The following is a 47,432-nucleotide window of genomic DNA, read 5'->3' as shown; positions in this document are numbered from 1 at the left end:
TCTTATACTACCACAAACACTTCACGGGCAGAAAAGGCTAAAGCCCTTGAAAACGGACTCTTGAAAGTTGAGTTGGCTGAAAAAACCTTAGAATATGATCTTTTTAAGGAGAATAAAGATATTCTTTTAGAAATATTTAAGGAGATGCATCCAAAAGCAGCAGAAAGAATCAAAGAAGGAACAACAATAAACGAACACGCTAGTAATTTTCTAAAAAGAGTAGAAATAAATAAAGCAAAATCCGAGCTTTCTCATAGGCTTGCCATAAGGTTGGAATCGGATGTTAATGTCCGGAATGATTTTAAGGTACCTGAATATATCCAGAGAGCAATTCGCTGGGTTGTGAAAGGTGAGCAGTAATGTTTAATACCTTATCTGATACGCAACGTAAGATCGTTTATGAAAAAAAGGGCAAATTTGTCGTCCGCGCTTGCCCTGGCAGCGGGAAAACCTATACGGTGGCGGCACGGTTGGCGCATTTGATTTCCGATTGGCAATCACCTCATCAAGGCATTGCCGCCATTTCATTCACTAACACCGCGTGGCAGGAGATTCAAAGACAAATCAACGATCATTATCAAATGAAAGTTTCTTACCCACATTTTCTCGGAACCATCGATAGTTTTATTAATAGATTTATCTTTTTACCGTTTGGACATCTTGCAATGAAATGTAAATCAAGGCCTGTGCTTGTAGGTGAACCACATGGACCATGGTCGGGGAAATATTTTTCAGAAAAAATATTTGATAAAATTAGCTATGATATTAATGGAAAACTTTATGTCATTAATCACGGGACGTTACGTATACGTAAAGGTTGGGAAAGCAATAAAGACATTATTAATACAAAGAAAAGACTGATAAAAGCCGGATATGCAACCCAAGCGGATGCGAATTATTTCAGCATGAAAGTCCTAGAAAAATATCCCCAAATCGCTGAAGCGATTGTTTATCGTTTTCCCGTGCTTATAGTTGATGAGGCTCAAGACACTTCCGAAATACAGATGAGAATAATTGACCTTTTAATAGATAATGGGCTTTCTGAAGTTATGTTAGTGGGCGATCCGGATCAAGCTATTTTTGAATGGCATATGGCAAAACCCCAATTATTAAACAAAAAAAAGGAGGAGTGGAAAGAAAATTCTATAGTTTTAAATGAAAATAGGCGCAGCTCACAAAAAATATGTGATTTTACTTATAAGCTTTCATCATTAAGCGAACCATCAATAGCTGTGAATAACGAGGTAAAGGATTATGAATTTATTCCTGAGATAGTTGTATATGATTTAGAGCATATTCAAGATCTTATCGGATCTTTTAAGCAGCTTTGTCACAACCATAATATTTCGTGTACACCAGAGAATGTTGCAGTTTTGTATAGAAGTAAAGGATTTTTTTGCCATTTGGCAGGGTTCAAAGAGATAAGTAATAATGAATACCCATGGCATGAAGACGATCCATACTGCCAAGAGTTTGCGAAAGGTAAATATCTCTTTGATAACGGTGCATTTAAAGAAGGTTTCAATTTGATACTAAAATCTTTTGTCAAAAAGAATAAGGGGTTACATTACTGTACGGCAAAAGCAATTGAAGAAACGGTCAAAGATTGCGGCCTAATTGAATTTCGAAAAAAGATACTAAACATTATATACCTTCTCCCGCAAACCAATTGCACAATTGGAGATTGGGTTAAAGCTGCAAATGATAAATTTAGAAGTGAAGGTATTGAACTTGAGTTTACGATAAAAAGGAACAAAGGTAATATAAGTTTTGATGATCTTTTTTGTTCCAGCAATAAACGATTGGCAAATGCTGATTTGAGATTGGGGACTATCCATTCGGCAAAAGGGGAGACTTTTGAAGCCGTTATGGTAATATTGAAAAAAGGGGGGATAGGAAGACATTATAAGACTCTTCTAAAAGATAACGTTAGCATTCAGGATTATGAAGAGTTAAGAATTGTTTATGTCGGAATTACGCGCCCTAGAAAATTGTTGGTACTTGCCGTTCCTGATGAAGAAGACAAGTCGGCTTGGGAAAGTAAATTGATAAATAGAGAATAAAAGTTATTGTTGTGGTACAATAGCCGTAAGGGTGACTTCGCCCGGGATGGGCGGAGGTGTTTGGGAAGTACAGTGTTGACGGGGTACAAAAATGCTTGAGGAGAAAGTTTTTGCGAAGATCAAAGAGTATTTTCTCACCAACAAAAATGTGGCGGCCGTGTACCTTTTTGGGTCCACAGTGAAAGGACGGGAACGGAACTACAGCGATATTGACTTGGCGGTCCTGTTTTATCCCCACTTGGACAAGGAAGAAAGATTTTCGGCCACGCTTGAGATTGCTGTTGAATTAACGGAGACGACCGGCACGTTTGGGCACAAAGCCCGCTTTGATGTGGTGGATCGTTGTAAGATGGTCGAACGGGATGTAGTGATCCGGATCTTTACCAACCTTGATGAATACTTACGGGATTTGGAAGAACTTAAAAACAGCAGCACCCTTCAAGATTTTATCACGAACAAGGTTACGAGGAGATATGCGGAGCGAACCCTGCAGTTAGCCGTGGAGGCTTGAGAAGAAAAATATTTTTCTGACTAGGGTTTATCATGCTTTTAGCTCCCAACTGGGTTACGGAGGAGTTGTATGTTTCGATTATTTCGCAACTGGTGGCGTGTGGAAACTCCACAAAATTGCCTTTAGGCAAAGGAGGACATGTTTTGATGGGCAAGGTATTAAAAACGTTGGTGTTAACATTATTGATGTTAATCCTGTTTCCTACCCTTGCTGCGGCCCGGCTCAATAACATTGCAAAAGAAAAATTGGACCTAACGGCAGAGCTTGAGGCCGTCCTTGCTGAGATCGAGGCCATTGAGAGCCTGGTTTATGCGTGGACCCCGGAATGGAACTACGCCACGCCAAAAGAAGATGTAATTGCCCTGATTACTTCCGGTTACAAGTTGTTGGCGGAACACGCGGCCCTTCACCCGGACAACGGGGAGCTTTATTTGTTGATGGGTCTGCTCGCCCATTACGGTTATCAGTTGGACCTTGAAGAATTCTACCAGTTGGCGGAGGATGCTTATACCAAAGCGGCGGCGCTTGACCCCGGCGATTTCCGGCCGCGGTGGTTCATGGCGATGCACCGAATAAAAGCGATTCAGGTGGTCGAAGGGATGGAGGTTCTGCTGGCGATTGCCGCCGCTCACCAACCGGCCGAATTGCCGCCGGAGTTTTGGGAAGATTACGCCTATGCGGCGGTTCTGGCCTCGATGCCTTCCCATGCCGTCATGGCGCTGACGTATGCCCATGAAATTCTGGGTTACGCCGGTTACATGGAAAGACTGCTCGGCCAGATTGTGCAGAACCGGTTTTTGCCGCTCCCGGCGGAAGCCTCCGTGGACAACGAAAAGTTATGGCAGTTCTATGCCGACGAAACGGGTTTTAAATTGGTTAACCGGTTGTTTGGGTTTTCGCTAACCATTCCTGCCGAGTGGGACGTGCGGGTCGGTCCCATGCAGAACCGGAGTGTGGCGGTCCTGGTCAAACCGCCGGGGAAGCGGGGCTTCCAGGGGAGTGTACTGCCGTCAATTTTACTTTTTGCCCGCCGGCCGGAAGTTGGCGAGACCTTGGACGACTTTCTCTCGACGGTGCTCGGGGGACAAGCCGTCCGGGAACTCGGTTCCATGGACGGGCGGAAAACATATGAACTGGAAACGCCGGAACTCTATCCGGCCGAAGGTGGCGGGTACTGTTATGTGACCGGTGACCAGCGGACAGCCCCGCGGTTTCCCGGTATTTTGTTGGAGGAACCCCGGGACGTACCACGCCAGGGGGAAGGTGTCCACTATTATGCCGCGGGGCCGGTGTACAGGCGGTTTGACGGCGAGATCTATTACCTGCTTCTTTTGGATACCGCCCTTTCCGTTAAAGAAGAGGCGCTCCGGGATTATCAACAGGTTTTGGCGGGGCTTGTGATCGAATAAACTCTTTTCAGGCGGTTCCAGGCGCCATTGGAGGAGGCGCAGGAAACGGAAACAACCCCTTAGCCTTGAGGGGTTGTTTTCATTAGCCGGGTATATGATTTTTTAGAAGGAAAATGTTTGCCAATGGCGAAGCAATAAAGAGGTAACCCAAAACCCTGCCATCCTTCCGAGGTCCATTTGTTTCTCGCTTGTTAGTTTTTTTATTATGTATTTTTTTCAAAGGAGGATGTGTAATGGGGATTGATTTTGCCCAAAAAGAGGTTTGGTTTGTTACTGGAAGCCAACATCTTTATGGAGAAGAAACGTTAAATAAAGTTGCGGAACACTCGCAAATTATCGCCAAGAGTCTGTCGGAAAACAGCAAAATCCCGGTCAAAGTGGTTTACAAGCCGGTGCTCACTTCTCCGGAGACCATTTTGAACTTGTGTATTGACGCCAACAGTTCCCCCAACTGTATCGGCCTCATCACCTGGATGCACACCTTCTCCCCGGCCAAAATGTGGATTGCCGGTTTAAAAATGCTCCAAAAACCCTTGGCGCATCTCCACACTCAGTTCAACCGGGAGATCCCCTGGTCGGAGATTGACATGGATTTCATGAATTTGAACCAGTCCGCCCACGGCGACCGGGAATATGGCTTTATCTGCACCCGCCTGGGAAAAGCCCGCAAAGTGATCGTCGGTTACTGGCAGGATGAAGAGGTCATCAAGCAACTGGCGGTTTGGATCCGGGCGGCGCTGGCATGGGATGACCTCCAGGGAGCCAAGTTTGCCCGTTTTGGCGACAACATGAGAGAGGTTGCCGTCACCGAGGGCGATAAAGTGGGGGCCCAGATTAAACTGGGGTTCTCCGTCAACGGTTACGGCCTGGGCGATCTGGTCGGCTACGTGGAAGCGGTCAAAGAGGACGAGATTAAGGCGTTGCTCGCCGAGTACGAAGCCAAGTATAAACTTCAGCCGGAGCTCAGCCCCGGCGGCGCCAAAAGGGACGCCCTGGTCGAAGCGGCCAAGATTGAGCTCGGGATGAAAAAATTCCTGGAAGAAGGCGGCTTCAAGGGCTTTACCACTACTTTTGAGAATTTGACCGGCTTAACACAGTTGCCGGGGTTGGCGGTCCAACGCCTAATGGCCGCCGGTTACGGTTTTGGCGCCGAGGGCGACTGGAAAACCGCGGCGCTGGTCCGGGCCATGAAGGTGATGGGGCATGGTCTGGCCGGCGGTACATCCTTCATGGAAGACTACACTTACCATCTGGTGAAAGACAACATGAAGGTACTGGGCGCTCATATGCTCGAGGTTTGCGAGTCAATCGCCGCCGGGCAGCCCGCCTTGGAGATCCACCCGTTGTCCATTGGCGGGAAAGCCGATCCTCCCCGCCTGGTCTTTAATGTTCCGGCCGGCCGGGGGGTAAACGCTTCCCTTATCGATCTGGGCAGCCGCTACCGCCTGTTGGTGAACGAGATTGAAGTCGTGAACCCCGAGGCGGACCTTCCGAAATTACCGGTGGCCCGGGCCCTGTGGATTCCCTTGCCCAATTTGCGGGTCTCCGCAGAAGCCTGGATTCTGGCCGGCGGGGCCCACCATACCGGCTTCAGTCAGGCGGTCACCAAGGAATATTTGGAGATCTTTGCCGAGATCGCCGGGATTGAGTTCTTGTTAATCGACGAGAAAACCGATCTTCGCCAGTTCAAAAATGAACTCCGGTGGAACGAGCTTTACTACCAGCTGAACAGGTAACCGGGAAACACATATTTCGTCATGGCGAAACAAAGGCGGTGAAGTCGCAGCTTCACCGCCTTTGTTTTTGTCCATGTGGAAATGGCTTTATTCCGGCAGGATATTGACCAACTTTCCAACCACACTAGTCGATGTAGATCTTCACGTCTACATTGAAGTTGGGGAGGAGGAACTCGTCCCGGTCCTCGATGCTGATTTCGACCGGGACTACCGTTTCCCCGCTCTCCTTGATGGCCACTTGGGCGCGGCTGATTACTTTTCCATGGTAGGTCCGGCTATAATCGGCGACCGGTGTAATCACGGCCTTCGCTCCGAGGCGCAGGTCTTTGATGAATTCCTCGGCGATGTTGGCCTTGACGACCAAATTGTCCAGGCCAAGCAGGCTTAAGACCTTGCGTTCGGGGGTGACCGGATCCCCTTCGGCGTAACCGAGCTCGGAAACGACGGCGTTGTCCAGGGGGGCGATCACTTCGTCGTTCCGGATAAAGTCCCGGTCCAATTTTTTGCGGAGAAGGGCCAGTTTTTCTTCGAGCAGGACGGCCTTCTGCCGGAGCATGCCGATCCGGGTCACCGCCGTTCCGGAACCGCCTTTTAAGAGAGACAATTCATTTTTTAGCCGTTTGAGCTCATCTTCTTTTTCGCTCCGGAGTTGTTCGTATACGCGGTGGAGGTCGGCAACAGTCTTTTCGAGTTCGCTCACTTCGCTGGCGGGGATGGCTTTAATCGCCAACAGCTCCCTTTTCTTCTCCAGGTCCTGCCGGGCTTTGGCGAGGTCGGCCCGGATTTGCCGCAGATCGTAGGCGCTTTCCGTGGCCAGTTGCTCCTCTTTTTCCGCAATTTTCGCCGCCAGTTCCGCGGCTTCACTTTCCACTTTCTTCAGTTCATAAAGGGTGGTTTGTAACTCGTATTCCGTATTCCGGATCTCGGTGTGGTACTCTTCCACATCTAAAGCAAGAAGGGTCTGGCCGGACCGGACCTTTTCCCCCTCTTTGACGTAAAGCCGGCGCACCCGGGCGGGAAAATCGATGTTCAGATTGGTCACAGTGGTGGCCTTTACCAGCCCAAAGGCTTCGATGTAGGGTCTTTCTTTGCCGGCGGCCGGCTCTTCCGCCGCGGTTACGTCCGTTACACCTGTCTTGCTTTTCTGGCCGGTATCGGGCTTGGACTTGACCAGGAAGAAGCCGGCAAGCACAACCCCGGCCAGAAGCAAAATAATAAAGAAAACCCCTTTTTTCTTCATTCCTCCCACACCTTTCCGTCCCGTAGATTAATGATCCGTTGTCCATACGTGGCGGCCTCCCGGGAATGGGTGACTTGGACGATGGTTTTACCCTGTTCCCGGTTGATCCTTTGGAGCAGCTCCATGATGCCCATGCCGGTTTTGGTATCCAGGTTACCGATGGGTTCATCGGCCAGAATAATGTCGGGTTCGTTGATCAAAGCCCGCGCAATTGCTACCCGCTGCTGTTCGCCGCCGGACAGTTCCCGCGGGGTATGACGGCGGCGGCCGGCGAGCCCCACCGTCTCCAAGATCGCTTCCAGGCGGTGGCGGTAGGCTTTTGGTTGTTTTCCGTCCAGCAGGACCGGGAGCATAATGTTCTCCTCCACATTGAGGTTGGGGATGAGGTTGTAAAACTGAAAAACGAATCCCAGGGTCCGGCGGCGGAGGATACTGACCTCCCTGTCTTTCATGGCCGACAACTCTTTCCCTTTCACCTTGACCCGGCCGGAGGAAGGTTGATCCAAACCGCCCATGAGGTAAAGGAGGGTACTCTTCCCGGAACCGGAAGGGCCCATGATCGAGACGAACTCGCCTTCCTGAATGGTGAGGTCGATTCCTTTCAAAACTTCGACGCGGACGGCCCCCAGTTGATAAGTTTTGTAAAGCTGGAAAGTTTCAATGATTGGTGGCAAAGCAGCACCCCCCGTCATTCATATTTAATCGTCGAGACAATATCCAGCCTGGAAGCTTTAAAGGCGGGACTGGCGGAAGCGGTCACCATGATCAAAAGTCCGGCCAGGACCGCCGACAGATAAAGGGGGAAGAAGTGAAAGATCGGCAGTCCGCCCAACAAAGCCTTGATCACCAGCGGGGTAATGGTGTTCAACCGGTACCCGCACAAAGCACCCACGACCCCCCCCGATCAGGCCGCCGGTCAGCGCTTCGGCGAAAAACATCTTGATGCTCTGTGCTTTGCTCATCCCGAGGGAGCGTAACATAGCCAGAGCACGTTGGCGTTCCAGAAAACTGATGATCAGGTTGTTGAAGACGCCAAAGATGCCTATGACCAAAGCCAACAGGGAAAAACCTTGCATCACCCGGAGGATGCGGTCGTTGGCTTGTTGGTTATCCTTTGCCATCTGGGCCAGGGTGATGACGAAAGGACTTCTTCTTGCCAGCCGTGTTTTGATGGCTTCTCTGACCAACTCCGGGTCTTTGTTGGTTTTGACGAAAAGATCATCGTAATACTGTTTGCCCATGTCCATCTTGATAAACCGCTCGCCGATCAGAGCGAAATTGCCGTTCCACATCAGGGAATCAAAGAACCCGATGACTTGATAATCCCTTTCTCCGCGGGCCGTTTTCAGGGTCAGGACATCCCCCTTTTTCACCTGCAGTCTTTCGCGCAGGGTGTTGGTGAGCAGAATCTTGCGCCCGGTGTCCAGCTCCGCCAGGAGGGCCGGGTCGAGGTCGAGGGTGTGATAATCCAGATATTTGTGGGGATTAGCCCCGTGCAGCAGGTTAATCCGGTCGTTGCGGTTGGTGATCTCCACTGCATTGGCGGTGTATATCCCGTAAGTGGACGTGACTCCGTCGACGGACCGCAGGATACTTTCAATTCCCCGGTCGGCCTGCCAGGTCCAAAACCAGATCTGAAAATTGAAATCCCGGTAGAAGTTGGTTAGTTCCCGGGCGGTGCTGTAACTAACAGTGTTAATCATCAACAAAGCGGAGATCCCGATGGCGAGGAGCGAGATATTATTGAGGACGCCTTGGTTTTCCCGTAAATTTTTGGCGGCCAGGACTCCTTCGTTTCCGAAGAAATAACGGTTGAGGCGGGCCAAAACCGCTAAAAAGAGTTTGGTCAGGCTGGGGATCATGAGGATGAAGCCGATGATGGTGGCAAAAAGCAACAACATTCCGCCGGGGAGGAGAAGTTGGTACGGCAGGTGAGGCGGCAGAAGAAAGGACAAAGCAATCAGGATCACTCCGCCGGCCGGCCGCCATCTTTCCCGGCGTCCAGGTTTACTGTAAAGGTTGAAGATCAACTCTTTCACCGGGATTTTGGCGGCCTTCCGGATTGGCCGCAGGGCGCTGAGGAAAGCGACCAGCACCGCCAGGAGAAAAGCGGCCCCCAGTTGTCCCGGTGAAAATTGGAGCTTCACGGGCACGGAAGCCATAAAGTCCGGACGGACTTGTAAAGCAATCAAATAAAGAAGGACGAGGCCAAGGCCGCAGCCGAGGAAGCCGCCGATGACGCCGTACATGACACTCTCGGCGCACAGGATCAGGTTGGTCATGCGCCGGGTGGCACCGATGCTCCGGAAAGTGCCGAGCACCGGCAGCCTTTCTCTGGTGATGACCTTGAAGGAGGAATAGATGATGTAGACGGCCATGAAGAGAACGACCGTGCCCATCAGTTGAAAGGACATGGTCAGAGAGCTGGTGTACTCAGCCAGTTCCTGGCCGGTGACGGTCTCCCGGACCTGGTACCGGGGGTAGAGGGCACGCAGTTTCTGCAGCAGTTCGCCTTTCCGGGCCGGATCTTTTACTTTAAGATAGAGGTTGGTTACCCGGCCCCGGGCGTTGACGATGGTGGCCAATGGATCAAGGGGAACAACGGCGTTGATGTTCTGGCCGTCGTGTTGGAAGGGACCGGCCGGTTCCGCCAGGGCGGCCAGGAAGAACTTGCGTTTGGCCCCGAACACTTCAATGTCCAGATAGTCGCCGGGGCGGAGGCCATACTCTTCCGCCGTCTGTTTACTGAGAATAATCTTTTTTCCTTGAAACGGGTACAGTTGCTCTTGGGCGGCCAGGTAGAAAGGGTTCATTTGTGCCAATTCCGGCAGGTTAAACCCTTTGATGGTCATTCTCAAGGTTTCCCGGGGCAGAACCAAAGTGCCGCCGGTTTCGATGGAACCGACGATGTACTCAAAGTCCCCGGCGAACATCTCCGCCCGGTTCGGGCGGAAAAGACTGGAGGGCGAGCCTTCGGTGGGATGGATCATCAGGTCGGCGGTGCCATAATAAACCCGCACCCGTTCGATGAACATGTCGGCCGCTGTCCCGGACAGGGCTTCCGTGGCAAAATACAACGCCGAGGAGAGCATCACCGCCGTAACGATCAAAAGGGTGCGCAGTTTCTTTGCCCAGATGTTTTTTAAAACGAATTTGATGATGATTCCCACAAGGTATCTTCCCATTCTCCCCGGCGACGCGTTGCGACGCCAGGGGTAATATAATCAATATTTACCGTTGGTTTTATTATACAGTAACAATATGTTCCTAAAAAGGTAAAAAGGAGTGGAGGTGGTTAAATAATGGTAAAAGAAGGATTCGGCTGGTGTCTGGATCTTTGACTACCAGAAGATGTTGTTGAATTTATGGTGGGGAAACTAAGGATCTGATCACGCCATTATTCAACATTAATGTTTACGCGGCGCGAAAAACGCCTTGACGAAAAAGCAAAGATGTGTTACTATAATTTTTGCGTATGGTGGGCGTAGCTCAGTTGGTTAGAGCGCCAGGTTGTGGCCCTGGAGGTCGAGGGTTCGAATCCCTCCGTTCACCCCAACATGATGAAAAGGGCAGTTAGCCCTTTTTTGTTTTAGCACCCTTTTGGCGATTGCCATGCAGCTAATTTCCAGTCTACGGTCCACGCTGGTCCATTCCGGTGAAGGCAGATATGCTAAGTATTGCAATTGGCCCGCCGGACAAAAGAAAGCTCACGAAGGGACAAGAGACAAGGTATTTTTTGCTCAACCTTAAAATATGTTGTGGACAGAAATAAATACCATACCTTGACTCTGGAAATGATACCCGAAGAGACCGATAATTTTAGAAGAAGGTGAAAGCGTGGACTGGAAGGTTTTTTTCTTCTCTTTATGTACGATTTTTTTCGCCGAGTTAGGGGATAAAACGCAACTGGCCGTCTTTTCTCTGGTTTCGCAATCCAGGGCACCATGGGCGGTCTTTCTTGGAGCCTCCTTGGGCTTGGCATTGGTGACTTTAATTGGTGTGTTGTTTGGTGGAGTATTGACCAAATACATTCCTCCTCTATATATGCGTTTAGGTGCGGCCTTTCTTTTTATTGGGATCGGAGTTTATACTCTTTGGAAAACCTGGTTGGAGATTGCGTAATAATTGTCGTTGTAAAAGCTACTGCGGATGGAGGGAGGAGCGGAGATGACCAAAGGGGACCGCTGGCTGTTCTGGCTCCTTATCGGGGTTGGCCTTTTCTTATTGGCTTGGCAGGCTTGGCCCGCTCCTTCGTCTGAACGGCAGGTCCAAGTCTTTCGCGACGGCGAGCTCCTCTTCAGTTTTCCCCTGACGGAGACGGAGATCAGAACCGAGCAAGTACAAGTGGCGGGCGGCGTGGCAACGATCGAAGTGAGGGACGGGGCCGTCCGTCTGGCGCCCACGGAGGATTATTTCTGTCCGGAACGGATCTGTATCCGGACCGGGTGGATTAAACAACCGGGGGAAGCGATCATTTGTGTTCCCAACAAACTTGTGATCCGGATTGAAGAGCGGGAGGATGGTGTCGATGCCGTCATTTGAACAAAACGGTGTAAACCAAGCCTACCGGGATTTTGCCTTGGTCTATGATGAGATGATGCGTGAACTTGATTACCCGGCCTGGGTGGAGTATGTTCTTTTTTTATACCAAAACCATACGGCTTTTTCGGGGAAAGCTCCTGGCCGCTCGCTTTTGGATTTGGCCTGCGGTACCGGGAGCTTTATGGCGTTAATGATGGAGAAAGGGTGGAAGGTAACGGGAGTCGACCAGTCTCCTTCGATGCTGGCGATCGCCGGGGATAAACTGGGGCGGATCAAGGGAGACTACCGGCTTTTCCACCAGGATATCCGGGAACTGGATCTTGATGAACAGTTTCCGTTGATTACTTGTCTGTGTGACAGCCTTAATTACCTGTTACTTTATGGTGAGTTGCAACAGGTATTGGTCCATATCTACCACCACCTGTTACCGGGCGGGATCGCCATTGCCGACTTTAACACGGAATATAAATACCGGGAAATCCTGGGTGACAATACTTTTTGTGCCGTCTTTGAAAACTCTGCTTATATTTGGGCCAATTACTTGGAACCGGCCGCCCGCCTTTGCCGGATGGAGATTGATTTCTTTGCCCGGGAAAAGGGCGATCTTTTCCGCCATTTCCGGGAGATCCACTGCCAACGCTGGTATGAACCGGCTGAAATTGAAGAGGCGGCGTTGAAGGCCGGGTTTTCCCGGGTGCGTTGTTTTAGCGCCTTTACGCAGCAGCCCCACCAACCGAAAGACGAGCGGATCTTTTTTGTCTTTACGCGGGAGGCGTAAACCGGCACACCCTTTTGTGCCCCCACATATACTATACCAATGGGGGGAGTCGGGGTGCTGGCGAAAACATCGGAATTAAGAGAACGGGAAGTCATTAATATTTTAGACGGAAAAAAACTGGGATTCACCAGTGATTTAGAGATTGATCCCGTATCAGGCAAGATCCTTGCCCTGGTCTTGCCCGCACCGGGCCGTTTTCGGTGGCTACTTGGCCGCAACGAGGAGATTATCATCCCCTGGCGGCAAATCAAGAAGATTGGTTCCGATGTCATCCTGGTTGAACTGCCCGAAAAGGTAGAAGCCAATACTTACATCGATCTTTCCGGGGGACATTAGTCCGGCCCGTGGTTGCATCTCGCTGCGGTCGGCAAGGAGTTGTTTGATTTTTTTGTTCAAGAAGCGGACAAGCCTTTTGGTCGGTCGACCGGGTGTAACAGGTATCATGATCAGCAAAGAAGGAGGCGGAATATGATCAAGACAATTGCCGATCTACATACGCATACTTTTCTCAGTGACGGCGTCCTCTCGCCCTGCGAACTGATTCACCGGGCGTTTCTCAACGGGTACCAAGTGATTGGCCTCACCGACCATGTCGGCCTTGGCACGATGGAAAGGGTCCTGGCGGAACTGCGGGAAGAACGCCGGCTGGCGGAAAAATACTGGGCAATCAAGATCCTGGTGGGGGTGGAGCTCACTCATGTTCCCGCCGCCGCCATTTCCGAACTGGCGAAGCGGGCAAAGGACTTAGGGGCCGATCTGGTGGTAGTACACGGGGAAACCCTTGTCGAACCGGTGGAACCGGGTACCAACCGGGCGGCCGTGAGTTGCCCGGAGGTGGATGTCCTGGCCCATCCCGGTTTGCTCACCGAAGAGGAAGCGAGGCTGGCCGTCGAAAACGGTGTATTTCTTGAACTTTCGTCCCGCCGGGGTCATTGCCTCGCCAATGGGCATGTGGCGGCGCTAGCCCGGAAAACCGGAGCGCATCTTTTAATTAATTCGGATGGCCATCAACCTTCTGATTTATTGACGTGGGAGTTTGTGTCCCGTGTCGGGCGGGGAGCCGGTCTTGACGCCGCCGAACTTGAACAAGTAATGTGCGAAAACCCGCAGAAATTGCTGCGCAAGATAAAAGGGTGCGCCAAGGATTAAATCTCCTTGGCCGCGCCCTTTTTTTTCTGGTCTTTACGCAGGTCCCACGGGAGCAGGACCTTCCAGCGGGCTTGGGTCAAAAGTTCGTCGAGGGTGGCGCAGACTTCCAAGTACCGGTCCCAACGGGCGTGTTTCAGGCGTTGACTGATGGCGGCCTGGGTTACCCCTAAAAGCTCAGCCATCTCCACTTGCGTCCGGCCGCGGCGGACCAGTTTGATTGCCTCCCGGTGGGCTTCGCTCCAATTGTTACGGAGATCACTTTCGATGGCGAAAAGGGTGTTTACGGTTCTGGTCAAAAAAGACGAGGGAAGACGGACCACGATATCCTGGTTGCCGCGGGCGGCTTCTTTTAGTGCCCGGTTGACGCGGGTCCACGCCGGCCCGCTTTCTTCATAGGCCTCGGGGTCCATTTTGCCGCTGATGCTGCCTACACCTAACGCGTAATTAAAACGGGCCGGATTCATTTCCAAATCAACCAACTGAATTAACTGGATCAGACGGGGCGTTTCCTGGACCATCAGAATACCTTTTACTTCGGTGTCGTCTGCGTTGAAATTACCGGCGAGAAAAGGGCGAAAAGCACTATTCAGTAAAGCGGCGGCCTCCTGTAATATCTTGCTTCCGGTACCTTCCGGGGGCCGCGAACCTTTGTTTTGCAAGGCCAATTTAACCACGGCATAAAGAGTAGGGGGCAAGTTAACCCCTCCTTCTTTTTCGAAACTTCTATATATAATTCGCAATCTTTGGGGAAATTCCTTTCGGTCTGCGGTTGGTATAAGAACCGTTACTAATAAATTACTTATAATTACTAATAAATAAATAGTCAAATAATGAACGAATAATGCGTAAATAATCCGGGAAGCAGACACGAAAAATGTAGGCTATTGCTGGGTATGGGGCGAAAATGTTTAATTCCGGACAAAAAAAGCGCGCGGGCAGGGAAAAACTTCCCCGGCGCGAATAATGATTGTGCGTTACAAATATTGGTCGGGAGGGAAAGCGGAAGTGAAGGTCAGGTACCGCATAAAGCTTATCCTCTTATGCAGTCTCCTTATTTTTTTGGCTTTAACCTTGAGTCTGCCGGGAAACACTGCTTCTTTCTTCGCTGATATGGAGCTCAATCTGGAAAAACAGATTGGCCGGAACAGTTACGAAAGCATCATTGCCCAGATGAAAGTGGTTGAGTTACCGGAGGCGGAGATGGAGCGTTTAAATAACATCTTCAACCGTTTGGTCCAGGTTTGCTCCCGCCGCAAAGAATTGAAGTTTACCTTGACGGTGGTTGAGGAAGCTTCGGTAAACGCCTTTGCGCTGCCGGCCGGTTACATCTTTGTCCATACTGGTTTGCTGTCGTACGTGCAAAGCGATGGGGAACTGGCCGGAGTGCTCGCTCATGAAATAGCCCACGTGGACCGTAAACACGGGATGAGTGCCATCAAACGGCAGGTTGGGATGGCTCTTTTGCTGCAGATCTTTTTAAAGGACGCCGGCGAACAGATTACCAAGATCGGTAATTTGGCCATCAACTTGACACAGTTGGGATACGGCCGGGAAGCCGAATACGAAGCCGACCGTTACGGCGTTTATTTTATGGAGCGGGCCGGTTATTCCCGGACCGAGATTCTTAATTTTTGGTACCGGTTGGTCGAGGAGAGCGGCGGCGGGGGGAACCCGGGCATCCTCCAGCTTTTCTCCACCCATCCGCCGACCTCGGAACGGATTAAAAGGATTAAGGCACTCCCGCCTACTCCCACCCAATAGTGGCGGGGGGTTTGCGGTAATGTCGTAAACCACCCTGTTGAATTGGGGTACTTCACTGACAATCCGGTCGGCGACCCGCGCCAGTATTTCCGGGGGGAAACGATACCAGTCGGCGGTGTTCGTCAACGACAGTCTTGGCCAGCTGTAGTCGACGAATGTTGACATGTCCTTATAATAGTGATACCATTTAAGTGGTGCCCATTGCTAGAAACGATAACACATGGAAGCATACCCATATCCAATCTCCCTTTATCAAGCAGGACAGTTGCTTAACGGTCCTGCTTTTATTGTGAGAAATATGTCGACAGATTTCATATTACAAATATTGACATTATCGGCAGCCTGCTCCGAACTACCATCTTTTTTTAAAAGGCATATTCGTTATTGCATTGACTTATATATGTTGTCGATATTATAATTTGCTTTGGGATAGCAACATGAAACTGCTGCTCTTCACTCTAAAATTATATGAGAGATTGTGAAAGGATGATCAATGTAATGCCAAAAATTGTAATCATTGGCGGTGGTTACGCCGGTGTTCTGACTGCCAAGAAATTGGCCAAAAAATTTAAGAAGGATCCGACAACTTCGATTACAATTATCGACAAAAACCCCTTTCATACAATGCTTACCGAACTACATGAGGTCGCGGCGGGAAGAGTTGAAGAGGACAGCATTAGAATAAGCTTTCGCAAGATCTTTGCCGGTCGTAATATCAATTTTGTTCAAGACTTCATCGAAGAGGTTGACCTCCAGCAGAAAAAGGTTCTTGGTCGTAGCGGAACGTATGACTACGACTATTTAGTGATGGCGGTTGGGTCACGCCCGACTTATTTTGGGATTCCAGGAGCAAAAGAGTATACTTTCCCGCTTTGGTCTTATGAAGATGCAGTCCGGTTGCGGGAACACATTCTTGACCGTTTCCGCCGGGCGGCGGCCGAAACCAACCAGCAGGAAAGAAGCAGACTGCTTACTTTCCATATTGTTGGTGCCGGCTTGACGGGGGTGGAGATGGCCGGGGAACTTGCCGAATACGTGCCGATTTTATGCGAGCGGTTTGAGATTGACCGGAAGGAGGTCTCTTTATTCAACGTCGACCTTGTTCCACGTCCCGTGCCGACCCTTCCGGAAAAGCTTTCGGTTAAAATACAGCGTCGCCTGGAAAAGATGGGCGTCCGGATGCTCCTTAACACCAAGGTTGTGGCGATAGGTCCGGATTACATTGACTTGAGTACCGGGGAGCAGGTTAGCAGGCAGACTGCCGGTACGGTGATTTGGGTGGCGGGGATTGAATCGGCCCATGTCGACTTTAAGCCGGAGGATACCGTGACCACGGCGGCACGGGGGCGGTTGGACACCGATAAATACCTCCGCAGTGTCGATGATGAAAGACTATATGTGGCCGGTGATAATATAAATTACATCCCTGCAGGCGCTTCCGAGCCGGTACCGCAGATGGTGGAAAACTGTGAGCAAAGCTCCGCTATTGTAGCGCATAATATCTATGTTTCGATCACCGGTAAAGGCCAACTGAAGGAGTATAAGCCTTCCTTCCACGGGGTGATGATCTGTATCGGCGGCCGTTACGGGGTCGCCCGGGTTGGTCTGCCGGGGTTCATGGTAAATCTCCCGTCCTTCCCGGCGATGTTCACCAAACACTTCATCAATATCGTCTATTTCGCCCAGGTGCTTGGGTGGAACAAAATATTCAGCTACCTTAAGCATGAATTTTTCACTATCCGTAATAAACGGAGTTTTGTTGGTGGACACTTGAGCAACCGGACCCCCAGTTTTCTTCTGGTTCCCATCCGGCTATGGCTCGGTGGAGTCTGGCTCTTCGAAGGTGTTATGAAGATCGTGGGTGGGTGGTTGCGTTCGCCCAAACTCACCGGCTTTTTTGGTGGGGCCAACGCCTGGTACGATATGATCCTGGGGAAGGCAACCGACGGGGTTAACTCTGCGACGACCGCGGCGGCAGCCTTAAACGACGCGGTCTCGGCGGCCACTGAGGTTGCGGCTCCCGTTGCCGACGCCGTAGCAGCGGCTACGAATACCATAACGAGCGCTGCTCCGGATGCGGTGGCGGCGGCGACGGAGGCTGTATCGGCGGTGGCTGATGCGGTGGCCTCGGCTACCCAGGCGGTTCCGCAGGCCGTTGCTTCCGTGGGGACCGTCCTTATGAACTGGAATATCTTCGGTCTATTCAAAATGATCTTTGTCAGCGGCAAGTCGCTTGTCCAGTCCACGCTGGCCGATTTTGCTTTCAAACTGGACATTCCCATTTTAAACTGGTTTATTAACACTTTTGTTTTGCCGTACGACTGGATGCAGATGGCCATGCAGATTTTCGTTGTAGCAGCCGAAATTCTGATCGGCCTGGCGTTAATTGCGGGCCTGTTTACGACTCCGGCCAGTGCCTTGGCGCTTGTCTTGCTGTTTATGTTCATGACCACCACCGGTTTGTATCTGTCAACTTTCTGGATGTTCTTTGCGGCCATCGCCCTGCTCTGGGGGGCGGGCAGCATCTTTGGTCTCGACTATTACGTTACCCCCCTTCTGAAAAAACTTTGGAAGCGGTTGGGGTTTGTAAGGCGGTTATATATCTATCATGATTAATATCAATAAAGTTAATATCAACAAAGCCCATTTGACATCGATTAACCAACCCGTTCCTGCCAGGGACAAACTGGAGTTTGACCAGGCTATACAACGGGTGGAGCAGGAGATCCGAAAACTTCTCCAAAATGCTCCGCCCCTGATCCGGCCTCAGACGTCCCACCTTGCCCGGGCGACCGGAAAAGGGATCCGTGCGCGGTCTTTACTTGCTTGCGCCATGGACAGTGACGGTCTGGTTACGCCTGGTGCGGTGCGGGCGGCCACTGCGGTTGAGCTGTTGCATCTGGCGACGCTTATTCATGACGACATCATTGATGAGGCCGACACCCGCCGGGGTATTGAGGCGTTGCATGTGAAATTTGGCCAGAAGATCGCCGTTCTCTGTGGGGATTATCTGTTCTGTCTGGCCTTTGACCTTGCTTCGTCGATTTCCCCGCGGGAAGCGGACCGGAATAAAGTGAGCGTCGTTTTGCCTTCTTACTTTACCGAGATCTGCCTTGGCGAAATCCGCGAATTCAGTAACACCGGGAATCTTGACCTTAACGAAGGCGAGTATATCCGGATCATCTCCGAAAAGACAGCTGCTCTGTTTGAGGCTTCTTTCCACGCCGGTTTCCTGCTCTCCGATGAACCGGCGGAAGTCAAGGACATTTACCTTACGATCGGTAAAGAAATGGGGATCATCTTTCAATTGACCGACGACTGCCTGGACTTTATCTCCTCGAAGAAAAAGGTAAAGAAACCGGTGCTCACTGATTGCCGGCGCGGGGTAGTGACGTTACCCCTCATTTATGCGATGCAGGTCGATAAAACGCTCCGGGGCAAGATCGAAAAAGGTTTGACGGAGCAGGAATTGAAAGCGGCCGTTTTGGCGGCCGGGGGGATCGAATATACCCGGGCGAAGATTGAGGAACGCCGGGAAAAAGCGGAGCAGCTTATCGCGGTGCTGCGCTCTCCGGGAAAGAGGGACCGTTTGGAAGGGCTGCTCAAGCAGGCTGCCACGGTGTAGATTTGCTGCGAAGGAGAAAGACAACAATGGATATTGGTGTGGCGACTTGCCGTGCGGAAAGAAGCGAACAACCCTTAATCCGGAGGATATTCCGGTATGTCGAGATCAAGACCAAAATCACCAGCACTTTTCCGTTTCTGATGGGACTGGCCTATCTCTATTCCTCTGGCTATGCGATTGACCCGCTTAGGACGGTCGTTTTTTTCCTGGGCATGTTCTGCTTTGATCTGACGGCGACGATGATTAATAATTATTGCGACACGAAAAAGAACCGGCAGACCCTTCCTTTTCCGCGGCCCACCGCCAAAGTGCTCCTGCTTCTGATGTTTGCGGTCAGTGTCGCGTTGGGCCTATACCTTGTTTACCTGTCGGACCTGGTGGTTTTGTTCCTAGGCGCGCTTTGTTTCTTTTTCGGGGTCATATACTCCTTTGGACCGGTCCCCATTTCCCATGGCCCCTACGGGGAGATCGTTTCCGGCTTCTTTTACGGATTGGTCATTCCCGGAATCTTATTTTATATCAATATTCCCGCGGGCGGTCTCTTTTCTTATGCACTGGCGGATGGAAAACTCTCACTTCTGGTTGACCTCCGTGCCATGATCGGTCTCCTGATGTTGTCGGTTGTTCCGTTCTGCCTGACGGCCAACATCATGCTGGCCAACAATATCTGTGATGTGGAGCGCGATGTGGCGGTCCGCCGGTACACCCTGGCCTATTATCTTGGGAGGAAAGGGCTGTGGCTTTTCGCCGCCCTGTACTATCTCGCCTATCTTTCCGTGGTTGCCATGGTTGTGTTGGGGTTTCTTTCACCCCTCAGCTTGCTCCTGCTCCTGACGTTGATTCCCGTCCAAAAGAACATAAATCTGTTCTTGGCGAAGCAGGATAAAGATGAGACCTTCAATGTGGCGGTTAAAAACTTCCTCCTTGTGATCATTCCCCACACGGTCTTGATCTTTCTGGGTGGTTTGCTGTCGGCTCGATAAAAAAAGATAATAAAAACGAATCTAATTAATTTAATTAAAAGGAGGCTAAAGTATGAAAAAGTTATTTCTGTTAATCCTGGTGGTATTACTCGTTGTTGGACTCATGGCGGGCTGTGGAAAAGCGAAGCCGGAAAAGGTGAAGACCGGTCTGGCGGTCATTACCGGGGTTGGTAAATCGACCAACGCCGGGGCGGAGCCCGGACAGGCGCAAATCGATTCCACGGTTGTTGCCGTTACGGTGGACAGCAAGGGCAAAATCGTAAAGTGCGTAATCGATGCGGTACAAAGCAGGATAAGATTTGATGCGTCCGGTAAAATACTTACTCCGCTCACGACCGAATTTCCGACCAAGAATGAACTTGGCGAAGCTTACGGGATGAAACGGGCCTCCGGCATCGGGAAGGAATGGAACGAACAGGCGGCAGCCCTGGCCAAGTATGTGGAAGGCAAGACGGTTAATGAGGTGAAGAACATTGCCGTGGACGCCAGCAAGCATCCCACCGGTTCCGACCTGAAGGCTTCGGTTACCATGGCGATTGGCGATTACATCGCCGCCATCGAAAAGGCGGTGGCGCGAGCTCAGGATCTTGGGGCGACGGCCGCTGACCAACTGCGCCTCGGGGTGGTAACTACGATGGCAAAATCGACCAACGCGGGCGAAAATTTAGGGCTTGCCGAGGCGTATTCCACCTACGTGGCGATTACCCAAGATGCGAAAGGGACCATCACCAGCTGTGTCATCGATGCGTCGCAAGGCAGGGTTAATTTCAATTCTTCCGGCCAGATCACGACGGATCTCTCCGCCCCGATTAAATCCAAAAACGAGCTGGGTGAAGCTTACGGGATGAAACGGGTCTCCGGTATCGGGAAGGAATGGAATGAACAAGCGGCTGCCTTTGCCAAGTATGTGACCGGCAAAACTCCCGCCCAAGTAGCCGCGATTGCTGTAGACGCATCCCAGCATCCGGTCGATAAAGATCTGCTGGCGACGGTCACGGTTGCTATCGGGGATTTCAAAGCCGCTCTGGCGAAAGCAGCCGGCCAATAACGGCTCATAATAGAGCGGACCGATCTAGCTAAGCAACAAAAAAAAAACAGCCTACAATCTGTGACGGCGGAAAAGGAAACGCAGGATGAAACGACTAACCCTTTTTTTCCTTACTTTTGTGCTGCTGACGACGGTCGGTTGTCGGCCCAAAACAACCAGATACCAGGCGGAGTTTTTGGGGCTGTTTGATACGGCGACCACCGTTATCGGCTACGCCGAAAGCCAGGAAGAATTTACCGCCCTCGCCCGGAAGATCCAGGAAAGGCTGACCAGATACCACCAGCTGTATGATATCTATCAAGACTATGAGGGCCTAAACAACATAAAAACCATCAATGACCATGCGGGCGTCGCCCCGGTCAGGGTGGACCCCGAGATCATTGCTCTCTTGCGTTTTGCGAGAGAGCAATATTTTGCCACCGGGGGCGCGGTAAATATTGCGTTCGGACCGGTGCTTAAGATCTGGCATGATTACCGGTCGCGGGGGATTGATGACCCGGAGGCGGCGGAAGTTCCCCCCCCGGGGACTGCTCGAAGAGGCGGCACGGTTTACCGCGCTTGAAGGAATGATCATTGACGAGTCCGCCTCAACGGTCTATCTTACCGAGGCGGGCATGCGCCTTGACGTTGGGGCGGTCGCCAAAGGGTACGCCGTGGAACGGGTCGCCCAGTCGCTGGAAGCGGAGGGGGTTTCTTCCCTCCTGCTCAGTGTGGGGGGGGAATATCCGGGCGATCGGCGGCAAACCGGACCGCGAGGGGGTCAAGCCCTGGAAGATCGGGATTAAAAACCCGGATCCGGAAAGCCCGGTGTCCGAGCTGTGCAACGTGCTGATCGAGGGAAAGTCTGTTGTGTCGAGCGGTTCATATGAGCGTTATTACACCGTCAACGGGACAAGGTACCACCATATCATCGACCCCAACACCCTGATGCCAGCGGCCTTTTTCACGAACGTGACGGTGATCTGCCCCGACTCGGGGCTGGCGGATGCGCTGTCGACGGCGCTCTTCAATCTGCCCCTGGATAAAGGAAGAGAACTTGTGGCCAGTCTTGATGGGGTGGAAGTCTTGTGGGTAACGGTAAGCGGCGACATCATTTATTCTGAAGGGTTCGGCGCATACCTGGCAGAAAAGAATTGGTAGCGGGGGACCGGTCCCGTTAACCAATCTGGTAAGAGTTGCCAGTACACCCATGGTGTTCTACCATTCCATCTTTGTTTTTATTTCGTGATTGTTTCGACCTTATTTCTTCCCAGCAAGCGGTTGGGAAGTTTTTTTTGGGGCGGAGTGGAGTGGTGTGATGCGGCGAAAAATTCTCGTTTTAATGGCTGTATTCATTGGTTTTTGTTCACTGATTTACCTTTATACTTTTTTGCATGAAGGCGGCCACGCCCTCGTGGCGATGCTCGGGGGCGGAAAAGTAGAGGAATTTGTTTTAGGCGTGAATGCACATGTCCGTGTTTCCGGCACGGCTTTTACGCCTTTTTGGGAAGCCCTTTTTCATGCGGCCGGGGTGTTATTGCCGGTTATCATCCTGCTTATGGCGTTGCTTTTTTATCGCCCCCAAATAAAAAAAGGCTTTTATCACGTATTTTACATCGCAATCTGGCTCTGCATCACCGGCTCCCTGTGGGCCTGGGTTGTTATTCCGTTGGTTACGCTGTTTGCGACCGGCCCGGCATATGACGATACAATCAAATTCTTACGGGTTACCGGGTTCCACCCCCTGATTGTTGCTTCCGCGGCAATTCTGATGATGGGGATGCTGTTTTTATTGGCGAAGAAGAAAGGGCTTTTTAAGAAGACCGGAGAGCTTATGCGGAGTTGGAAAGAAACCCGTCGGGAAGGGGAAGGGGGGCCTAAGTTTATTTTCCCAAGTCAGCCCAGGTTTCCTCCAGCTCATACAGGGCGGCCAGGGCGCCACCGGTCTCTTCGGCCGCCACGTATCCTTTCAACCGGGCCAGGCTATGCTGGAAGTTGTTAATCTCGTCCCGTTCTTCACTGAATTGGAGGAGACGGACCGCCCGGCGCCAGGCCGATTCAAGCCGGTTTAAATTGGCCGCCGCTTCTTGCCATTCTCCGCGGGTAATCATCTGCTCTATGCGCTGAAAATAGAACGGCACCGGCTCTGTCAACCCGTATTTTTTGAAAAAGGTTCCGCTGTTCATAAAGAGTATGAAAATGGCCAGGATTACGCTGGGAATCACTTTTGTCATGAAAAAGCGGCCGATTTTTTTTACCTCCCTTGGCTACTCATTGTTTGTGTTCGGTTCTTGGAATCCGGTCGCTTGTCGCCGCGTCTGTTGGTATTGGCTGACGTAGAGTTCGCCTTCGGTGTTTAAGAGGGCAAGGGCGACCTCGCGCGGGCTATTGATGCCTTGCGCCTTTAATTGCTGGTCCAACCAGTTCCGGTCCAGGTTAACCTGTTTAAGGTTGGCGTCGATCACGGTTCCGTCGTAAATCAGTTCGGTACTGATCCCCTGGTATTTTGTGGGGATTTTTAAATCGTCCGGAGTTACCGCCGCGTATTGGCTCTTCTTCAAAACCGAAATCTTCCCGTCCGTCTCCAGGATGGCAAATTCCACTACTTTTAAGTCAAAGATTTGCTGGTGCCGCAACTGGGTCAGGAGATCATCAATGGTGAACCGCATCTTCTTTAGGTTTTTCTCCATAATCTGTCCGTTTTTGATGAGAATGACCGGTTCCCCGTTGATATATTTGGCGACCCCGCGGGAGTGTAAAGTGATCCATTGGAGGAACCAAACGGCCGCGGTCCAGGTGGCCAGGCCAACCCAATGGGGCCACGCCCGGCTGGAGAGGTCGGTGGTTAATGTGGCGGCAATGGAGCCGATGGTAATCCCGTGGATATAGTCAAAAAAGGTTAATTCACTGACTTGTTGTTTCCCCAGGATGCGGGTGAAGATGAGAAGGGTAAGAAAGGCAATAATTCCCCGTACAAAGACAACGGCTGCTTCGTTCAAGGGCCCACCTCCTCCCCGTGAGTGTTTGCCGCCTTTAGTTTGTCCTATTTGGCGGAATAAAAATTACCCCGCCGGAAGGAGGGGTAATTAGCCACTAATCTTTTGTGCATAATAGTTTGCCGGCCCCGGAACGGGGAGCGCGGCGTTTTACTTCAGAATCTCTTCAATCTGTTGCAGCTCCGCCGGGGTAAAGTCCAGGTTGGCAAGGGCGCCGACACAGTCCTCGATCTGGCTGACTTTGCTGGCCCCGATTAGGACCGAAGTCAGCCGGCCTTCCCGCAAAAGCCAAGCGACGGCCATCTGGGCCAGACTCTGGCCACGGGCCTTGGCCAGCTCATTTAAGCGGCGCACCTTGGCGATTTTGTCTTCGGTGATGTCCTGCGGGTTAAGGAAGGGACTGCTGCTGGCCGCCCGGGAATCGGCCGGAATGCCGTTTAGATAACGATCGGTCAGTAACCCCTTGGCCAGCGGTGAATAGGCGATACTGCCCACCCCCTCCGCCTTCAAGAGGGACAACAAGCCGTCTTCCGGCCAGCGGTTGAACATGGAATAGGACATCTGGTGGATTAGGCAGGGTGTACCCAGCTCTTTCAAGATTGCCAGCGCTTTTTTGGTGGTCTCCACATCATAGTTGGAGAGGCCGACGTAGAGGGTTTTACCTTGACGCACCAGCAAATCCAGGGCGGACATGGTTTCTTCCAGGGGGGTTTCGGGATCGGGACGGTGATGGTAGAAGATGTCCACGTACTCAAGGCCCATCCGCTTTAAACTTTGGTCAAGGCTGGCGACGAGATATTTTTTGGAACCCCAGTCGCCGTAAGGCCCGGGCCACATCCAATATCCGGCTTTGGTGGAGATAATCAATTCATCCCGGTACCCGTGGAGATCCAGTTTTAAAATGCGGCCAAAGTTTTCTTCCGCCGCCCCCGGGGGTGGACCGTAGTTGTTGGCCAGATCAAAATGGGTGATACCCAGGTCAAAAGCCCTTCTGATCATGGCCCGGCTGTTTTCGAAAAGGGTGACGCCGCCAAAGTTGTGCCATAAGCCCAAGGCGACGGCCGGCAGTTTCAGTCCGCTCCGTCCGCAGCGGTTGTATTTCATGATGTCATAACGCTGCTCGCTTGGTAGGTACGCCATGACAATGATACCTCCTTTGGTAAAGATCATATTTCTTTATTCTTGCCCCATTTACTTGCGTTGGAAATCTTTTTTCGTCATTTGTTCCTGTCGTACGTGTGTGTTTGCTCTTGTCCGTTTTCGCCTTATTCTTCTTACTTCGCGATGGACCGGGATCCTCCTTCTTACGGACCTTTCGGCGATGGACGGGATTTTGCGTGGCCTATTATCACTTTTATTATAAAAAAACCTAATAAAAAACGGATAAAAGGAATTTCACGAAGGAAGTCCTTTGATCCGTTTGGTGACAAAATGAGTACTTCGGATTTATACTCCCGGTTTATAAGCGGCGACCGGAAGGAGGTCGGTCAACGGCACAATCTCATACCCCATGGCTTGCAAGTTGGTAATCAGCGCGGGGAGGGCCTTAACGGTGGGGGTCAGGTCCTGGCCGCTTCCGCCGGCCGAGTGCATGAGGATAATCGCTCCCGGTTTAACCTGGGACATGATATTGGCCAAAATTTGATCGGCCTGGTGGTCGGCCCGCCAGTCTTTGGAATCCACCGACCAGTTAACCATGGTGTATCCGGCCGTGACCAGCCGGTCCAGACCTTCGGCGGTCATTTCGCCATAGGGCGGCCGGAGTAAAGCTGTTTCCCGGCCGGTGATCCTCTTGACCAACCCTTCCGTCTTTGTCACTTCCGCCACGATCTGCACGGTGGTGAGTTTCCGAAAATCGGGGTGGCTATAGGAGTGGTTGGCGACAAGATGTCCTTCCCGGACCATCCGGGTGACCACCCATTCCCGACCGGCAATATTGGCTCCCTTCAAGAAGAAAGTGGCTTTGACGCCAAATTGAGCAAGAAGATCCAGGATCTGTGGGGTGTACTCCAGATCCGGCCCGTCGTCAAAGGTGAGGGCGACCTGCTTGCGTTGGGTTGCGCCCTGGAGAAAAACTTTTCCCGGGTGGCGGGCCATCAGGGCGGGAATATTCCAGACATAAGCGTTTCCGTTCCCGCCGGTGGCGGGCTGGGTTACGGCCGGAACCTTCAACCATTGTCCCGTGTATATTTGGTCGGCGCTTAACCAGTTGCGCTGGCGTAACCATGACAAATTGGTCTGAAACTTTTGGGCGATGGTAAAGAGGCTTTCGTTGTTTTGTACCGTATAAAGTTTTTCATCGGCCAAAGTCGCCGGTTCCGGGATGAAGAGGACTTGTCCGGGGATGATATAACCGGCCCGGTTCAACTGATTATGGCTGGCGATGCTTTCCGGGCTCGCCCCATGCCATCGGGCAATCTGAAAAACCGTATCGCCCGGCTGGACCTGGTAGGTACGGGACGCCGCGGCTGGAAGAGAAACTCCCGCCAGAAAAAAGAGCGCCAGTGCTATGCTGAGGGGGGAGCGGAATCTGTTGATCATCTTAAGGATCCTCCTTAACCTAAGAATCACCCTTTATAGAGCGGGGGACGGGATTACATAAAAGAATACCGTCTTCCTTCCAATATTGGCGGTTAAGGACCGGATACCTTTAAGTAAATGGTGGGAAACTGGGAATAAGTGGTGCGGTTTGGGTAATCCTAGGTGTTCTGGCTCTTTTTCTTTTCTTCTGCCGCGGCGCACCGCCAACACAAGGCCTTATACTTATCTTTCCCGCCGACCAAAACCTGGGCTTTCTTCTCCACCAGGCTATAGCTGATATTGGCGGGCTCAAAACAGTTTTCGCAGACCGCATGTAACTTTGTAACTGTACTGGCGATTGCCATCAGTTGGGGCATAATGCCGAACGGCTCGCCATCCGAATCCATATCCAAACCGGCGACGATAAAGATCTTTGCCGTGCCCTTCTGCTCGTAGGCTTTGAGTAACCGGTAGACGGCTTCGCCAAAAAACTCTCCTTCGTCGAAGCCGATCACTTCGTTCTGATTGATAATCTGTTCGATGGTGGCCGTATCGTTACTGCCGACGGTAATCGAATCAAATTCTTTGCCGTTATGGGTTCTGACCTTGGTTGTCCGCGTGTCCAGGTCCGGTTTGACCAGTACTACACGGCGCTTGGCAATCGAGTGGCGTTCGAGTCTTCTGATCAACTCGTCGGTTTTGCCGGCAAACATACCTCCGGTAATTACCTCTAACATTCATCAATCACTCCTAAAGATTCTTTTCGACCGTTGCCTTTAGGATCATAGCACAGAAAGCATCTTTCGCCTAGTTTTTTCCGGGGATTTAATCCGACAAATTCCAAACCTTGCTCCTTATTTCGTGGTATTTTAACAATGGAATGATATAATGGTGAAGAGGATTGGGTTCTGGTGTTTTCTTTGGTGAACCGTGTTGATTGAAGGATATGTTGCAAATTGGAGGATACCATTGATGAGCCCAAAGATGAAAAAATTCTTCTCCTATTACCGGCCATACCTGCGGATTTTTGCCCTGGACATGGCTTGCGCCTTCACGGCGTCCGGGCTTAGTCTGGCTTTTCCTTTGCTTGTCCGCTATATTGCGGCCGAGCTGTTCCAGCCGGACGGACCGGTGGCGACCGCTTCTTTTTTGCTAATCACCCTGGTGCTGGTGGCGATGACCGTCGCCGAGTACTACTGTAACTTTTTTATCACTTATTACGGGCATGTGATGGGCGCCCGGATGGAAGCGGATCTGCGGAATGAACTTTTTGCCCATTTGCAGAAGTTGTCCTTTAGTTATTACGACAACCAGAAGACCGGCCAGATTATGTCCCGGATCACCAACGATCTCTTTGAGATCACCGAACTGTACCACCACGGTCCGGAGGATCTTTTGATCTCCGCCGTCAAACTGGTCGGTTCCTTTATCATTCTAATAACGATCAATCCACCCCTTACTTTAATTGTCTTTAGTTTCATCCCGCCGATGTTTCTCTTTGCCTACCATTACAACCGGAAAATGCGCCAGGCGTTCCAGAAAAACCGGGCGCGGGTGGCGGCGATTAACGCCGGGATTGAGGATAGCATCTCGGGGGTCAGGGTCGTTAAGTCCTTCGCCAACGAACACCTGGAGCTGGAGAAGTTTCACCGCAACAACCATCTCTACTTGGAGAGCAAGAAGGACAGTTATTATTACATGGCACGCTACCACAGTGGGATCAACGCTTTTAGTTCCATGATTTATGTGGCGGTGGTGATTGCGGCCGCCATCCTAATCCAGATCGGCAAGGTAAGTACGCTGGATCTGGTCACCTTTTTGCTGTACATCAACGCCTTTTTGGATCCCATCAAAAAACTGGTCAATTTCGGCGAACAGTTTCAAAACGGCTTTTCCGGGTTTGACCGTTTTTACGAGATCCTCCAGATTGCCCCCGATATTGTGGACAGCCGAGAGGCGGTCGAGCTTACCGAGGTGAAGGGGGAGATTGCCTTTGAGAATGTGTCCTTCCGTTACCCGGGGACGACGACCAATGTCCTTTCTCACGTCAATTTGAAAGTGGCGGCGGGGGAATACGTGGCTTTGGTGGGGCCGTCGGGGGTGGGCAAGACCACTTTGTGCAGTCTGATTCCCCGGTTTTACGAGGTGACGGAGGGCCGGATTACCCTGGACGGGATTGATATCAGGGAGATTAAACTGAAATCCCTCCGGCGGAAGATCGGCATTGTCCAACAGGATGTTTATCTCTTTGCTGGAACGGTCCTGGAGAATATCCGGTACGGGAAACCGGAGGCGACGGTGGAAGAGGTGATTACGGCGGCGAAAAAGGCCAACGCTCATGATTTTATCATGGCCTTGCCCGAGGGGTATGAGACCAACATCGGCCAGCGGGGTGTTAAGCTTTCCGGCGGGCAGAAACAGCGGCTCAGCATTGCCCGGGTCTTTTTGAAGGACCCGCCGATTCTCATCTTTGATGAAGCCACCTCCGCCTTGGATAACGAGAGCGAAAAAGTGATCCAGGAGTCCATGGAAGCCTTGGCCAAAGACCGGACCACTTTTGTGATCGCCCACCGGCTGTCCACGATCAGAAACGCCCGGCGTATTCTGGTCCTGGCCGAGGACGGGATTGTGGAAGAGGGAACCCATGAAGAGCTGATCGCGCGGAACGGACTCTACGCCCAGCTTTACCGGTTGCAGTTTGCCTGACTTTAAAGTGATAATTGCCGTTTCTAATGAAATTTTAATCTTGTTCCAAGAGTCCTCAAAGGGTCGGATGTTATGATTAGTTCAGAAAAATTAAAGGGGGTATCGTGGATGGTTGATTTTGAACAAGTCCAAAAACTGCGGGATTACGCCAATATCACCTTTGAGGAAGCCAAAAAAGCATTGGAAGAAACAAACGGGGATCTGCTGGAAGCGGTGATTAAACTGGAAAAAGAAAACAAAATCCACCGGCCGGAAGCCGCCGGGTACTACAGTTCCCAAAGCGAAGGCCGGAGCGAAGAGGACAGCGCCAAATTCCAGTCTCGTCATAATTCCCATCACAAAGGCCAGTCTTTCCGGGAAATTGTAACCGCCTTTCTGCGCTGGTGCGGAGGGATAATTCATAAAGGAAACATCAACAGTTTCGAGGTACTGCAGGATGACAGCCGCATCATCACGCTGCCCGTGACCGTTCTAGTCGTGCTGCTCCTCTTTGCCTTCTGGATTGTTATTCCCCTTCTCATCCTTGGCCTGTTCTTTGGCTGCCGGTACCGGTTCAGCGGTCCCGATTTGGACAAACCGGCGGTTAATCAGGCGATGGAAAAGGTATCCCAGGCGACGGCGCGGGCCGTTGACACAGTGGTCAACGCGGTCGAGCACATGACGAGGGATGGAGACAAGGATAAAGGTGAAACCAATGGAGCGCATTCTGATCATTGAAGACGAAGAGAAAATAGCCCGTTTTGTCGAACTTGAACTGCAGTTTGAGGGTTATCAAGTGGAGAAGGCTTTTGACGGGAGGGCGGGCCTGGCGTTGGCCCAGGCCAAGCCCTTCGACCTGATTCTCCTCGATATTATGCTTCCCGGACTCAACGGGATAGAAGTCCTGCGCCGGATTCGCCAGTTTTCTAATGTACCCGTGATCTTATTGACTGCCCGCGATACGGTCGTGGACAAAGTCACCGGCTTGGACGGGGGGGGCTGATGATTATATCACAAAACCCTTTGCCATTGAGGAATTGCTGGCGCGGATCCGGGCGGCCTTACGGAAAAACCGCGGTTCGGCTTCGCCTCCGGGGAGCTTGACTGTTGGTGAACTCCGGTTGGATCCGGTCCGCCGGGAATGCTGGGTTGGCACCCGGCAAGTGGAACTGACCAAAAGAGAGTTTGACTTGTTACAGTTCCTCCTGGAAAACAAGAATATGGTGATGCAACGGGAAGTTTTGCTGGAACGGATCTGGGGCTATGATTTTGCGGGGGAAACAAACGTGGTCGATGTTTATATCCGTTACTTACGCGCCAAAATCGAGGAGCCCTTCGGCTGGAAGCTGATTCATACCATACGGGGGGTCGGGTATATAATCAAAGATGAATAAGAAAGAAAAACCGCCTGCCGGCGGCAGTTTTAGTAAAATCCGGTTTTCGCTGGCCTTGAAGCTAAACTTGCGGATGCTGGGGATGCTCCTTTCGGTTTTTATCTCCATGAATCTTTTGCTGAGCATCCTCCTGTTTGGTACGGCCCTCTGGCAAGCCGAAGCTGGAGCCCGGAAGTTTATTGCTGCTTACGACGATAAGCTCGCGCTTGTGGCCGAACCGGCGCTTGCGGCCGCCGGTTATGAGATCAGCATGGGGGAAAGCCGGGAAAACGGCCTGCGTTTACCGGGTTTTATCCAAAACCGGCTTCCCTTGAACGACCCGGAGGCCAGGCGCTGGCTGTCGATGCCCGGCGCTGAAGCGGAAGGGTCGTTTTTTGACCGGGTGCAGGCGGCAACTTATCACATGACGTTGGTCGCTCAAGATACGACCATTCACATCGTCTATGCCTTGGAACCGGATCTCCGGCAAATCTGCTTTATCCTGCTGATTCTGGCGGGCAGTCAGTTTCTTTATTTTATTGGCCGGATTGGCACCAACAATCAGGTGATTCGTCAAACTTTGAAACCCCTTACTGAGATGGCGGAGACCGCGAAAAGCATACACCAGGACATGAGCGGGGCCGGACCCACCGGGGCCGGGATTAAACGCCTGGCGGGGGCGATCAGCACCATCAATGCCAGTGCGCTCAGCCAAGGCCTTTCCATCGATACTTCCCAGAAAGAACTGAAAGATCTGGCTTATGCCATCAACGATATGTTACAGCGCATTAACCAGGCTTATCAGTCACAAGTCCGTTTTGTGGCCGACGCCTCCCATGAACTGCGGACACCCCTTTCCGTCCTGCAGGGTTATGCCGATCTCCTCGACCGCTGGGGTAAACATGATGAGCGCACAATGCAAGAGGCGATTGACGCCATCAAAAGCGAGACGGAGAACATGAAAGTCCTGGTGGAACAGTTACTCTTTCTCGCCCGCGGTGACAACGAAACAATCCCCCTGGAGAAAGTGGTTTTTGATGCCAGAGAGATCGTGGCGGAGATTGTACGTGAAACTCGCCTGATCGATCCGGCGCACACCTTCCAAACCGTGCTGGACGGTCCGGCCTACCTTGAGGCGGATCAGCATTTAATCAAACAAGCCCTCCGCATTCTGGTGGACAACAGCATCAAGTATACCCCGGAGGGGGGAACGATCCGGCTTAAAGTGGGAACCGCGCAGGATACCGTCAAAATCCAGGTGCAAGATGACGGGATCGGGATCCCCCCGGCCGATGTGCCCCGTATTTTTGACCGTTTTTACCGCTCCGACCAGTCGCGGGCCCGGAAAACCGGCGGCTCCGGTCTGGGGCTGGCCATCGCCAAATGGATCATCGACCATCATGGGGGCTATTATGAGGTGCTAAGCCGGTTGGGGATTGGAACCCGGATTACGATAAACTTTCCCGCCGCCCGGCCACCCCTGGCCGGTTCGGGGGAAGCATCCGGTGGAAGTTCCAATCTTGATGCTCCGGTGGGGGAAAAACTGGACTAGAAAATACTGGAAATTAGAAATGCTGTTCGAAACAGAAAGGGATCCCTGTTTACGTTTGCGTTTTTCTTTTAAATATAAAGGTCAATATAATATAGATGATTTTTGGAAGAAGGGTGTTATCAACGATGAAGGAGGATCTTCTTCTGGTCTTGGCCGGAGGGGCGCTGCTCCTTGGCTTCTGTGGGAGCTTTCTTCCCGTCCTCCCGGGACTTCCGCTTGCCTGGGCCGGGTTACTCATCGCCCGTTTCTCTTCCCGGAGCGCGATCACCACAACGACCTTGGTAATTTGTCTAATTGCAACTCTTCTTGTCACCCTCTTGGACAGTTTGGCACCGGCCTGGTTTACCAAACGGGCTGGGGGGACAAAGGCCGGCGCGCGGGGGGCCATGGTCGGAGTGATTGTCGGCCTGTTCATCGGCCCCCTCGGGATGATCTTTGGCCCCTTTGTCGGTGCTTATGTCGGCGAATTGCTCCATGACTTCAGCAATCCGCGAAAAGCTTTTAATGCCGCTTTGGCTACCTTTGTTGGGTTTCTTTTCGGCACGGGCCTCAAGATGATCACCGGGGCGGCCTTTATTTGGGTGTTCATCCGGTCTTTATTGTAAGGGCGGTCTTTACGTAGATTATTCCGCTTCCTTCGCTTTCAAACTAAGCGGATGGCAAACTGCGGGCATGCGCCCACACAGTAACCACAGGTCAGGCAGGCTTCTTGCTGAATAAAGGCTTTCCCGGACCGTTCGGAAATGGCATGGTTTGGGCAGGTGGCCACACACTCCAAGCAGCCGGCACATAAACTTTCCACCACGATAAAATGTTTCTCCATGGCCGCCAGGGAAGGAATGGTGGCCGGTTTGCGGCCTTGAAAATAGGCCACGTTATATTCAACTTCGGTCTTGGAGACCATGCCGATGGCGAGGGAAGCACAGCCCGGGATGGAGCGGGCATACTCAACCGCTTGGGTATAATCGCCGACCAGAATGCCGCCGGCCAGGACTTTCATCAGGTAAACGCCTTTCCCCTGGGCGACGCAGCGGGCGATCGCCTTCTCCATTTCTTCCCGGCTGCCGTCCAGGATACCGTGGCCGGTCTTATTGATCAGCGGAAAAACCACATCAATTCCTTCCACGGTTGCCGCCAGTGCGGTTACTTTGACCGAATGGGTGCTGATCCCGACGGCCTTAACCAGGCCGCGATGTTTGTAATCATAAAGACACTCCAGGGCGCCTTTTCTCTTCGTAAAAACGTCTTCCCCGACCCGGGCGGCATGGAGATGGAAAATATCAATTTCTTCCAGGTTTAACTCGTTTAACGCCTCTTCGATTGCGTTTTGCATATCTTCGTAAGTGGCGGCCGGCGACTTCGACGCAATCACGGGGCGTTTTTTCGTCTGTTTAAGGGCCTCGCGGATCGGCGCGTAGGTCTTGTAGACTTGCGCCGTATCGATAAAGTTGACCCCGGCCTCCAAAGCGGCGACGAGAACCGCCGTTGCCTCTTCACGCGGTAGGTTCTTTTGCAATGGCCCGAAGGGGAGCGCCCCAAAACATAGTTCCGTCACTTCCAAGCCGGTCTTGCCGAGTACGTTTGTTTTCATTGGCTTCACCTTCTCCTTAACAAGTCGGAAAGCAGGATCCCGACGAAAATTGTTGGTTCCTTCGTATATACATCTTCGTCACGCTTACCTTTTTCCCTTGTGTACTCCCGGTGGTGTTTTTATTTTAAGGTTGGTTTTTGATCCAGGTAGGAACAGGCATGCTCCTTCGCCGACAGGAAAGAAAGCTCTCTTCCGGGGCGGAATGTTGCCCCTCGAGAAATCCGGGCTTTGTAAAATAATTTTCCTCGGGAAGCAGGAAAAAGCCCGCAGAAAGGAGAATATTATCCGAAAACGGTTTCGTCTAATTTTGTATACATGAAGCTAACAAAAGACAAACGTCTTCTAATATATCTTATAATTATCTTGCCCTTATTTAAATCAGTAGTTTTGAGGTTGAGAAGATGATCACGATTAAAGACATCGCCCAAAAGGCTGGCGTATCGGTGGCAACCGTCTCGAAAGTTTTGAACAATTACCCTGATGTCAGCCAAAAAACCAAGGACAAGGTTGCCCGCGTCATTAAAGAATACAATTTCCGGCCAAACGCCGTTGCCCGCAGCTTAACGACGCAAAAATCGTATACGGTCGGGATCTTTTTTACCGACCATTTTAACAGTGGTTTGCAGCATCCCTTCTTCCATGAAGTTATTTTTGGCATGGAAAAAGCCTTGGGCGACCATGGCTACGACCTCTTGTATTTCGCCGACCGGAAATGGGGCGAAAACTTCAGTTATCGCGAGAAATGCCAAAACCGTCAGGTGGACGGCGTGGTTTTGATTGGTGTGGCCCGGGATGACCCGAACTTGGAAGATCTCCTCAAGTCGGATTTACCGGTGGTCTTTATCGATCTTGATATCCGCGGTCCCAAAGCGTCCTACGTGATGTCGGATAACACCGGGGGAGCGGCGGAAGCGGTCAGGTACTTGCACCGCTTAGGTCATACAAAAATCGGGATGATCATGGGGTTGACTTCGACCAAGACCACCCAAGACCGGCTGGAAGGCTTTCAGCTGGCCTTCCGGGAATTAAACTTAACCTGCGACCCCGAATGGCTGGTCAATGGGGAGTATACCGAAGAAGGTGGTTACCGGGCTATGCGTCATCTCCTCCAAAAGAAAGAGCGGCCGACCGCCATCTTCTGCCAAAGTGACTTGATGGCGATCGGCGCGATTCGCGCCATTGAGGAGGCGGGGGGCAAAGTCCCGGATGACTTCTCAATCATCGGTTTTGACGATATTGAAGTCAGCCGTTATTTAAGACCGGGGCTGACCACAATGCGCCAGGATAAAATGGCGATGGGACGCTCGGCGGCGGAACTGATTCTCCAGATGATTCATGAGCCGCAGAGTAATTTCCGGCCGGTGATCCTTCCAGTCGAGGTGGTCGAGCGCGAGTCTTGCCGTTGTAGGCAATAAAAAGGCTCCGCTTCTTTATCCAGGAATTCGAAAACGGTTTCGACAAGGAGGAACGAACGATGACCATCCACAGTAACGAAGCCAAGGAGTATTATTTGGCACCAAACGGAGATTTTGTGATCACCAATTATCAACAGAAAAAGACCTTTGCCAGTTTTTTACCGGGAATTGCCGGTTTGCACGGGATTCCGCTTTGGGTTTTCTATGTGAACCGCGGGCAAGGGGTGGCCAGTTTCGGTGTGGCCGACAAAGACCACGCCATCATGGAATTCGAACCGGCCAACAAATCCTACCAGCGGGTGCCGACCCAAGGTTTCCGCACTTGGATCCGGACCGGTACCGCCCAGCAACCTTCCGTGCATGAACCCTTCCGGCGTTTGCGCCCAGGGACCACAAGCAGGATGGTCATTTCCCTGGCGACCTTGACTTTGGAAGAGGAAGCCGCCGATCTCGGTCTGAAAACCCGCGTCCAGTATTTTATTCTTCCGGAAGAAAACTTTGGCGCTTTGGTCCGGAAAGTTACCATTACCAACCAGAAAAAAACCCCTCAGACCGTTGAGGTTTTAGACGGGATGCCTGTGATCATCCCGTATGGTCTGTCTAACCAGGCCCTCAAAGACATGGCATATACCTCAGCCGCCTGGGCCCGCGCTTACGGGGTGGAAGACAAGACCGCCTTTTATCGTACCTACGCCGGTACCGCCGACGAGGCGGTCGTGGAAAAGGTGGAAGCCGGGAACTTCTTTATCGCCTTGACCCCGGAAGCGCAAGGGATTAGGTTGTTGAAACCGCTGGTTGACCCGGAACTGATCTTTGCGGAAGACAATAGCCTGGACCAACCCCTTGGTTTTCTCCGTCGCAATTTGGCGGCGTTCGACGGTGAACAGATTACGGAAAACCGGTTACCGTGCGCCATGGCGGCGGTACAACGAGAGTTAGGCCCCGGCGAGGAGCTGGTGCTCTATTCGGCCTTCGGCTTTCTGCCCAAATATGATCACCTCGCCGCGGTACGGGAGAAGTTTTTAAAGGAAGGCTATTTTGAGGAGAAACAAAAACGGGTCGAACAAATCCACCGTTATTATACGGATTATGCCTTAACGGTCTGTAAAGACCAGCGCTTTTCCTTCTATACCAGGCAGACTTTTCTGGACAACTTTTTGCGGGGAGGCTTCCCCCTTAACCTGGGTGCACCGGGTGAAGAGAAGCCGTACTATGTGTTCTCACGCAAACACGGTGATCTGGAACGGGATTACAACCAGTTTTACTTGTCACCGACCTACTACTCCCACGGAAACGGGAATTTCCGTGATGTTTTACAAAACCGCCGCTCGGACAATTTCTTCAACTCCAAATTAAAAGCGGCCAACATTAAAACCTTTGCCAGCCTGTTCCAGCCGGATGGGTATAACCCGTTGGTCATCGAAGGCTCCAAGTACTACTTGTCCGCCCAATCCGCCAAGGAACAGGTCCTTGGGGGTCTGTCCCCGGAAGACCGGGCCAAGCTGGAAACGGTCCTGAGTGAACCTTTTACGCCCGGGGCTGTTGCTACTTTTATCATGGAGCAGAAGATCCAACTTCCCACGGCTCTCCCCGAATATCTCGGGTTGCTCATGACGGTGGCCGACAGTTGGACCGAAGCAAAGTTTGGTGAAGGTTATTGGGTTGACCACTGGACCTACCTCTTGGATCTGATCGAGACCTATCTAGCCCTTTATCCCGAGGAACGTTCGCAGTTGTTATTTGCCGATCACTCCTATACCTTCTACGATAGCTATGTTAAGGTCCAACCCCGAAGCAAAAAATATGTGTTGACCGCGGCTGGTCCGCGCCAGACCGGTGCCCGCATTGTCGATCCGGAGAAAAAGAAATTGATCGACAGCCGGAAGGTCTTCCCTTACGCCGTACGGACGCAAAACGGCCATGGTGAGATCTACCGGAATAATCTGTTCGTCATCCTTTTCACTTTGGTCCTTAATAAACTGTCCTCCCTGGATCCCTACGGGATCGGGGTGGAAATGGAAGCGGGCAAACCCGGGTGGGACGATGCCATGAACGGTTTACCCGGTTTGTTTGGGTCCTCCACGCCGGAGACCATGGAGCTGTTGCGCCTGGTGCGCTTCCTCCATGAAACCCTGGCCCAACAACCGCAGGAAGACGCAGGCGTAAAAGTCCCGACCGAAGTCTTCGCCTTTTACCAAGGCTTGGATTCCCTCCTTGCCGCCGAAGCACCGGCCCGGGACGGGAAAGGACCCGCCGACGCCCTCAAATCCTGGGCGGCGGCAACTTCCCTCCGGGAAGAATACCGGGAAAAAGTTTTTCCCGGTTTTGCCGGAAGCGAAGAGACGATTAGCTTCGGCGACCTTCAGGCCTTTTTCCGGAAGGCCATTGCCAAACTGGAAAACGCGGTGGCCCAGGCCCGGAACCCCGAAACCGGTCTGTTCAATACCTACTACAGCCATGAACCGGTGGACTACCGGCCGACGGGCGAAGCGTCCCCGGACGGTCTCCGCTATATTGAAGTCAAGGCCTTTGCCCAGCATGCCCTACCTCCCTTCCTGGAGGGGCAGGTCCGGGCGATGAAGGTCCTGACCACCCAGGAAGAGAAGCGGGCCTTGCACCAGAAGGTTTCCCGGAGCGGATTATATGATGAAGTGTTGGGAATGTACCGTCTTAACGCCGATTTGAGCGGCGAATCTTTTACCATCGGCCGGGCGCGGGCGTTTTCCCCGGGGTGGTTGGAGAACGGTTCGATTTGGCTGCATATGGAGTATAAGTACCTTCTGGAATTGCTCCGGGCCGGCCTTTATGAAGAATTCTATACGGCAGCCCAAACCGCCCTGATCCCTTACTTAAACCCGGAGGTCTATGGCCGCAGCATCCTGGAGAACAGCTCTTTCCTCCTGAGCAGTTTAAACCCCGACCGGCAGAACCACGGGCGCGGTTATATCGCCCGCCTTAGCGGAGCTTCGGCCGAGTTCCTTAGCATCTGGTCATTGCTGGCCTTCGGCCCCCGGCCTTTCCGGCTTCAAGGGTCGGAACTGGTCTACGCGCCGGAACCGGCCTTGCGGGGGGACTTCTTTACCGAAGAAGCCCAGGAAGTGGAGGTGCAATTCTGTCCTACTCAGAGCAGAGTGGTGTCGATCCCGGCCAATGCTTTCGCTTACCGTTTTCTCGGCTCGACGCTGGTGGTCTACCATAACCCCGAACGCCGGGACACCTTTGGCCCGGACCGGGTTCACATCCACGGTTTTCGGCTCCAGAGCGCGGAAGGGAAGACCATAGAACTGGAGGGCAGTGTTGTTTCTTCCCCACTGGCCGCGCAGATACGCGACGGAGTGTTCCCGCGGATTGATGTTTTTTTCGGCAAAACAAAATAACAGTAAAGATGATTAGAAAGGAACGGAAGAGATGACTCAGCAGGTGCAGGGTTGGCAATTTCTAGAAGATGGCACCTTCCTCCTCAACCGGCCGGAAGCCACCAAAGAGCTGTACTTTCCGCTGGCCAACGAAGCCGGAATGATGGCGGCCATCACTCCCCGGCTGCACGGGGACAGTAAGACGGGGCAACACCACTTTTTGTTACCGCCGGTTTCGGTGGAGGATCTGCATAACACCAAATCCGCCCGGAATTTCTGGTTTTTCCTTGACGGTTACGGCCCTTGGTCCGTTACGGGTAATACCCCGCGACAAATCTTGGCTCAGGAGCAAGAGTCCGTCTCCTTGCGGGCCGGGTTTCTGTGGCACCAAATAACCAGGGAAAATCAAGCCCTGGGGTTAAAGTGCGAAGTAACCAACCTGGTTCCCGCCAATGAAGACCGGGTTGAACTCATGAAGGTAAAGATCACGAATACCGGAGAACGGGAGGTCACGCTTACCCCGACGGCAGCCATCCCCATTTACGGGCGTTCCGCCGATAACCTCCGGGACCACCGGCATGTGACTTCTTTACTGCACCGGATTATGACCACCCAATACGGTGTTGTTGTTACACCCACCCTGATCTTTGATGAACGGGGTCACCGGGCGAACCGGGTGGCTTATGCGGTCTTTGGGGCTGATGGCCAAGGCCAGCCGCCGGTTGGGTTCTTCCCGGTGCTGGCAGAGTTTATCGGTGAAGGAGGCACGCTGGAGTGGCCGCAAAAAGTGGTGGAGAACAGCGATGACTTCCGCGGTGCCGGCCAGCAAATTGCCGGTTATGAAGCGGTCGGGGCCCTCCGTTTTGCCTCCCTAAGGCTCAAGCCCAAAGAAACGAAAAGCTACATAATCATCATGGTCATCGGTCCGCATGATACCGACTTTGAAGCCCTGGTCCGCAAATACGGACAAGAGAGTGCTTTTGACCAATACTGGCAGGCCAATCGCCGCTACTGGCAAGAAAAATTGGCCCGGCTCAGCTTTCACACGGGCGAGCAAAACTACGACGATTGGCTCAAATGGGTAACGATCCAACCAATCCTCCGGCGCATTTACGGCTGCTCGTTCCTGCCCCACCATGACTATGGCCGGGGCGGCCGCGGGTGGCGGGATCTGTGGCAGGATTGTCTAGCTTTATTGTTGATCGAGGCTGCCGATGTCCGGCATCTGCTCTTGAATAATTTTGCCGGTGTCCGCATCGACGGGAGTAACGCCACGATTATTGGGACCAAACCCGGCGAGTTTATCGCCGACCGCAACAATATCCCGCGGATCTGGAGCGACCACGGGGTTTGGCCGCTGTTGACCACCAAACTGTATCTGGATCTCACCGGGGATTTGGCTTTTCTCCTGGCGGAGCAGACCTATTTCAAGGATCACCTCACCCACCGGGCCAAGGCCATCGATCAGCAATGGACGGCCGCCGACGGGAACAAACAAAAAGACCGCCATGGCCGGGTCTACCGGGGGACCATCCTCGAGCATCTTCTTCTCCAGAACATGACGGCCTTTTTTAACGTTGGTGACCACAACAATCACCGTTTGGAGGGGGCCGACTGGAACGATGCCTTGGATCTGGCACCGGAAAAAGGGGAGACCGTTGCCTTTACTTCCTTCTACGCCGGTAATCTGCTGGAACTGTCCCGTCTCCTGGCGGCCTTGCGTGACCGGCTGCACCTGGAGACCGTTGAACTGGCCACCGAGATGATGATCCTCTTTGATTCCCTCGCCGGGCGGGTGGATTACGATTCGCCCAGTGCCAAACGGGCGCTCTTAAACAAGTATTTCGACTCCTGCCGGCATACGGTGGCGGGGACAAAGGTGGCGGTGAAGATTGATGACCTTATCGCCGACCTGAATGCCAAGGCCGAATGGATGGTTCAACATCTGCGGAAAAACGAATGGGTAATTAATAAGGAAGGTTTTGCCTGGTTTAATGGTTATTACGACAATGATGGGCAGCGGGTGGAAGGCGATCACCCAAAGGGAGTCCGGATGACCCTGACCGGACAGGTCTTTGCGATCATGTCCGGCGTGGCCACCGACGAGCAGGTGCAGAAGATCGTTCAAGCCGCCGACCACTACTTGTTGGATAAGGAGATTGGCGGCTACCGCCTGAATTCCGATTTCCGGGAGCTCAAACTCAATCTGGGACGTGCTTTCGGCTTTGCTTACGGCCACAAAGAAAACGGAGCGGTCTTTAACCATATGGCCATCATGTACGCCTATGCGCTCTACAAACGCGGTTTTGTCCGTGAAGGTCGTTTTGTCTTAAACACGCTCTACCGGCATTGTTGCGATTTTGCCAAGAGCCGAATTTATCCTGGGATTCCCGAGTATTTCAATGCGCAAGGACGTGGCATGTACCATTATTTGACGGGGTCGGCCAGTTGGTTTTTGTTGACCTTGGTGACGGAGACTTTCGGGATCAAAGGTGACCTGGGTGATTTAATTATCGAACCGAAACTGACCAAGGATGACTTTGGATCCGGCGGCCGGCTGGCCATCACCACTTATTTTGCCGGGCGCAAACTCACGGTGGCCTACGAAAATCCGGAGCACCTTGATTATGGTGCCTACCGGATCGGTACCATTGAGTTTAACGGCCAGGAGAGAAGGGAGATTACCCCAGGGGCATCGGTCCGGATCAAACGGGAATTATTGACCCAGCTCCCGGCTGCGCAGGAGCTCAACCTGGTCGTGGTTTTGACGGCAAACCGTGATAGGATAAATTGATTTTATCAATGACATAATGACAATTGCCGTTCGACAAAGAATATGCTTATATAATCAGATAACATAATATTAAAATATTAGTAAAAAAACGGTAACAATTAACAAGAACACCGGTTAATAGTGGACAGTTTCCGGCCAGTGGAATTAAATTCCAGATGACACCGATGGCTGCATTATGTTAATAATACATTTTAATAATAATACACATAACTAATAGTATGGTTAATAATATGTGATTGATAACGGACGCTGTGGATTAATATTTGTAATCGTCTGTTTCACTGCTGCCGGGAAACGGAGACCTGATGGTCTTCGACTATAAACGATAAAAATTAGAAGAGGAGGTGGAAATGGAAGGCTGGATTAAGAGTTGTCGTTTGGTTTTTTGGAAAGGGCAAACCAAAAGGAAAAGGGAGGAATCGATGTGAAAAGGCGCTTGAAAGGAGTCGTTTTTCTTGGAGTCATCCTCGCCGCCATGTTATTGAGCGTTAGCGCACAAGCCTTTGAGGTACAAGTGGGGGCGGGGAGTTACTCCACCGTCTTGCCGCCGGGAAGGCAGGACGTGCAGTCCACCATCTACCGGACGTCGAGCGTGACGGGGCCGATGTCGACCAACGACTGGTGGAGTTCCACGGCCTTCCTGGCGCATTCGGAGAGACAGTATCCGCATCCGTTGGCGGTCTGGAACAAAGCGGAGGGGTTACAGATCTACTACCCCGGTCCGAGCATCCATGCCTGGGCCGACGCGATTGCGGGCTGGATGCCCCATGACCAACCCCATGATTTTACGGTTGGCCATTCCGCGGTAGGCAGTTTTCCGGATGTGCGCGTCCATGGGTACAGCGACTGGTTTGTGACCAATCTATACCAGAGCGGCTCGTTCAGTATGAAAACCACTTACGGTTTGGGTTCTCCTTATGTCTATTTTCTCTTCAGCGGTGGCAACCCCCGTCTGACCTTTGGCCATGTGCCAACGGTCTGGTACGGGTCGGCCAGTTCGCCGGTTCTGGGGATTACCGTAAACGGCCGTCATTACGGTCTGTTTGGTCCCACCGGGTCGACCTGGTCGGGGCTGGGGAGTACCACCTTTATCAACAACTTAAACGGCAAGAACTATTTCTCGATTGCGGTCCTGCCGAACAACTCGACCTCCACCTTGGAAAAGTTCCGGCAATACGCCTACTCCCACGTGACAAACACCAGAGCGGACTGGGTGTATGACCAGAACACCAGTGAAGTACGGACCACCTTCACCTACACGACGGTGGCGCGGGAAGGGAGCCAGACCGGAACGATCTTCGCGCTTTACCCGCACCAGTGGCGGTACACAAACAAAAGCCTCTTGCCGTATACCTACCAATCGGTGCGGGGGACGATGAAGACGGCCGAGGGGACCAGTTTCCAGACGATCATGAAATACCCCGGCGTGCTGCCGACGCTGCCGAACGTTGCCAGTTACGACCTGAACCGGCTCAACAACTACCTCAACCAGGAAGCGGCGCGGACCCCCAATTTGAGTGTGGACACCTACAACGTCGGTAAGGAACTGGGGAAATTGGCGGTCTTGGCCCCCATCGCCGACCAGGTAGGCAATACTTACGCCGCCAATGTTTTCCGGAACCACATCAAGAACGCGCTGCAGAACTGGCTTAAAGCCCGTGATGCCAGTGGGAACTTGAAGTCCTCCTGTGTCTTCTACTACAACAGCAACTGGGGGACGCTCATCGGCTATGAGGACAGCCACGGCAGCGGGCCGCAGTTGAATGACCACCATTTCCACTATGGTTACTTCGTGAAGGCGGCGGCGGAGATCGCCCGTGTCGACCCGAACTGGGCGGCCGAGAGCAACTGGGGCGGGATGGTCAATCTCCTGATCCGCGACTTTGCCGCCGACCGGAACGACCCGCTCTTCCCGTATCTGCGGAACTTCGACCCCTATTCCGGTCATTCCTGGGCTTCGGGCCATGCGAACTTCGGTGACGGGAACAACCAGGAGTCCTCGTCCGAAGCGATGAACGCCTGGACCGCCATGATCCTGTGGGGCGAGGCGACCGGGAACACCGCCGTCAGAAACCGGGGGATCTATCTGTATACCACCGAGATGCACGCCATCTTCGAGAACTGGTTTGACGTCCACAACGAAAACTTCCACCCGTCTTACCCGCACGAGCAGATTACGATGGTCTGGGGCGGCAAGGGTGCCAACGCGACCTGGTGGTCGTCGAATCCGGAAGAGATTCACGGAATCAACTGGCTGCCCATGCATGGCGGTTCGTTGTACCTTGGCCTCTATCCGGAGTATGTCGAGCGCAATTACAACGATCTGCGGGCGCGGCGCGGTTCGACCAACTGGTTGCTCTGGGACGACTTGATCTGGATGTACCGGGCGATGGTGAACCCGGCGGATGCTTTGAACCAGATGTACGCCGGGATTGATGACCCCAACAACTGGCTGGAGGCGGGGAACTCGAAAGCCCACACCTTCCACTGGATCCACAATTTTGATGCCCTCGGGCGGGTGGACCGGAACGTGACCGCCAATTATCCCATCTATGCCGTCTTCAACAAGAACGGGACCCGGACCTATGTGGTCTACAACATGAGCAACTCGGCCAGGACGGTGACCTTCTCCGACGGATTCCAGATGACGGTTCCGGCGCGGTCGATGGCGACCAGTCAGGGCGGTGCCCAACCGACCCCGACCCCGACGCCCACCCCGACGCCGACACCTTCCACCGGGCCGACGCCGACGCCGACCCCGCCCGGCGGTAGTCTGCCGACCACCTGGTATCTGTTTAACCAGGCGGTCTCCGGGGTGAATCCGGCCGGCGAGAATATGCAGACGGAGCATTCGGGGGTCACCGGTTGGCAGCCCACCAAGACCCTGGACGGGACGGCGAAATATTGGTATTCGCCGGTCCTGAACGGGACATATGCGGCGGGGAACTGGTCCTTTATCCTGTGGACCAACAACCCGGGCGGCAGTTCCAATATCCAGGTGCAACTGTACAAGGTGAACGCCAACGGTAGTGGTGCCGTCCTCTTGGGCGAGCAGACGATCAATGTCTCCAGCACCGGCGGGGGCAATCACCCGACCACCTACAATTTCAACTTGGGCGCCGTGTCCCTGGTCAACCAACGGCTTATGGTTAAGATCGTCCGCGCTTCGGGGAACAATGCGACGATGGCGTACAACACCAACGACTTCCCAACCCGGTTGTTGACACCGGCCGGTTCGGGAGGCGGGCCGACCCCGACACCAACACCCACCCCGACACCCACTCCGACACCAACCCCAACACCAACTCCGGGGTCTGGCTATCCGCAGTGGGATCCCAACAAGGTATATGTGAAAGGGGACCGGGTAACTCATAAAGGTAAGGTCTGGGAAGCGCAGTGGTGGACGCAAGGGGAAGAACCGGGGACAACTGGTCCGTGGGGTGTATGGCGCGAGGTGCAAGACGGAGGACCGGCTCCGACCCCGACGCCTACGCCGGCCCCAACGCCCACTCCGTCCCCGACTCCAACACCGGTGCCAAGTCCGACGCCAACGCCAGGTGGAGGCATTCCACAATGGCAGGCCGGGGTGAGTTATACTCAGGGTGATCTGGTGAGCTATCAAGGGAATGTTTACGAATGTATCCAGTCCCACACCGCGCTGGTTGGCTGGGAGCCACCGAATGTACCTGCTTTGTGGAGACTACGCTAGGATATATTGCTGTTCTCAGGGGGATCCCTGGGGGATTCCCCTGAGAACATTTCCCCAGTTATTCGACATTTTAAAATCGAAAAAGCCAGCATAATATATGAATGTCACGAATAATTAATGATTTTGTTAAAAAGGGCTTTCAAAAATGGAAAATTTATGGTATAATTTATAACAAGATAGTAACGGTTTAATAAACTTAAAATAAAACAATGTTAATCGCTTCAAGAGAAGATCCGGCAAGCGGAATTTTTATAGCCAGATATTTTCACACAGAAAAAAAGCCTGCTACAAAACGGTTTTATCCAAAAGAAAAAGAATTAGATAGTTAAAAATGGAACAGACGTAAAAAAATGGAATACCCGAGGTAGCCTAGAGAAAATTATGGGGTTTACCTTGTTTTTTTGCGTTTTATAAGTAACCTTTTCATTTTGATACATAAAAAATTTTTATCTTGTATTTTGTCTTTTAAAAGCAGCGGAAAAATGTCGCCAGATAATTTCACAATGAAAAAAAGTCCTTAAAAAGACCTTTCGAAACACAAAAACTCCACTAAAAAGACCTCGTCTTACGGGGAAGGGGAGGTGGTTTGCTCAAGAGCGATATGTGCCATTGGCGAAAGGGAATGGGAATAATCAAAAGGGAGGAGCTTTGATGAGAAAAATCGTAAGGGCTGTGGCCTTGGTAAGCATCTTTGCCACGCTGATTGTTTTGAGCGTAGCGAGCCAGGCCCAGGTAAATCACGCGGCGCACCGCCCCGAAGGTATGTGGGTGAACCCCAATACGGTTCCGCCGTTTGCCTTGGTTTATGATGAGGAAGGTAGGGAAATCATTAGTCCAGATCATCCGCGCCGGATCATCGGATATTTCGTTTCCTGGCGGCACGGTAAGGACGGACAACCTGCTTTTTTGGTACCGGATATACCCTGGTCAAAAATAACTCATATTAACTACGCTTTTGCCCATATTGAGAACAACCGGATCTCTGTTGGCCCCGATTCTCCGGACAACCCTTCCATTGGGATGGAATGGCCGGACGTGCCGGGGTGCGAGATGGACCCGGAATTCCCCTATAAAGGACATTTTAACTTGTTGAACAAGTACAAGAAACTGTATCCGCACGTCAAAACGCTGATCTCGGTTGGCGGTTGGGCCGAGACGGGCGGTTACTTCGATTTGGAAGGTAACCGGGTGGCGAATGGCGGTTTTTATGAGATGACTAAGACTATCGAGGGGATCAATACCTTCGCCGACTCGTGTGTGGAATTCCTACGGAAATACGGTTTTGATGGGATCGATATCGATTATGAATACCCCACTTCCATGAGCAAGGCCGGTAACCCCGAGGATTTTTGGATTTCGGATCAATTGCGGGGTACGCTGTGGCGGCAATATGAACTCTTGATGAAGACTTTGCGGGAAAAGCTGGATGAGGCGAGTGTTCAGGATAACAAATACTATCTTTTGACAGTGGCCGCTCCCTCTTCCGGTTATCTGCTCCGGGGAATGGAAGCCCATCAGGTCTCCAAGTATCTTGACTATGTAAATATTATGTCCTATGACATGCACGGTACCTGGAATAAGTTCGTCGGTCATAATGCACCCCTCTTTGATACGGGACAGGATACAGAATTGAAACACTGGAACGCTTACAGCGCCTTTGACAACATTGGCTATCTCAACACGGACTGGGCTTACCATTATTTCCGTGGTTCCATGCCGCCGGGACGCATCAACATTGGTGTTCCGTTTTACACCAGAGGATGGCAGAATGTCTCCGGTGGGACCCACGGGCTCTGGGGTGAAGCACCGTTACCGCCGGGGATGCCGCATCCGCCTGGGACCGGCGACCATGTCGGCAGTACAATCCCGCCTGGTTATGGCGCCCAAGGAATCGATAACATCTGGCACGATGTGGATAAAGAAGGAAAAGAGATTTTTGCCGGGGTTAACCCGATGTGGCATGCGAAAAACCTGGAACACGGAATTCTCGGAAGCTATCTGCCGATTTATGGCATTGACCCGGCCGACGGCGAAGCTAATCAGTTGATCGGCACCTATCAACGGTACTACGATGCGGTGGCCGTGGCGCCGTGGTTGTGGAATGAAACCAAGAAGGTTTTCCTGTCGATCGAAGACGAGCAGTCCATTGCCGAAAAGGCCCAGTATGTAATTGACCGGGGAATCGGCGGTATTATGTGCTGGGAGTTCGCCGGCGACTATGCTTATTACCCGGAGCGCGGCGAATACTTCATCGGCGACACGCTGATCACCACGATGTATGAGAAGTTTAAAAATGCTTCCCCGTATAATGCGAAACTGGCGAATAAGCCGATGCCGACCCAATCGATCGACATTGTGCCCAGTATCGGTGGTTTTGCCATCGGCGACAACAATTTCCCAATCACGCCCAAACTGAGGTTTACCAACAACACTAGTCAGACGATTCCGGGTGGTACGAAGTTTGAATTCACTATGGCGACTTCCACTTCGTCGCGGATTAACGACCAGAGCGGTGCCGGTTTGACGGTGGTCTCCAGTGACCATACCGGCAACAACATTGGCGGGCTGAAAGGTGATTTCCATTACTTGACCTTTACTTTGCCGAGTTGGAAGAGCA

General features: G+C 52.2%; 37 protein-coding genes, 1 tRNA gene and 3 pseudogenes (1 of these 41 only partly in view). 30 read left to right on the top strand and 11 right to left on the bottom strand.

The features are described from left to right. The 5 genes and pseudogenes from G5B42_RS07705 to araA all read left to right on the top strand — a co-directional run. Positions 1-360: pseudogene (locus G5B42_RS07705) on the top strand (hypothetical protein); the annotation flags it as partial. Beyond that, complete coding sequence (locus G5B42_RS07700) at positions 360-2,063, top strand: ATP-dependent helicase (RefSeq protein ID WP_181339889.1); 1,704 nt, start codon at positions 360-362, stop codon at positions 2,061-2,063. The pseudogene G5B42_RS07705 and the gene G5B42_RS07700, both read left to right, overlap by 1 nt. A 91-nt stretch (positions 2,064-2,154) precedes the next feature. Then, on the top strand, positions 2,155-2,574 hold the full coding sequence (locus G5B42_RS07695; protein ID WP_181339888.1) for a nucleotidyltransferase domain-containing protein: 420 nt from the start codon (positions 2,155-2,157) through the stop codon (positions 2,572-2,574). A gap of 185 nt (positions 2,575-2,759) precedes the next feature. Beyond that, positions 2,760-3,983 carry a hypothetical protein gene (locus tag G5B42_RS07690; protein ID WP_231133355.1) on the top strand — a complete coding sequence of 408 codons (1,224 nt, stop codon included), beginning with the start codon at positions 2,760-2,762 and terminating at the stop codon, positions 3,981-3,983. Between the two features lie 233 nt (positions 3,984-4,216). Further along, a complete protein-coding gene (gene araA, locus G5B42_RS07685; protein ID WP_181339886.1) occupies positions 4,217-5,719 on the top strand; it encodes an L-arabinose isomerase in 1,503 nt (500 codons plus the stop codon). Between the two features lie 124 nt (positions 5,720-5,843). Here araA and G5B42_RS07680 read toward each other — a convergent pair whose 3' ends face one another. Genes G5B42_RS07680 through G5B42_RS11910 form a run of 3 tightly spaced genes read right to left on the bottom strand, consistent with a single transcriptional unit; the run spans position 5,844 to position 10,129 of the window. Continuing rightward, positions 5,844-6,959: an HlyD family secretion protein gene (locus G5B42_RS07680; protein ID WP_181339885.1), complete on the bottom strand. Its 1,116-nt coding sequence runs from the start codon at positions 6,957-6,959 to the stop codon at positions 5,844-5,846. After that, complete coding sequence (locus G5B42_RS07675) at positions 6,956-7,651, bottom strand: ABC transporter ATP-binding protein (RefSeq protein WP_187350977.1); 696 nt, start codon at positions 7,649-7,651, stop codon at positions 6,956-6,958. The genes G5B42_RS07680 and G5B42_RS07675 overlap by 4 nt, the downstream gene beginning before the upstream one ends. A 39-nt stretch (positions 7,652-7,690) precedes the next feature. Beyond that, complete coding sequence (locus G5B42_RS11910) at positions 7,691-10,129, bottom strand: ABC transporter permease (RefSeq protein WP_181339884.1); 2,439 nt, start codon at positions 10,127-10,129, stop codon at positions 7,691-7,693. A gap of 308 nt (positions 10,130-10,437) precedes the next feature. On the opposite strand from G5B42_RS11910, the gene G5B42_RS07665 reads away from it, so the two are divergent. The 6 genes from G5B42_RS07665 to G5B42_RS07640 all read left to right on the top strand — a co-directional run bounded on the left by G5B42_RS07665 (position 10,438) and on the right by G5B42_RS07640 (position 13,428). Continuing rightward, positions 10,438-10,514: transfer RNA gene (locus tag G5B42_RS07665), tRNA-His, on the top strand. A 282-nt stretch (positions 10,515-10,796) separates the two neighbouring features. After that, on the top strand, positions 10,797-11,081 hold the full coding sequence (locus G5B42_RS07660; RefSeq protein WP_181339883.1) for a TMEM165/GDT1 family protein: 285 nt from the start codon (positions 10,797-10,799) through the stop codon (positions 11,079-11,081). A gap of 45 nt (positions 11,082-11,126) precedes the next feature. Further along, a complete protein-coding gene (locus G5B42_RS07655) occupies positions 11,127-11,501 on the top strand; it encodes a NusG domain II-containing protein (RefSeq protein ID WP_181339882.1) in 375 nt (124 codons plus the stop codon). Next, positions 11,488-12,279 carry a class I SAM-dependent DNA methyltransferase gene (locus G5B42_RS07650; protein WP_181339881.1) on the top strand — a complete coding sequence of 264 codons (792 nt, stop codon included), beginning with the start codon at positions 11,488-11,490 and terminating at the stop codon, positions 12,277-12,279. The genes G5B42_RS07655 and G5B42_RS07650 overlap by 14 nt, the downstream gene beginning before the upstream one ends. A gap of 57 nt (positions 12,280-12,336) precedes the next feature. Next, on the top strand, positions 12,337-12,615 hold the full coding sequence (locus G5B42_RS07645; protein ID WP_181339895.1) for a YlmC/YmxH family sporulation protein: 279 nt from the start codon (positions 12,337-12,339) through the stop codon (positions 12,613-12,615). Between the two features lie 132 nt (positions 12,616-12,747). Continuing rightward, entirely contained in the window at positions 12,748-13,428 is a 681-nt protein-coding gene (locus tag G5B42_RS07640) for a histidinol phosphate phosphatase domain-containing protein (RefSeq protein ID WP_181339880.1), read from the top strand. Here the strand turns inward: G5B42_RS07640 and G5B42_RS07635 are convergent. Continuing rightward, complete coding sequence (locus G5B42_RS07635; RefSeq protein ID WP_181339879.1) at positions 13,425-14,123, bottom strand: SatD family protein; 699 nt, start codon at positions 14,121-14,123, stop codon at positions 13,425-13,427. The genes G5B42_RS07640 and G5B42_RS07635 overlap by 4 nt on opposite strands. A 268-nt stretch (positions 14,124-14,391) precedes the next feature. Here G5B42_RS07635 and G5B42_RS07630 point away from each other — a divergent pair, with 268 nt between their 5' ends. Continuing rightward, positions 14,392-15,189, top strand: coding sequence for a M48 family metalloprotease (locus G5B42_RS07630; protein WP_231133354.1), 798 nt, complete (start codon positions 14,392-14,394; stop codon positions 15,187-15,189). A 57-nt stretch (positions 15,190-15,246) separates the two neighbouring features. Here G5B42_RS07630 and G5B42_RS12350 read toward each other — a convergent pair. Continuing rightward, a pseudogene (locus tag G5B42_RS12350) lies at positions 15,247-15,354 on the bottom strand (hypothetical protein); the annotation flags it as partial. A 333-nt stretch (positions 15,355-15,687) separates the two neighbouring features. Between G5B42_RS12350 and G5B42_RS07620 the strand changes: the two are divergent. The 8 genes from G5B42_RS07620 to G5B42_RS12345 all read left to right on the top strand — a co-directional run bounded on the left by G5B42_RS07620 (position 15,688) and on the right by G5B42_RS12345 (position 22,826). Further along, positions 15,688-17,805 carry an FAD-dependent oxidoreductase gene (locus tag G5B42_RS07620; protein WP_181339877.1) on the top strand — a complete coding sequence of 706 codons (2,118 nt, stop codon included), beginning with the start codon at positions 15,688-15,690 and terminating at the stop codon, positions 17,803-17,805. Beyond that, a complete protein-coding gene (locus tag G5B42_RS07615; protein WP_181339876.1) occupies positions 17,798-18,814 on the top strand; it encodes a polyprenyl synthetase family protein in 1,017 nt (338 codons plus the stop codon). Before G5B42_RS07620 ends, G5B42_RS07615 begins: the two co-directional genes overlap by 8 nt. 26 nt (positions 18,815-18,840) lie before the next feature. Next, entirely contained in the window at positions 18,841-19,797 is a 957-nt protein-coding gene (locus G5B42_RS07610; RefSeq protein ID WP_181339875.1) for a UbiA family prenyltransferase, read from the top strand. Positions 19,798-19,849: 52 nt separating this feature from the next. Further along, on the top strand, positions 19,850-20,845 hold the full coding sequence (locus G5B42_RS07605) for a hypothetical protein (protein WP_181339874.1): 996 nt from the start codon (positions 19,850-19,852) through the stop codon (positions 20,843-20,845). Between the two features lie 85 nt (positions 20,846-20,930). Next, positions 20,931-21,407, top strand: coding sequence for an FAD:protein FMN transferase (locus G5B42_RS11905; RefSeq protein WP_231133353.1), 477 nt, complete (start codon positions 20,931-20,933; stop codon positions 21,405-21,407). Further along, positions 21,337-21,630, top strand: a complete 294-nt coding sequence (locus G5B42_RS12275; protein ID WP_231133352.1) for an FAD:protein FMN transferase — start codon at positions 21,337-21,339, stop codon at positions 21,628-21,630. The genes G5B42_RS11905 and G5B42_RS12275 overlap by 71 nt, the downstream gene beginning before the upstream one ends. Then, the gene (locus G5B42_RS11895) at positions 21,554-21,985 is read left to right on the top strand and encodes an FAD:protein FMN transferase (RefSeq protein WP_231133351.1); all 432 of its coding nucleotides are present in this window, start codon (positions 21,554-21,556) and stop codon (positions 21,983-21,985) included. The genes G5B42_RS12275 and G5B42_RS11895 overlap by 77 nt, the downstream gene beginning before the upstream one ends. A 157-nt stretch (positions 21,986-22,142) precedes the next feature. Then, positions 22,143-22,826, top strand: coding sequence for a M50 family metallopeptidase (locus G5B42_RS12345; RefSeq protein ID WP_181339873.1), 684 nt, complete (start codon positions 22,143-22,145; stop codon positions 22,824-22,826). Here the strand turns inward: G5B42_RS12345 and G5B42_RS07590 are convergent. From G5B42_RS07590 to G5B42_RS07570, 5 genes are all read right to left on the bottom strand, one after another. Continuing rightward, the gene (locus G5B42_RS07590; protein ID WP_181339872.1) at positions 22,708-23,058 is read right to left on the bottom strand and encodes a DUF4363 family protein; all 351 of its coding nucleotides are present in this window, start codon (positions 23,056-23,058) and stop codon (positions 22,708-22,710) included. The two genes, G5B42_RS12345 and G5B42_RS07590, sit on opposite strands and share 119 nt — an antisense overlap. A 33-nt stretch (positions 23,059-23,091) precedes the next feature. Next, complete coding sequence (locus tag G5B42_RS07585; RefSeq protein WP_181339871.1) at positions 23,092-23,823, bottom strand: DUF421 domain-containing protein; 732 nt, start codon at positions 23,821-23,823, stop codon at positions 23,092-23,094. 147 nt (positions 23,824-23,970) lie between these two features. Further along, a complete protein-coding gene (gene mgrA, locus G5B42_RS07580) occupies positions 23,971-24,960 on the bottom strand; it encodes an L-glyceraldehyde 3-phosphate reductase (protein ID WP_181339870.1) in 990 nt (329 codons plus the stop codon). A 306-nt stretch (positions 24,961-25,266) separates the two neighbouring features. Then, positions 25,267-26,361: a polysaccharide deacetylase family protein gene (locus tag G5B42_RS07575; RefSeq protein ID WP_181339869.1), complete on the bottom strand. Its 1,095-nt coding sequence runs from the start codon at positions 26,359-26,361 to the stop codon at positions 25,267-25,269. A 158-nt stretch (positions 26,362-26,519) separates the two neighbouring features. Then, positions 26,520-27,077 carry a thymidine kinase gene (locus G5B42_RS07570; RefSeq protein WP_181339868.1) on the bottom strand — a complete coding sequence of 186 codons (558 nt, stop codon included), beginning with the start codon at positions 27,075-27,077 and terminating at the stop codon, positions 26,520-26,522. A gap of 235 nt (positions 27,078-27,312) precedes the next feature. Here G5B42_RS07570 and G5B42_RS07565 point away from each other — a divergent pair, with 235 nt between their 5' ends. The 5 genes and pseudogenes from G5B42_RS07565 to G5B42_RS07545 all read left to right on the top strand — a co-directional run bounded on the left by G5B42_RS07565 (position 27,313) and on the right by G5B42_RS07545 (position 32,555). Continuing rightward, positions 27,313-29,046, top strand: coding sequence for an ABC transporter ATP-binding protein (locus G5B42_RS07565; RefSeq protein ID WP_181339867.1), 1,734 nt, complete (start codon positions 27,313-27,315; stop codon positions 29,044-29,046). Between the two features lie 108 nt (positions 29,047-29,154). Next, entirely contained in the window at positions 29,155-29,763 is a 609-nt protein-coding gene (locus tag G5B42_RS07560; protein ID WP_181339866.1) for a DUF4342 domain-containing protein, read from the top strand. Continuing rightward, a pseudogene (locus G5B42_RS07555) lies at positions 29,741-30,419 on the top strand (response regulator transcription factor). The gene G5B42_RS07560 and the pseudogene G5B42_RS07555 overlap by 23 nt, the downstream one beginning before the upstream one ends. Then, complete coding sequence (locus G5B42_RS07550; RefSeq protein ID WP_181339865.1) at positions 30,412-31,950, top strand: sensor histidine kinase; 1,539 nt, start codon at positions 30,412-30,414, stop codon at positions 31,948-31,950. Before G5B42_RS07555 ends, G5B42_RS07550 begins: the two are co-directional and overlap by 8 nt. Positions 31,951-32,075: 125 nt before the next feature. Continuing rightward, complete coding sequence (locus G5B42_RS07545) at positions 32,076-32,555, top strand: DUF456 domain-containing protein (protein WP_181339864.1); 480 nt, start codon at positions 32,076-32,078, stop codon at positions 32,553-32,555. A 38-nt stretch (positions 32,556-32,593) separates the two neighbouring features. Here the strand turns inward: G5B42_RS07545 and G5B42_RS07540 are convergent, their stop codons facing one another. Continuing rightward, positions 32,594-33,541, bottom strand: coding sequence for an aldo/keto reductase (locus G5B42_RS07540; RefSeq protein WP_181339863.1), 948 nt, complete (start codon positions 33,539-33,541; stop codon positions 32,594-32,596). Between the two features lie 401 nt (positions 33,542-33,942). Between G5B42_RS07540 and G5B42_RS07535 the strand changes: the two genes are divergently transcribed. The 5 genes from G5B42_RS07535 to G5B42_RS07515 all read left to right on the top strand — a co-directional run. Then, the gene (locus G5B42_RS07535; protein ID WP_181339862.1) at positions 33,943-34,956 is read left to right on the top strand and encodes a LacI family DNA-binding transcriptional regulator; all 1,014 of its coding nucleotides are present in this window, start codon (positions 33,943-33,945) and stop codon (positions 34,954-34,956) included. Between the two features lie 59 nt (positions 34,957-35,015). Then, positions 35,016-38,333, top strand: coding sequence for a hypothetical protein (locus G5B42_RS07530; protein ID WP_181339861.1), 3,318 nt, complete (start codon positions 35,016-35,018; stop codon positions 38,331-38,333). Between the two features lie 31 nt (positions 38,334-38,364). Then, complete coding sequence (locus G5B42_RS07525; protein WP_181339860.1) at positions 38,365-41,106, top strand: GH36-type glycosyl hydrolase domain-containing protein; 2,742 nt, start codon at positions 38,365-38,367, stop codon at positions 41,104-41,106. Positions 41,107-41,530: 424 nt separating this feature from the next. Then, complete coding sequence (locus G5B42_RS07520; RefSeq protein ID WP_331274077.1) at positions 41,531-44,815, top strand: glycosyl hydrolase; 3,285 nt, start codon at positions 41,531-41,533, stop codon at positions 44,813-44,815. Positions 44,816-45,463: 648 nt separating this feature from the next. After that, positions 45,464-47,432 carry the 5' portion of a chitinase C-terminal domain-containing protein gene (locus tag G5B42_RS07515; RefSeq protein WP_407926906.1) on the top strand. The gene runs 716 nt beyond the window's last position, so the window shows 1,969 of its 2,685 coding nt (coding positions 1-1,969); the start codon lies at positions 45,464-45,466; the stop codon falls past the right edge of the window.

Origin of the sequence: Capillibacterium thermochitinicola, assembly GCF_013664685.1 — a bacterium.
GTDB lineage: Bacteria > Bacillota > UBA4882 > UBA10575 > UBA10575 > Capillibacterium > Capillibacterium thermochitinicola.
The sequence above is the reverse complement of the archived record's forward strand: the minus strand, read 5'-3'. Positions and strand labels throughout refer to the sequence as shown.

Bases quoted from the DNA above. Each gene is read 5' to 3' on its own strand.
- G5B42_RS07680 (WP_181339885.1), bottom strand. From the start codon at position 6,959: ATGAAGAAAAAAGGGGTTTTCTTTATTATTTTGCTTCTGGCCGGGGTT.
- G5B42_RS07525 (WP_181339860.1), top strand. From the start codon at position 38,365: ATGACTCAGCAGGTGCAGGGTTGGCAATTTCTAGAAGATGGCACCTTC.
- G5B42_RS07700 (WP_181339889.1), top strand. From the start codon at position 360: ATGTTTAATACCTTATCTGATACGCAACGTAAGATCGTTTATGAAAAA.
- G5B42_RS07565 (WP_181339867.1), top strand. From the start codon at position 27,313: ATGAGCCCAAAGATGAAAAAATTCTTCTCCTATTACCGGCCATACCTG.
- G5B42_RS07610 (WP_181339875.1), top strand. From the start codon at position 18,841: ATGGATATTGGTGTGGCGACTTGCCGTGCGGAAAGAAGCGAACAACCC.
- G5B42_RS07560 (WP_181339866.1), top strand. From the start codon at position 29,155: ATGGTTGATTTTGAACAAGTCCAAAAACTGCGGGATTACGCCAATATC.
- G5B42_RS07690 (WP_231133355.1), top strand. From the start codon at position 2,760: ATGTTAATCCTGTTTCCTACCCTTGCTGCGGCCCGGCTCAATAACATT.
- G5B42_RS12345 (WP_181339873.1), top strand. From the start codon at position 22,143: ATGCGGCGAAAAATTCTCGTTTTAATGGCTGTATTCATTGGTTTTTGT.
- G5B42_RS07655 (WP_181339882.1), top strand. From the start codon at position 11,127: ATGACCAAAGGGGACCGCTGGCTGTTCTGGCTCCTTATCGGGGTTGGC.
- G5B42_RS07590 (WP_181339872.1), bottom strand. From the start codon at position 23,058: ATGACAAAAGTGATTCCCAGCGTAATCCTGGCCATTTTCATACTCTTT.
- G5B42_RS07650 (WP_181339881.1), top strand. From the start codon at position 11,488: ATGCCGTCATTTGAACAAAACGGTGTAAACCAAGCCTACCGGGATTTT.
- G5B42_RS07550 (WP_181339865.1), top strand. From the start codon at position 30,412: ATGAATAAGAAAGAAAAACCGCCTGCCGGCGGCAGTTTTAGTAAAATC.
- G5B42_RS07630 (WP_231133354.1), top strand. From the start codon at position 14,392: ATGATTGTGCGTTACAAATATTGGTCGGGAGGGAAAGCGGAAGTGAAG.
- G5B42_RS07535 (WP_181339862.1), top strand. From the start codon at position 33,943: ATGATCACGATTAAAGACATCGCCCAAAAGGCTGGCGTATCGGTGGCA.
- G5B42_RS07620 (WP_181339877.1), top strand. From the start codon at position 15,688: ATGCCAAAAATTGTAATCATTGGCGGTGGTTACGCCGGTGTTCTGACT.
- G5B42_RS07530 (WP_181339861.1), top strand. From the start codon at position 35,016: ATGACCATCCACAGTAACGAAGCCAAGGAGTATTATTTGGCACCAAAC.
- G5B42_RS12275 (WP_231133352.1), top strand. From the start codon at position 21,337: ATGACCCGGAGGCGGCGGAAGTTCCCCCCCCGGGGACTGCTCGAAGAG.
- G5B42_RS07605 (WP_181339874.1), top strand. From the start codon at position 19,850: ATGAAAAAGTTATTTCTGTTAATCCTGGTGGTATTACTCGTTGTTGGA.
- G5B42_RS07675 (WP_187350977.1), bottom strand. From the start codon at position 7,651: ATGACGGGGGGTGCTGCTTTGCCACCAATCATTGAAACTTTCCAGCTT.
- G5B42_RS07570 (WP_181339868.1), bottom strand. From the start codon at position 27,077: ATGTTAGAGGTAATTACCGGAGGTATGTTTGCCGGCAAAACCGACGAG.
- G5B42_RS07540 (WP_181339863.1), bottom strand. From the start codon at position 33,541: ATGAAAACAAACGTACTCGGCAAGACCGGCTTGGAAGTGACGGAACTA.
- araA (WP_181339886.1), top strand. From the start codon at position 4,217: ATGGGGATTGATTTTGCCCAAAAAGAGGTTTGGTTTGTTACTGGAAGC.
- G5B42_RS07695 (WP_181339888.1), top strand. From the start codon at position 2,155: ATGCTTGAGGAGAAAGTTTTTGCGAAGATCAAAGAGTATTTTCTCACC.
- G5B42_RS11905 (WP_231133353.1), top strand. From the start codon at position 20,931: ATGAAACGACTAACCCTTTTTTTCCTTACTTTTGTGCTGCTGACGACG.
- G5B42_RS07545 (WP_181339864.1), top strand. From the start codon at position 32,076: ATGAAGGAGGATCTTCTTCTGGTCTTGGCCGGAGGGGCGCTGCTCCTT.
- G5B42_RS07575 (WP_181339869.1), bottom strand. From the start codon at position 26,361: ATGATCAACAGATTCCGCTCCCCCCTCAGCATAGCACTGGCGCTCTTT.
- G5B42_RS07615 (WP_181339876.1), top strand. From the start codon at position 17,798: ATGATTAATATCAATAAAGTTAATATCAACAAAGCCCATTTGACATCG.
- G5B42_RS07640 (WP_181339880.1), top strand. From the start codon at position 12,748: ATGATCAAGACAATTGCCGATCTACATACGCATACTTTTCTCAGTGAC.
- mgrA (WP_181339870.1), bottom strand. From the start codon at position 24,960: ATGGCGTACCTACCAAGCGAGCAGCGTTATGACATCATGAAATACAAC.